Source organism: Parageobacillus caldoxylosilyticus NBRC 107762 (assembly GCF_000632715.1).
GTDB lineage: Bacteria > Bacillota > Bacilli > Bacillales > Anoxybacillaceae > Saccharococcus > Saccharococcus caldoxylosilyticus.
On the sequence record NZ_BAWO01000048.1, the window covers coordinates 1 to 49,201 of the forward strand.

The window sequence follows — 49,201 nt, forward strand, 5'->3', positions numbered from 1 at the left end:
TCATCTCTGAGACTATCGATCGCATCAGTGCTAATGCCGGGAATCTTCATCACCAACGATGGAAATTCCCACGAAAGCGAGGTCCGAGCACGGGAGCAGCCGTCTTCGGCATCGGGGACATGCTCGGCTACGGCTTCCAGCTCTTCTGGCTTGATTCGTATCGTCGTCATTGCAGCTCCTCTATCTTTCGCCGAAGGCGGGCGATTTCCCTGCTTATTTCATGCAAAAGATCATCTGCGGTCGCATAAATGCGTGCCTCAATTTGCCGCAAGTCCCCGTATACCAATTCATACGCTTCCCTCGACTCTCCCTGCCAATACGGAACATACTCCTCATTTGCGCGATAAAAGGCATGAGTGCCTTGATGAAACTCCTCTATCGCTTCTTTGACTTGCCCCTGATAGGACTCGAGGCAATCGATCATCGTCTCGCAGGCCCAACGTCTCAATTCTTTTTCAGCCGATTCCAATAAAGACGCCATCTTGATTCCTCCCCCTCATTTACACACTATTAAATGGTAACACAAGGATAAATCATGATATATTCCTATTTTTCTAGATGACCATCGGGATTTTTTCCTTATTCATCTATTCTTCCATACTAAATAAAACGTTCCTTCGGCAGATAACGGGTTTACGAAACAAACTTTTTCATGCGCGGAACGATTACCGTGAAGAGGACGATAAGAAAGCCGAAAATGAAAAAGCCGAACAGCCATGGCAGAAACGATGATGATGTTTGTTCCGCCTCATCCAATGGCCGATGAGACGGAACCGTTTGTTCTTCGACGGCAGAAAACAATCCTAGTTTCTCCGCTTTGACAGCAATCGTATTCGTTTCTTTTTCACCCGATAAAAATAACTGTGCTTTTGTTTGCTCAAAGAAAGAAGATGTCGGTCTTTGAAATGTCAGCGATGTTTGCACCTCCGGTAAATCTCTTTTTTCATCGAGCAGCGACTCTTCATGAATGTAATCCATACGTAATTCGATGTCCTGCCGTTGATATTGATTTGGTTCAATTTCCGGCCACTTGTCCGTTTCCGCGTAAACCGTCCCCCCCATCGCAGCCAATACAGAGCAGAGGAAGGGGAAAAAGAACATCACAAGGCGTCCTCTACCCTTCATATGTTTCCTCCTCCTTCTGCAAAACGGCCAGGCGCTGTTTTAAAAACGGAACAGCGGACATGAGCAGCGTGACAACTCCTAACGTAAGGACAGCTGGATAAAATGCTTGCTGGTCTCCATATTGAATCGACATGTACGTCTTTGAGATCGGATGGTCAAAGCTAAAGTTTGGCAATACTAAGTCGAGTAATGGAGTAATGAAAAACAGGATTAAGCCGACTCCGAGCACCCAGCCGGTAAACGGTCCGATGAAAAAGGCCAAACGAACAATGGCAGAACAGAAAAATAATAAGATGATGGTAAAGATGCTCCACTTGAGGGCCTGCACATCTTGCATCGGATAAATTCGCAATCCATATGTGCTGATGATGAAGCCAACAAGCAAGTTCATCATGACCAGCAATGCAGCCTGCATCATAAGCGGAACGGAAGAATGATAATGCAGGAAGAACCCGATGAGCATGCCGCAGAGCAAAATAATGATAAACATCACGACAGGCGGCGTGTACGTTGTTTTCTCTTCCGGGATATCTCCTTTTACTTGTACCGGATTGGTTAAGTAATCATACACATATCCGTTTGTTTGTTGGTCTACCATCGCATTGTCTAGCAGATGATATACATCATTTTTAATTTGTTTGGTTGTATTAACATTGGCTGCCCATTTGTTGTTTAACTCATCCGCCCGATCTTGGACCGATGCCACTTTGTCATGCAGATTATTTGTATAATCGATCATCCGGTCTTGCCCTTTAGCAATGGAGGTGACCAAATCAGAAATTTGTGCAACGTCTTGCAGCGTGTTTTGCTGCATGGTAATAACAAATTCGCCATCGTTGGCTCCTAGCGTCGATTGTATTGTTCCTTCTTCATCTACGGTTTGCTGAAGCTGTGCTGTTACTTCATTCGCAGCGTCGTTTAGCGCTTGCAGTTGTTCCATCAGCTCTGCCTGCACTTTTTCCACATTTTCATCATATTGCCGTATATATTCAAGCGTTGCTTCAACAAAAGAATGAACGTTATTTTCGGCCGTTTCTGCACCTTGCAAAGAAGCGGCTGAGTCGCCCTGCAACTGCTGAATTCCGCTATGAATCTTCGATAAAGTTTGGAAAATCTCCGCTTTTTCCTTCCAATTTAAAATCAGCTGATCCACAAGTGCTTCATCAACATTCCCCGTTCGCTTTAATGCATCCTCAAAAATCGATAACCAAGCAAAATAGGCGAGAAGATCATTCATGTTTCTGTTTTGAATAGCCGGCTGAAAGCAGGCTGATAATTGTTGCTTTCGCCCTTCAGATAACGACGGAGACTGAAGAATAGCTTGTTCTTTTGCAATAATTTGCTGAACCACTGTTTCTTCCGATTGCCCATTGGCGTCATTAGCCTGCACGGCCAATTGCTTTGCCAATTGCACATATTTTTCCTGCCATTGCTGCTCGAGGGATAACTGCTTTTTCCATGCTTCTTTTGCCTTTTGCATTTCTATTTCCAGCTGATTCATGACATTGTCAATATTCCCCCAGCTTTCCGATGTACCTTGCCCTTCCTGCGTCTCTTGCGGGAGTTGCGGTTTTACCGTTTGCAGCTCGGTCTTTAAAGACGCCAGCTGCTGCTCGAGCGCATTCAGCCACTGCCCGTTCCCTGCCGGCTGCGGCAACTCTCCCGGTACCGGCGGTTCATTCGGTGCTGATGGAGTGGCGGCGGATTGCAGCTGCTGCCGTAGCGAAATGAGTTTTTGCTGCACTTCGTCCAATGTCTTTGTATCTGTTTGTTGTTGATACTGACGGATGAGATCTTTTTGCGACTCCAACAGTCGTTCATCAACGTTGGCATTTTCCAGCTGGTCATAGAGATTCGTCAATGCCGTATGGCTGTTCGCAACCGTATTGCGCAGTGTGGACACAGATTCGAGCAAGGTTTGGCCATTTAATTCCAACTCCGGTTTGACATTCCATGGCCGTTCTACGACGGAACGTATTCCTTGACTCACCATCATTTCATACTGATGAATTCCTTCTTGGATGAGATCATGCTGCCGTTGCTGATATTCTTTATACTCCTGAATATCCTCGATAAACGAAGCAATCTCCGCTTCCGCCTGCTCCAAACCTTTTAACGTATCGTTGGAGGAGCTTTCGGCGTTTTTCGAAGACGAAAGCAGCTGTTCAAGCATCTTCCTTTGACTCTCGATCTCTTTTGTTAATTTTGTAGAACTAGGGGTGTAAAAATCATACATCGTCTTTTGAAAAGCGATTTCTTTTTCCAAAATAGCGCTGAATTTTTTGCGAATATCTTCTATCGCTTGGCCGACATAGCTCCAATACAGTGTAGACATCTTTTGATTGATCGTATTTTTGGCTGCCTCTAACTCTTTTTGTACCCGCTCCCGATTTTTCGCCTCAAGATTCGGCTGGATTTTATATTGAACGGTTGCCTTTAGCGGCTGTTTTTCATTAAACGTTAAAATGTTTCTGGAAAAATCGGATGGCAGATAAACGACAGCGTCATATTGACCGTCCGCCAGCCCCTTTTCCGCCTGACTGCGGTTGACGACAGACCATTGATAAGTAGAAGCATCATCAAGGGCTGGTATCATTTCTTTGCCGAATTCGTATGTTTTCTTATCGTAAGTGGCTCCTAAATCTTCGTTGACTACCGCGATTCGGTTCGTTGTCCTCTCCGTTACCTTCATTGGATTATGGCCAATGAACGTAAAGAATAGTACAGGAAGAGCAACAATAAACACAATCTTCGCAATCAACTGGACGATTTTCCCTTTTTCCGTCATATGATTCACCTGATTTCCTTTATTCTACTTTTGGGATTTGTATTTTTTGTTCTTTTCCATTTAAGACAAAGTAGCCAAACCCCGGATCCACTTCTGGTTCGTGTCGTGTAAATGGCAGTGCAAACAAGCTTTGTTCCGATTTTTTCATGACGAGGATTGCTTGCCGAATTTGTTTCAGTTCCGTTGTCAGCGCATCAAAGCCCTTTATAAATTCATTCGCGTTTCCTGCGACAATGACACTAAATCCAAGATGGCTGTATCGCTTCATCATCATCGCGATTCTCTCGTGAGTTTTACTATCCACAAACTGCTGAAACCGGGAAAGGCTATCCGCGACAAAAACAACCGGTGAAAAGGATTGCCCATGAACATTCACTTTCCCAATTGCCGCTAAATACTCTTCCTCTCTCTTTTGCAATATTCCGTTTACTTCATCAAGCCAATGGTGCATTTGCTCCTTTGTTTCTATATAGACGACGTTTTCTTTATTAGCGTATAAAGCAAGTCCACGGTCAACTCCATCAAACAGCCCGATGCCTGCTGTCGGCTGGGCGAGCAATGATTCCAATATCACTTTGATCACATTCGTCTTTCCTTTGCGCGACTGTCCTACTACAAGACAATGCGGATTGGTTTGTATACGAAGGGAGACCGGGCGAACCGTCTCTTCATCGAGTCCAATCGGAATCAAGCCAGGCTGCGGCTCGCCCACATACGTTTTGGCAAAGACCGCAAATGGCAATTGCGCTGGAAGCATCGGAATAGGCTCTGGCGTCTTCATTTCCTTATATCGCTCTTTTAATCTCGTTATCTCTTGCTTTACGTTTTCGTGCACGGCGATGTCATGATCTCCATCAGCCGGAAGATATATTTGCGTTAAGACCGCTTGTTCTTTTTTTACCAGCGCTCGCCCCGGAATGGGTTCGACCTCGTACGGAGTTCGTCCAATGATGGAAAACCGTTCCGAACTGTCAAGGAAATAATGAACGATTTTTGTTTTTAAATTGTTCATAAGCGAAGGGCGAATTCCGCTAATTCTTGTTGCCGTCATCATCAAAAATATTCCAAGCGACTGCCCGTCTCGAGCATATTGAATGAGCTGTGTTTCCAAATCGGGCATTTCCTCTTTGACAAGGTCAAAATTGTCAATTGCAATAAAAATAATCGGAAGCTTTTCTTCAGAAAGCGTGTTATATAATTTGATGGTGCTTACTTCTTTTTCCATAAACCGTTGTTTCCGCCGCTCCATTTCCTCTTTCATGAACTTGATGAATTTTTCTATTTTCTTTCCATCGTCAAAACGGAAATAATCGGCGGTATGCGGCAATTGCCGCAACGGCAGCAGCGCGCTGTTGCCAAAGTCGAAAATGTAATAATGAAGCTGTTCCGGACTATAGACGGACGCAAAGCTCATTAACAATGTCATCGCCGTTGTCGATTTCCCATATCCCGCAGAACCAAAAATGCCGATATTTCCGTCTTCAAGCCATTGATATAAGTAGTCCGATTGCCGCTGCAGTTCAGGTTCATCTTTTAGACCAATCGGAAAATGAACGGTGTCTCGTTCTAGCAAGGCAGGGCGATGCAAGCGCGTAGATAGCGGCGGCAGCCATGGGCTCGGCAGCTTTTCGATCCCGAGTTGCTGCTGCGCCTTGATAATTTCTTGAACAACCATTTCAATTTCTGTTTTTTGTGTTTTCTTGTTTTTCTTCATTTTCGCATCAATATTCGAAACGGGAACAAGTCCTAAGTCGGTGACAATATAAATATCATCTTCTGATTCAAAGCCTTCTTCCATATACGGCGCACCGCTCCATGCCGATTGAAACAGTTCGTATACTTCATTATTTCCGACTTGAAGATAAGCGCGGCCTGTTACGGTAATGGTAGCCGCATCTCCGTTTTTCAATATTTCCTTGCTGTCGCTGGCATCTTGCACTTTCAAGCAGATACGAAAGCGGGCATTGCTCCAAATTTGCTCGTCGATGACTCCTCTTGGCTTTTGTGTTGCTAAAATAAGATGAACTCCTAAGCTGCGGCCAATCCGCGCCGCGCTCACTAATTCGCGAATAAAGTCCGGTTCTTCGCTTTTTAATTCGGCAAATTCATCGGCGATTAAGAATAGATGAGGCAGAGGCTGTTTCGCTTTGCCTTGTTTATATAAATCCATGTAATCATTGATATGATTGACTTCGTAGCGGTCAAACAAACGCTGCCGCTTTTTCAGCTCACTATTAATGGAAGCCAACGCGCGTGCGCTGAAGTTTTTGCTGCCGTGAATATTCGTAATGGTGCCTAATAAATGCGGAATGTTTTTAAACGGCTGCGCCATGCCGCCTCCCTTATAGTCAATGAGCAAAAACGCAACTTCATGAGGGTGAAAATGCACCGCCAATGACAAAATATACGTTTGCAGCAGTTCACTCTTCCCGGACCCCGTCGTTCCCGCGACAAGCCCGTGCGGACCGTGCGCTTTTTCATGCAGGTTCAGCTCCACGACGTCTTTTTTGCCTTTTAGTCCAATTGGAACGGCCAGCGAGCGCGAAGACTGATGTGTCATCCAATTTTCCTTAATATTTATCTCTTCCGCATTCTTCACCTGAAGTAATTCGAAAAACGTTACTTTTTCTGGAATAGAGTTGTGCATTCCCCTTTGATGATCTAAAGAGCGCAATAGGCGGGCGAACCGCTCGTTTCCTTCCCGAGTATGTTCATCGAGCGTAAACGGAATATGCGCCGCTTTCCGGTGCTGAATTAAAATTTCTCCATCCCGTTCGTTGATATATTGCACAAGTGTATGAATGTTTTCTGTTAAACTTTCCTTTGTATCGGAAGCAAAAATAACGGAAATGCCGATATCTTCGTTTTTTTCCTCCAAATATTCTAAAATCACATGTTCGGCGATTAAAGAGCGGTTGGCAACGATAAACACAAAATGCGGGGAAAACCGTTTTTTCTCTTTTTCCTCATCGAGATCGCGTTCCCGCAATATCTCGTAAATGGACGACAACAATTGGTCACGTGTCTGTTCGTTATAAATAAATCCTTTCGCGAAAGAATTGGGCAGTTGAAAATGCGGGAGCCATTTCATCCATTCCCAATCCTTATAATCCTTTTCAGCAAAGATGGCAACAAACCGTACATCGTGGTAACTGTGGAAAAAGGCGATTTGCCCTACAAGCTGCTGAATTTCATGATTGACGATCGAAGCTTTCCCGATCATTCCCATTGCCCCGCTTGACAAATCAATCGTAAGCGGCACATTTTTTACGGTTTGATAAACTTGCGCCATCTGTTGAGCTTGCTCCAATAAATCATCGATTTCCCGATTGGCTAAATCACTCATACTCACCGACACTTCATAGGTAGACGGAACATCCGCTTTTCCGATCCGAAGATGGAGGAAATCGTCGCTTTCCATCGTTCGTTCCCAAATACGGTCGCTAATTTGCAATGCGAACGATTTCATCTTTTCAAATGACGGAAAGTGGTAATATAGCACGTTTCTTTGTTTCTCGTATAGTGCGTGAAGCTCTTCCCGTTTTTGTTCCAAGTAATTCGTATAAATGCGCCGTCGTTTCTCTTTCCGTGCTTTGCGATTCTTTCTTTCCCGAAAATATTGCACGGTCGATGTCACTAACGTGGTCGCAAACATCACGATCGAAATGAGGATAAAGATGCCCCGTGGTTGAATTAAAGCAATAACCCCCATAACAAGAAGCATCATCAACGGCGGTAAAATCATTAGCCATAAACCGCGCTGATCCCCATCTCCTTCTTGGCTTGGAAATGAAACCGTGACCTTTTCTCTTGGCGGTTCATAAATCATGCGCGGTGTCCGGTGATAAACAGGATATTTTTTTTTCATTTCTGAAACCGGCGGCAATGTTTCCGTCAGCAAAGATGTTATCTCTTGGCTGCTCGTGACCGCTAATAAATCATCCTCTAAAAAAACAAATTGTACATACGGACATAGGATCACGTCCCCGTTTTGTAAAGGTGCCATGTTAGATATTTTCGCTCCATTGAGAAACAGAGGTGATTCATGGTTTGGAGCAACCAACCATTCTCCTTGCTGCTTGACAAACGATACCCTCGCTGTTTTGGTTTGAATGTCTGCTTGTAGATCAGGCGCCACCATCAGTTCGGTTTTATTGCCGACGTAATAAATGTGCGTTTTTATTTCCTTGTCCATCCACACGACCGTAATCGTTTGTCCATCGTCATCCACCGTAAAGGGAGTATACGGCTTCAATTCCCCAATTGGTTTATCTCCTTGCAGCACCGTCATGGCGGAAGCATCTGTTTGTTTGATTTCTATATATCCGTTACGAAATAAAAAGGATGGGATGGTGATATGATGCTCCAGTTTATTTCCGATAGAAATGCAACCCTCTTGTCCTGTCAGTGGGAATAGCTGGCAAGTATCCTTATAAAAAATCCATAATTGACTCATATAATCCTCTCCTATGATGCTCGTTGCTGCGCTTTCTTCCATTTATTTTTTCGTTTCCGCATTGTTTGGCTTCGCGCTATTAGATGCAGGCGGCTTATGATTAGGCGCCGGTGTGTTGGACTGTTGTTTTGGCGCCGTCGAAGCCGGAGGGCTGGTTGCCGGCTGCTGTACCGGGGGTTGCTGCTGGCTTGTCTCCTCTTGCTGCTTTTCTTTCAATTGCTTTTCCTGCTCCTCTCTTTCTTTCTCATATTCTTCTATCTCTCTATCAATCTCTTCTAATTTTTGCTGCTTTTCCTCTCCGGACAACTCTTCGTCCGCCTTTATTTCTTCACGGTATTTTAACAAACCGTACATAATCAGCTCCCTATCTTCCATCGCTCTCGCCAATTCAAGCGCGTCCTCGCTTCTTCCCCGGCCGATATAAATCCAATACAGCAAATACTGCGGGTCTGTTTTCAACGTAATATTATTTAATACCACTTTCTGCTGCTCTTCCGTAAGCGACTCTGTCATGACATAGGAAGAAGCAAGTTCATATTGCACTACATACGGCATTTTTTCTGGAGGATAATTTTCTAATGTCGTAATCACGTCGCTATATTTATTTTGTAAAAACAGCTCGGTACTTTGGATATATGCTTCTTGTTTTGGCTGCAAAAAAAAGAAGGAATAAAACGTATAAATCATAGCAGGAATTAACAAACCAACTGTCGAAAAGAATATATATCGTTGCATAGTCCATTTTCGTTTTGGAATATGTACAGACGCTCGTTCTTTTGCTTCTTCCTCATCCATCCATCGTTCTAAAATGGACAAAAGCGCTTCTAGGTTTTCTGCTTGCAACATTTCCTTAGCGATATCGGAACATTTTAATGTTTCATGAAATTTAAAGTATTCTTCAAAACGGTGTTGCCCGTCTGTCAATGCTAGCACCGTCGCTTTTACTTCTTGAAGGAGACGTGCTTCATCCGGTTCATACGGCGGCAGGCTCTCCTTTATTCCGACATGAAGGAAAAAAGGTTCCAATCCATGATCAAACACAAGGTTTTCCGGGCATATAATAAGGATAAACCGACGAAGAGAGTGATTTTTCACTTTTGTGACGAGTTGATATGCCGCTCTTAGCCGGGAAAGCAGCGATTTTTTCCGTACAGCTGGAAACGAAAAAAACGATGCGGGTGGAGTGATGGTGATCTTCACTTCATCCTCAGACACGTCAATATCCCGTAACAAATAAGGATCGATTTCCTTTATGATCTGTAATTCTAGCGGATGCTGCATTTTTAATTTCGCACGCTGGAAGACAATCGTGTAATGTTTATCTTTGGTCATTACGGCATCGATTTGCGTTTCCAAATAGGTCTTTTTCTCTTCCATAATAAAATAGAACTCCTTTTCTCTTTCTCGATGGCTACAATATAACGATGCGGTCTCCATCCGTAATTCCGCTGTCCTTTAATGTAAAATAGCCCGGGCAGACCATTTGTTTATTGTCTACCCGCACCCAGTAGCCTTCTCTTGGCGGCGCCGATATGTTTTTTAACTGCCAAACAATATCGATGAGTTTTTTGATCGAATAAAAATTGGACAGACGAAGATCAAATACATCCTCTGTATAATGCCGGAGATCGATTGTGACTTGAATGTACATGAGATAAGCCCCCAATATAGAAAAAAGCGCCATAATCTTTCTTAGATTTGTAGCGCTTTTTTCGAACATGTCACTCTTTATCCACGGATTTGGCTGGCGATTTGCTGATCTGTTTCTTCCAAAATCGTAGCGGAATTGTGCAATTGTTGCGCAATTTCGTTTAATAGTACAGCCATTTTTTCAAACGATGGGCGCAACTCGTGATACTGCTGGATAAATGCTTGACTGGAAGCACCTTCCCAAATTCCTTGCAGCATATTGCTCATTTGATCCAATCGTGAAACCAATTCCGTGACATTAGAGCTTTCTGTATTATATTGTCTTGCGACTCCACGCAATTCTTCCGGTGTTAAACGAATAACGCCTGACATAGTTTCTCCCCCTATAGCCATATTTTCCCTTTTATTTTAATGAAGATGACAAGCAGCGGTCAACAATATATAACCATTTCTTTTAAAATAAGGAAAAAGTAGTATTTTTCCCTGATTGTCCAATGATTTTGTGCCATTTTTCTCATTACGATAGATACTTTCTTACTATTCATGGAATTAAAAGAAGACGGAGTATAGGAGGAGTGTACGGGGATAGGCGGGGCTGATGTTCATTAACCCCCTCATTTATCTTTTCTTTTCCCGAATAATGACATCATAATACAAGGTGATATTTTGTCCTCTCATCTCATTAATCATGTCTGTGTATAGCGAAGCGACGTATCTCATGTCGTCCCTGAACGTATAATTAATCGATAGGTTATTTTCTTGATACTGTTTTATCGCTTCATTGGTTTTGTCGATGATTTGCCCACTGCCATATTTCATTTCATGATGAATCAAATGAACCAATTCCTCATCCAATTCACTCATTCTATTTAATTGTTGAATAAAAGTGTTCGCTTTATACGTAAAATCCTGCTCTAGACCAAAATTATAGAGCATATTCAGTTGTCCCATACAAAATATCCCCTCCTTATCCATATCGCAAATCAAATATTTTGGACACATTTTGGTCCTGCTCAAAAAACTCCTCAAACGATTTTTTAATGGTTTCAATGAGTTCTTTTCCTCTAGAAATTTCATGTTCATAATACGAAAACATCGATTCTTCAAAGATATACGGAATCCTCCGATCCAACGGTGGAATAGACTCATGGACATCAATGCGGCGTAACACATACACTTGTTTTGCATCATCGGTAAAATGCCCCAATAAATGCTGATAAGCCCAGGGATTTTGTTCCATGTCCTCGATTTTCTTCATCAGTTCTCGTTTTTGTGTTTCAAAATCCTCTACATATTCATGTAAATAGCTCTGCTTCATCTCATTCAATACCGCTTCTTTTTCTTCCATAATTTGCAGTCCCTTTAGATATATTCTTACGGCGGAGGAAAGATTCATCCGGATTTCACGTTCTCCCACCTTCTTGATTAAAATCAAATTTCCATTCTCATCATACGTTCTGCCTTTGGAACGGGCGAGAGCATTGATGACTTCGTTCAAGGAATGGGCATTCACGCTTGTGGTGATAGCATTTTGAAGATTCTTCGTATTTTCTTGGATGATTTGAAGACGTTTTTCAATGTCCAATACCTTATCCCGAATTTGGAATAACGTCTCAATGCATTGAAGAATATCAACAGGATTTAAGAGAACGATCCCATTCCATAGTTCATGAAGCAGCTGTTGTATCAATGTGACATCTTTTTCAATTCCCTTGACTTCTCTCAACACTGTGTTCTTTTCCTCTACCGTCATGTAGCCTAATTGCACGAATACACTCAACATCGGGTCCAGATTTTTATACAGTATTCCGATGTGCTTGAGCAGCACTGGAATCTTCTCACTCATTTCATCGTACATATGATCGATTTTAGAAAGAATGTCTTTTGCATGCATCACATAGTCTATGGCATCATAGCCCTGAAGCGACTCAATAAAGGCGATATCGACCCCCGTCATCGCCTGAACGACCCCATCAAATCCTTTTTCATTATAAACATCTGAATATTGCGACAAATATACTTGAATGGCTTTTACATCTTTATCGGATATTTTCGCAATCAAATCTTTGATACTAGTAAAATCCTTGTTCGTATCAATGACCTGGCGGCTTCCGATATCGATGAACCCCCGCACCCCGCTCACCGCATACAATAGATCCTCCTGGGCGGTCAGATGATGAATCGAACGCTCGTCGATTTGCTTTTTATAATATTCTTCCGCAAAGGCCTTGAGCTCGGAAGGGGGGAGGGAGTAAATTTCTTCATAATGATCAAAATTTAAATTGAATTTTTTTACTAATTGGCCCCAGAAGTACTCATCAATCGTTGCTAATTGATAAAAACTGGGCGGTGCATCGTTAATAACATATACTTTTTCATATCTCTTTTCAGTGAGTTGTATTGTCTCGTTTAAGTTCCCACCCAATGAATGTCCCAGTCCGATTTTCTTTAGTTTGATTTTGTTATCACTGCGTCCAACTTTTTCATTAATTTTCTGTGTCACAATCTGGTCAAATCGCAATGCAGCATCGTATTGACTCCTATTTTGTCCAACGAAAATCCCGAAAACATTGTAAGTCCAATCAAGGGGCTTCCAAGTGTCTTTTTCCGGCGCTTCGCTTCCCCTTGTAATGGTATATAATTGATTGATTCCCTTTTCCTCGTCATAAAAATGAATTGCTGTTCCATCAAAACCAGAATCAATATGACTGAAATCTTTAAAATCATCAGAGCGATAAATCGTAATGTGAGCGGGCGGCTCTTTTCCTGTTTCTTCGATATAAATTCTTTTGATTTCTCTTTTGATTTCATCAATGGTCAGATTTTGATATTCTACATTCATAATCCGCGCACGCAATATATCCGTATTTAGCACTTCTTCATTTGACACAAAATCTTCACCTCCCTCTCTCCATCAATACTGAAATTTTATCGATTTCATAAACATTTTTGCCCGTTCTTCTTCTTTCTGTACATCCATGTTACACTTCTGGTTTGCGTCCTTACAAGTGACTGCATATATAAATCGGACTGCTTGATAGCTGTGATTCGACTTTACATAGCTGAAAAAATAATAAATAATATCATTATTGGAAATATGTTGTTCATTCTTACCAAAGTAAATCGTGTTGTTATTAGATTCAAATTTTGTATATTTGCCATTATAGTGGACATAGGTAGATAATAAATCAAGGTTTACATCAATGTTTTCCGTTATTTTTGCATTTTCATATGTCATTCTGATATAGTTAGATATATTTTCTTTTTCTCTTCCCCCTCCCAAATGTATAGATTCATAATATTTTTTATGCTTTTCATAAAACATGCGGTCTATTTTTGCATTTTTCGGATACAGCATCGTAAAGCCGCCGGTTTTCGACTTGAATAAGTAATATCCTTCTTTCACTTCTTTTGGCGAGACCATAAATTCCCGAGTAAACTTGTCTTGAAATGCCACCGTGTCCGGCAACTTCTCCGGTTGAGCCTTTGAATCCATCTCACACCCTCCGATCCATATCAACATCAATAGCAGCAAATTTCTCCATCGCTTAAGCAAAGGACAGTCTCCTTTCCCAATTATCTCCATTCTCTCTATACGTATCATATGATCACGGTGTGATCAATAAAAAATGTTATTATATCCAAATTCAAGAAAAAAGAACTATAGCTTTAAGAGGAAATGTAGGCGACTTATGACTTTAGACCTTATTGATGAATCAGAGAAATGAAAAGAAAATGGGGGGCTTGTCTTGCATGTCCTTTGAGGGGATTTTTGAAAGAGGTACCTGACATACACTTGGTCAAATCGATGTGCAGTGAGTTGGATCATTTCGACATGGTTCCCGCCCAGCGAATGACCCACAATCCGATTTTTTTCAGTTCGATTGTTTGACCGTTCCTCTTTAATTCTTCGGTAATGATTTGTGTCACTTTCCGGTCAAATTCCAATGCATCTCTATATTGACTTCTGCTTTGCCCGACGAAAATTCCAAAAGCATTGTAAGCCCAGTCGAGCGGCTTCCAAGTATCGTTTTCCTGCATTTCACTTCCCCGTGCAATGGTATACATTTGATTGATTCCTTTTTCCTCATCGTATAGATGAATCACCGTGCCATCAAAACCGGAATCGATGTCGTTCAAATTTTTAAAGTCGTCCGAATGGTACACGCGGATATGGGCGGGAGGCTCGCTGCCTGTCCCTTTTGATTTCCTCTGCGGGAAGATAAAAAATCAATAAGAGAACACAAAACTTACTTTATTTAATATCAAGACGAATTTATGAAATTTAAAGATATCAAGTATTATATATATAAATAATGATAAAGGTTTTTTATTGGAAGGAAAGGTGCTATATTATGAAAAAAGACCGGCATCATGCCGGCTCCTTGATTATTTATATACTTTAACTTTTACTGTTCTGACACCCCATTGGATAGCTTTTGCTTTTGTAGGCATGAGTACGTCAATTTTATAGCCTCTGATTCCGCTTCCTTTATCAGCTGCAACCGCATAGCCGTAACCTTCCACATAAACTTTTGAACCTAACGGAATTACCTTTGGATCAACGGCAATTACTTTCATCGAAGGGTTTTTCTTTAAATTTAAGCCTGTAGCCGTTATTCCGCGGCAGCCTTTACAGTTTACTGTATAAGCATATGCTTTAACGGTGATTGTTTTGTACGCTGCTGTTTTGGCTGCTGCTTTTTTTACTGTAGTTTTAGCAGCCGCTTTGGTTACTGGTCCTGAAATCTTTAAAACCTGCTTTGGTTTGATCAAATCGCTTTTAAGGTTATTCCATCTCTTTAGCTGGCTGACAGTCACTTTATACTTTTTAGCTATACCCCAAAGAGTGTCACCACTTTTTACCTGATATGTACCGGCTGCCGATGCAGCTCCTGAAAATCCGAATGCTAGAAAGATTGATGAAGTAATATATAATAGTAATTTTTTCAAGATAATAACCCCCCTTGCTTACATTCGTAACAATAGAATATCAATAAAATGTAACAATTATGTTTCATAGAATTAGTAATTATGTTACAAAATGAAGACATAATTGTATCATCTTGTTTTTTCTTGACTTTTAGTTCCTCCATCATCAGATAGACCGTAATGAACCCCTCCCACCTTCATTCCATGAAGAGGTGGGAGTTTCTTACCATCTCCATCGAAGAAGCTTCTGCTCGGAAGAAGGCGGTCTTCTTCCGCTCGATGAATGCATCGGAAGCCTTCTTGATGGATCCAGTAAGCAACATCGGCATCACACCGATGGGGCGGTCCAACCCTTCTACTACTTCTTGCTTACGCATAAAAAAGGTGCACTTCCTATCAAGTGCACCCCAACAATTGACATAGAACCAATGAAAAAACGGACTTGCCATTATCGGCAAATCCGTTGATTTATTTTTTAAGCATATGATTAAGTATATGGAGACGGTGGGAGTCGAACCCACGTCCAGAGATATCGCCACTTAAGCATCTACGAGCGTAGTCGGTATATTTGGTTTCGCTGCATCTTCCGCCTACCGACAGGCCTCCGAGCAGCTAGCCTGGTTCGTCTCTTCCCTCGTCCTCAGGCGGCGGACTCGGGCGTAGCCCACTCGCTATGAGCCCCTGAACCGCCACGTGGGCGATGGCGGGAGGAGCTAGCTGCGTTTAATTAGGCAGCTAAAGCGTAGTTTTCTTTGCCAGTTATCTTTAGGTGACGTTTTTTACGAGGACGATCCCCTCGGCTCGCAGCTTAAGCTCGATCTATCCCTGTCGAATCCGTATCGTCCCCGTGATGGAGAAACGATGACGAATAAGCTTAAGCTTTGGATAACTGGCCATCGGCATTATTTATTATAGCATAATGCATATAAAATTCAATTGTGAAGTTTTGGAATTAGAGTTTTTGCCGTTCGCGAAACGCGCGTTCGATTTCCCGTTGTGCTTCTCTTCGTTTCATATCTTCGCGTTTATCATATTTTTTCTTTCCTTTGCCGACACCTAACAACACTTTGGCAAAACCGTTCTTAATATATAGCTTTAACGGAACGAGCGTATAGCCTTGTTCCTTGGTGTAGCCAATCAGCTTATTAATTTCACGGCGATGAAGAAGCAGCTTTCTTGTCCGCAATGGGTCATGGTTATAACGGTTCCCTTGTTCATATGGGCTAATATGCATATTATGAAGAAATACTTCTCCTTTTTCGACTTTGGCAAATGAATCTTTTAAGTTCACTTTTCCAGCACGGATCGATTTAATTTCCGTTCCTTGCAGGACAATCCCTGCTTCATACGTTTCTTCGATAAAATAATCGTGATGCGCTTTTTTGTTTTGCGCAATCAGTTTCCCTTCACCTTTCGGCATACCGCGCTCTTCCTCCTCTTATAGCGACAACTATAATTTTAGCAAAAAACGATAAGAAGGAAAAGTCTCCTCCTATCGAGACTTTTCCTTATCTTTTCTTTTTCTTCTTTTTTGCTTTTAGCTGCGGAACGTCTTCATAAAACTTCTTCGTTTTTCCATTTTGTTTATTTGTTTTTTTCTGCTTTTTCCCTTCGATCACGACAGGAGCACTTTTTGCCTTTGGAGAGCGGCGGCCTTTCATACCGACAATTTCAAAATCAACGATCCGCTCGTCTTTATTCACGTTAATGACGCGGACGGTAATCTCGTCGCCGATACGGTATACTTTTCCCGTTCGTTCGCCGACCATGGCGTAATGCCGCTCATCATAACGGTAATAGTCATCCGTTAAGTAGCTGACATGAACGAGCCCTTCGATGGTGTTCGGCAGCTCGACAAATAGACCGAAATTCGTAACGGAGCTAATAATTCCGTCAAACTCCATGCCAATCTTATCTTCCATAAACTCCGTTTTCTTCAAATCGTCTGTTTCCCGCTCGGCTTCCACCGCACGCCGTTCCATATTGGAGGCATGTTCGGCGATATCCGGAAGTTTTTCCGCCCATTTTTGTTGCGTCTTTTCATCCATTTGCCCGTTGATCAAGTACGTGCGGATGAGACGATGCACGATCAAGTCCGGATAACGGCGGATTGGAGAGGTAAAGTGCGTATAAAAATCGGTTGATAATCCATAGTGGCCGAGACTTTCCGCATCATAGCGAGCCTGCTTCATCGAACGAAGCATGACCGTCGAGATGACCATTTCTTCCGGCTCGCCGCGCACCGCCTCTAAAATTTCTTGGAGCGCGCGCGGATGAATTTGGTTTCCTGTTCCTTTCACGACATAGCCGAAATTCGTAATAAACTCCAGAAAGCGCTGCAGCTTTTCCGGTTTTGGATCTTCGTGCACGCGATAAATAAACGGAACGTTCAGCCAGTGGAAATGTTCAGCGACCGTTTCGTTCGCCACAAGCATAAATTCTTCAATAAGCCGTTCCGCCACCGAACGTTCGCGCAGCACGACATCATACGGCTTCCCGTTTTCATCGACAAGCACTTTTGCTTCTTTAAAATCGAAATCAATCGCACCGCGTTTCATCCGTTTATTGCGCAAAATTTCCGCCAGTTCCGCCATCAATTCAAACATAGGCACAAGCGGTTCGTATTTTTTTCGTAATTCTTCGTCTTTATCGACGAGAATTTTGTTCACATCCGAATACGTCATCCGTTCCGTTGTGCGAATGACGCTTGGGAAAATTTCGTAGCTGACGACTTCTCCGCGTTCGTTAATTTCCATTTCACACGAAAGTGTCAAGCGGTCCACTTTCGGATTTAAGGAGCAAATGCCGTTCGATAAACGGTGCGGAATCATCGGAATGACGCGGTCGACCAAATAGACGCTTGTCCCGCGTTCATATGCCTCACGATCTATCGGCGATCCTTCTTCCACATAGTAGCTGACATCGGCGATGTGGACGCCAAGCTTGTAATTTCCATTCTCGAGCCTGGTGACCGTTACAGCGTCATCTAAATCTTTCGCGTCTTCGCCGTCAATCGTGACAATCATCTGGTCGCGCAAATCGCGGCGGCCTTGCAGGTCCTTTTCCGTAATCGTATCGGAAATACGGTTGGCGTGTTCGATAACTTCTTCTGGAAATTGCAAAGGAAGGCCGTATTTATGAATGATCGATAAAATATCGACACCAGGGTCATTTTTATGGCCAAGAATTTTAATGACTTCTCCTTCGGCGCTCATTCGCCCTTGCGGGTACGAGGTGAGCCGCACGACTACTTTGTGGCCTTCCACGGCGCCGTTTGCCGCATGTTTCGGGATGAAAATATCGTTGACAATTTTCTTATCATCGGGTATGACAAAACCGAAATACTTGCTTTCCGTATAAGTTCCGACCACTTCGGTGACGCCGCGCTCTAAAATGCGCACGATCGTTCCTTCTCTGCGCGCACCTGAGGAGTCGGCATGCACGCGCACTAATACGGTATCCCCATGCATCGCATTTTTCATTTCCGACGGCGGGATGAAGATGTCATCCAGCGTCGGATCTTCCGGCACGACGAAAGCGAACCCTTTCGCGTGTCCGGACACTTTTCCGCGCACTAAGTTCATTTTTTCCGGTACACCGTAACGATTGCTTCTCGTGCGTACGACTAGTCCTTGTTCTTCCATCGCCACCAGCGTTTTGACAAACTCTTTAAATTGTGCGGCATCGGTAATGGCAAAAGCATTTTCCAGCTCCTGGACGGTTAACGGTTTGTATGCCTCGTCCCTCATAAACGTTAAAATTCGTTCCGCTAATGATGAATCCATCATTCTCCCTCCTTTCAACGGTTACCAATCTAACGATTCCAAAAACTCATAAATATCCTCATGCAGCTGTTCTTTTTCTTTATCTAGCGTAATGACATGGCCCGACTCTTCATACCATTTGATTTTTTTCACTGGTGATTCAATGCCGTTATAAATAATATTTGCACTATCGGGATTAATCATGTCATCATGCCGCGCCTGCACGACAAATGTCGGCGCATAAATTAAATCAATATGATCGCGGACGTCGGCAATCAGCTCCTGTAGTGCTTTCAATGTACGCATCGGCGTCTTTTTAAACTCTTCCATTTCTTTTTCAATTTGCTCCGCTGTTTTTCCTTCCCGCTTTTTATATTCGCGCGCATACTCCAACACGCCTTGATACATCCTTTCCTCGCTTTTAATATACATCGGCGCGCACATTGAAATAATTCCTACTACAGGTACAGTGTAACCTAATTTCAGGGAAAATACGCCGCCAAGCGATAATCCTGCGACCGCAATTTTTTCGTACCCTTTATTTTTTAAAAATTCATAGGCATTCATCACATCTTGCCACCAATCGTCCGGCCCAGTATGTACAAGCTCTTCCGGCGGCACGCCGTGTCCTTTATAAATCGGTGCATGGCATGTATATCCTTTCGATTCAAGAAAACGGCCTAACATTCTGACATCCGCTGAATTTCCGGTAAAACCGTGCAGCAATAACACGGCACGCTCCCCTGCTTCAAAGAAAAATGGCTTTGGTGGAACAATCTTCATGATGCATAACTCCTTTCATTTTATAACAAATAGAAAAGGCAGCCCGAATCAATTGATGGACCGCCCCATTGTTTTTCCATTAAAGTTGCACATACGTTACAGCAATCGTCAAGGCAAAAAACAATACTGCCAATACTACGGTAATGCGCTGAAACACCGCATCCAGCCCGCGCGCTTTTTGCTTCCCGAACAGTTGTTCAGCGCCGCCAGTAATCGCGCCGGAAAGCCCCGCGCTTCTTCCTGATTGCAACAAAACGATCACGATAAGCGCAATCGAAACAATGACTAACAAAGTGACAAGCAACGTATGCATGCCTACTCCTCCTTTAAAACACGCCCTACAATGCTTCCAGTTTATCACAAACGCGGGACTTGCACAATAGGGATAAGGAGCACGCATTATTTATTATAGCAAAATTGTTCTTAAACCAAAAAAATATAGCCTTCCTTTATCTCTCATATAGGATAGGACGGTTTTTTGGTCATGAAAATCAATTTTGCTTTCCTTTCTCCCAAACATCTCTTTCTTTGCCGAACGGATCGGCTTCGACGCGGCTTGACGTGCCAAAAATCATTGCTGCTCTCTTGTTAAAGTCATAAACCGGCCATTCTTCCGGTAGCTGATCATGATTAGGATTTCCATTGCGCGCAAACGAAATCCATGCATCATGCATCTGTTTACTGATCTGTTCTCGTTCCGGCAAATCTCCTGTAAAATGCGTGATTCCTGGCTGATGAAGGTTGCCGAACACAAATGGCAATTCAAGCGCATGGCATGCTTTCAATTTGCCGCCCATGATTGGCGTTTCATAATCAAAGCGATACATCCAGACGTTTGCCCCTTGTTCCACTTGATAATCAGCAGTGCGTAACATGCCATTGGTAAATACGCGGTAAGTCATGATGCGCAGCAGTTTTTGCCATATTGGCTCCGCTTCATCTCCTTGATGCAGATAATAATCGACAACCTCGCGTGGAACGGGACCGACTTCTTTGTTGATGCGCTTGAGAAGCTCTTGTTCGCTAAGCGCAGTCCATGAAGGGTCTGTCAGTGTAAACAAGTTATATTCGTCTTTCGTGACGCCAATGATCATCGAAATATCGCGTGCCGCTCCTTCTTTCAGCGCTTCAATCGGATGATTTGGCAATGTTTTTCCGTCTATCACCGGTCCGTAAGACACTTGCGGGCCAAGCGACAGCGCGGCTTGAAGCAGCTCTTCTGCCGGAATCGTTAGCAATCGGTCACGATCCCCGGGGCGAATGCCGGCTTGATGAAGCACTTTCTCTGCCTTTTCACTCGCCTTGGCAGCAGAATTCAACAAAAGCGCTCCTGAACCGCTTTGTAAAATCGCTTGTTGAAATAAGCCTTTTGCCTCAGGCATGGCTAACAACGTTCCAACGCTTGCAGCTCCTGCCGATTCGCCAAAAATCGTAACTTGTTTTGGATCGCCTCCAAACGCCTCAATATTTTCTTGCACCCATCGCAATGCCGCTATTTGGTCAAGAATGCCGCAATTTCCGGAAGCAGTGTAGTCTTCCCCAAATAAATCCGCCAAATGCAGAAAGCCAAATACGTTCAACCGGTAATTGATCGTTACGACAACAACATCACCGTTAGCGGCAAAAGCCGTTCCGTCATACCAAGGAGTCGACCCTGAACCAAACAAAAACGCTCCTCCATGAATCCACACCATTACGGGACGTTTCTTGCCGTCCGCCCCCGGAGACCAAATGTTAAGGAACAAACAATCTTCGCTTTTAGGTTCCGTGGTGCGTCCCAATACCCCCCCAAACAGCAAACCATCTGGCTGCATCGCAACTGCACCAAACGTTGTGGCGTCGCGCACTCCCGTCCAAGGCTCAGGCGGCTGCGGCGGCTGGAAGCGAAGTTCTCCTACCGGCGCTTTTGCGTACGGAACTCCTTTCCAATAGTAAACGCTTTCATTTTTGCCCCCTTGCAATTTTCCATAGCGCGTTTCGACTATGGTGTTCATCAACGATCCACCTCTTTTCCCAATTATTAGAATGTTCTTAAAAAATATAAACGAAGCAAGACATGGCCGTCAAATTTTCTGCTTTCTTCATATAAAAAAGCACCTAGCGATCACTCGGTTAGGTGCTTGGTTTGCCATCTTGGCAAACAGATGTCTGTTTGATTTGATTATTTTCCGCGGTGTTTCGCTTTTGCTTTAAGGCGCTTAAGCTCTCTTTTTCGCTCCATAAGAGCTTGGCGTTGTTCCTTTCGCAATACCTTTCTCTCTTTTTTACGATGTTCCAATTCTAGCTTAAGGGCGGTTTGTGCGTAGGTGGAAAACGACCGCTCTTTTATTTCTTTTGCCGCTTCTCGCTGTATCCGTTTCGGGTTTTTACGCCGTTGCAGTTGTGCAGGGATAACAGCGGCTGTATGGCATTGGTTCAATAACGCGAGCATCGGTCCATTGACAAACGCCAACACTTCTTCCGATTTCGGTTCAGAACCAAACACGTAGCGGACCGCTTTTAAGGTCTCATTTTCCTTCTGTTCCACCACCCCAACCCAAAATTGGCCATCGTAAAAAACCGTCAGCTTCATGAAAGGTCCCTCCTTTAGAAATTGCCAACAGCGATGGACATCCCAAGGAGGGGAAGATTACTGACACTCGTTTCCGAGTGCGCCCGGACTACCAACCGGGACTGTGTTTTTACGCTGTCTACGTTTATTATACGTACTGCATCCACTCATATGGAAGCCGTTCTTTGCTATTTTCTATCGAAAAAAGACCTAACCGCTCACCGGTTAGGTCTTACTTCATTATTTTTTTAAGTTATAGAACGATTTGATCCCGTTGTAGATCGCTGTATCGCCAAGCTGATCTTCGATGCGGAGCAATTGATTGTATTTCGCGACGCGGTCGGTGCGGGAAGGCGCCCCTGTTTTAATTTGGCCGGCGTTTGTCGCTACGGCGATGTCAGCGATCGTGCTGTCTTCCGTTTCACCGGAGCGGTGGGAAACAACCGCTGTATATCCAGCGCGTTTCGCCATTTCAATCGCATCGAATGTTTCGGTTAATGTACCGATTTGGTTGACTTTAATGAGAATCGAGTTGCCGACGCCTTTTTCAATTCCTTCCGCCAGTTTTTTCGTATTTGTTACAAACAAGTCGTCACCGACAAGCTGCACTTTTTTGCCAAGACGTTCGGTTAATAGTTTATGGCCTTCCCAGTCGTTTTCATCTAAGCCGTCTTCGATGGAAATGATTGGGTATTTCGAAACAAGTTCTTCATACCAGGCAACCATTTCTTCGGACGTTCTTACAACGCCTTCGCCTTCCAGATGGTATTTGCCATCTTCTTTATTGTAAAGCTCAGAAGAAGCAACGTCCATCGCCAGCATAACTTCTTCGCCTGGTTTGTAACCGGCTTTTTCAATCGCTTCGATAATCGTTTGCAGCGCTTCTTCGTTCGATTTTAAGTTTGGCGCGAAACCGCCTTCGTCACCAACCGCAGTATTGTAGCCTTTTGCTTTTAATACGGCTTTTAAGCTATGGAAAATTTCTGCGCCCATGCGAAGCGCTTCACGGAAGCTTTTCGCGCCGACAGGCATAATCATAAATTCTTGAATGTCCACGTTGTTATCGGCATGCGCGCCGCCGTTTAAAATGTTCATCATTGGCACTGGCAATGTTTTGGCGTTAAATCCGCCAAGGTATTGATATAATGGCATGTCTAATTCATCTGCTGCTGCGCGCGCGACTGCCAGTGATACCCCTAAAATCGCGTTGGCGCCTAATTTGCTTTTGTTTTCCGTGCCGTCTAATTCAATGAGCGTTTTGTCAACGCCGACTTGGTCTGTCACTTCAAAGCCGATAATCGCTGGAGCGATAATTTCATTGACGTTTTCCACCGCTTTTAATACGCCTTTGCCAAGATAACGGCTTTTATTGCCGTCTCGCAATTCCACTGCTTCGTATTCTCCTGTTGATGCACCGCTTGGCACTAATGCACGGCCAAAGCCGCCGTCTTCCGTATATACTTCGACTTCTACCGTTGGGTTGCCGCGTGAGTCCAATACTTCACGTGCATATACATCTACAATTGCAGACATGTTCACACTCTCCTTTATTATTTCATAATTAATGTTTTTCCTGTCATTTCTTTTGGCTGTGGCAAGCCAAGCAAATCAAGCATGGTTGGGGCTAAATCTCCTAAAATGCCGTCTTTGCGAAGTTCGATTCCTTTTTTCGTGACGATGACCGGAACCGGATTTGTCGTATGCGCAGTTTGCGGTTTGCCGTCCGGCGTCAATACTTCATCCGCGTTTCCGTGGTCTGCCGTAATAATGGCGATGCCGCCTTTTGCAATAATCGCATCCACGACTTTGCCAAGACACTCATCAACCGCTTCGATCGCTTTAATCGTCGGTTCTAATTTTCCTGAGTGGCCGACCATGTCCGGGTTCGCATAGTTTAAAATGATCGCGTCATATTTATCCGCTTCAATTTCTTTTAGGAGCGCATCCGTTACTTCGTAAGCGCTCATTTCCGGTTTTAAGTCATATGTGGCAACTTTTGGCGAGTTGATTAAAATGCGGTCTTCGCCTGGAAACTTCTCTTCTCGTCCGCCGTTCATAAAAAACGTCACATGCGGATATTTTTCCGTTTCCGCGATGCGAAGCTGGCGCAATCCGTGTTGCGATAGGACTTCACCAAGCGTATTATCTAAATTCGTCGGTTTAAACGCGACATAGCCTTTTACCGTTTCGCTAAAGTGGGTTAAGCATACAAAGAACAAGTTTTTCGGATGTTTCGGACCGCGGTCGAACTCGCGGAAGTCTTCGTTTGTAAACGTGTTGGAAATTTGGATCGCCCGGTCTGGACGGAAGTTGTAGAAAATGATCGCATCTTCGTCCTTAATCGTTGCCACCGGCGAGCCGTCTTCGCGCACGATGACCGATGGAAGCACGAATTCATCGTAAATGCCATGTTTATAAGAGTCTTCGATACATTCAAGCGGATCGCGATAGGTTGGTCCTTCACCATAAACCATCGCGCGATATGCTTTTTCGACGCGCTCCCACCGTTTGTCGCGGTCCATCGAGTAATAACGGCCGGATAATGTCGCGATTTCCCCGACGCCATACTCTTTTATTTTTGCTTGCAATTCTTTGATATATTTCGGTGCCGTTTGCGGTCCGACATCGCGGCCATCTAAAAAGCCGTGGATGTAGACGTTTTTTACGCCTTCTTTAGCGGCTAATTTTAATAGCGCATATAGATGGTTAATATGGCTATGAACACCGCCGTCAGAGAGAAGACCAAAAATGTGCAAATTCGTTCCTTTTTCTTTGACATGATTCATCGCCGCTAAAAACGTTTCGTTGCGGTCAAACTCTCCCTCGCGAATCGCGATGTTGACGCGCGTTAAGCTTTGGTAGACAATGCGGCCGGCACCGATATTTAAGTGGCCGACTTCCGAGTTTCCCATTTGTCCTTCTGGAAGACCGACCGCCTCGCCGCATGCAGTTAATGTAGCGTGCGGATATTCATTCCAATAACGGTCAAAGTTCGGTTTTTTTGCTTGTGCGATCGCATTGCCATACGTTTCTTCGCGAAGTGCAAATCCGTCTAAAATAATTAACGCTACTGGTTTTTTACTCATGTTGTCCAGCCTCCACTAGTTGTAAAAATGATTTCGGATCGAGGCTTGCGCCGCCGACAAGGGCGCCATCAATATGTTCCTGCGCTAAAAATTCGCGAATGTTTTCCGGTTTGACGCTGCCGCCGTACTGAATGCGTACTGCTTCGGCCACTTCCGGCGAAAAGATTTTGGCAATGACCGAACGGATATGACCGCACACTTCATTGGCATCTTCCGCCGTCGATGATTTGCCAGTGCCAATCGCCCAAATTGGTTCATAGGCGATCACCACTTGTTTTGCTTGTTCCGCGGTTAAACCAGCAAGCGCTTTTTCTACTTGCGCGCCAACAATGTCATTCGTTTTGCCGCTTTCCCGTTGTTCTAACGTTTCACCGCAGCAAACGATCGGAATTAATCCATGCTTAAAGGCAGCATGTACTTTTTTATTGACTGTTTCATCCGTCTCCGCAAACATTTCACGGCGCTCGGAATGACCGATAATCACGTAAGTCACACCGATATCTTTCAGCGCAACTGGACTAATTTCGCCAGTAAACGCTCCTTTGTCTTCAAAATGCATATTTTGCGCGCCGATTTTTAAATCAGATCCTTGTACGTTTTGAACAAGCCGGTCCAAAAACAAAAATGGCGCACAAATGACAGAGTCTATTTGTTCTGCCGGTGGAACAAGCTGTTTTACTTCTTCCACGAAGCTTACTGCCTCCGGCAATGTTTTATGCATTTTCCAGTTTCCAGCGATAATGCGTTTTCTCATCATCTGTCCCTTCCTTTCTAAGAAAGGAGTGAGCGTGTTATTTATCGTTTAACGCCACCACTCCAGGAAGTTGTTTTCCTTCCATAAATTCAAGCGATGCGCCGCCGCCGGTAGAAATGTGGTCCATTTTTTCCGCTAAGCCGAATTTTTCTACCGCCGCTGCCGAATCGCCGCCGCCGATGACCGAATATGTATCGACAGCATCCGCTAACGCTTGGGCCACTGCTTTCGTTCCTTCGGCAAAGGCATCCATTTCAAACACGCCCATTGGGCCGTTCCATACAACCAGCTTCGATTTCATAATGACATCGCGATATAGTTCGCGTGTTTTTGGACCGATATCCAGCGCTTCCCAATCGCTTGGAATCGCATCAATCGCAACGACTTTCGTATTGGCGTCGTTTGCAAACCGATCGGCTACAACGACATCAACCGGCATATAGAAGTTAACTCCTTTTTCTTTGGCTTTTTCCATAAATGATTTGGCCAATTCAATTTTATCTTCTTCCAGCAGCGATTTGCCAACTTCATGGCCTAGCGCTTTCACGAACGTATACGCTAACCCGCCGCCGATAATCAAATTGTCCACTTTGTTAAGCAAGTTTTCGATGACACCGATTTTATCTTTTACTTTCGCACCGCCAATAATCGCCGTAAATGGACGGTCTGGATTGGACAGCGCCTTTCCTAACACTTCAATTTCTTTTTCCATTAAAAACCCCGCAACGGCTGGCAAATAATGGGCAATTCCTTCGGTAGACGCATGGGCGCGGTGGGCAGCACCAAACGCATCGTTCACATAAATGTCCGCTAATTCAGCAAAAGCTTTCGCCAGCTCTGGATCGTTTTTCTCTTCTCCTGGATAAAAGCGGACGTTTTCCAGAAGCAATACATCGCCTTCCTTCATGCTGGCGATCGCTGCTTTTACCGCATCCCCGTATGCTTCATCTGTTTTTACTACCTGTTTGCCGAGCAACTCGCTTAGCCGTTTAGCCACCGCATTTAAGCGCAGCTCTTCGACAACTTTTCCTTTTGGACGGCCAAGGTGGCTCACCAAAATCACTTTTGCACCTTGTTCAATTAAATAACGAATCGTCGGAAGTGCGGCGCGAATACGTGTATCATCCGTAATCACACCATTTTCCATCGGCACGTTAAAGTCAACGCGGCAAAACACTCGTTTTCCTTTTACATCGACGTCCCGAACCGTCTTTTTGTTCATGGCCCTATGCCCCCTTTTTGATGATATCATTCCCACAAACGAAGAGGAGTGGGGATCATTCCCCCGCTCCCCCTCCACCATCCTATTATAGACTTGACCGAGCGTGAAAAACAACGATTATCCTTATAGACCTTTTGACGCAATATATTCAGCAAGATCCACAACGCGATGAGAGTAGCCTGTTTCGTTATCGTACCAAGATACTACTTTCACCATTTTTCCTTCAATAACCATTGTGGAAAGCGCATCGATCGTCGAAGATGCGGTAGAACCGTTATAATCGCGCGATACGAGCGGCTCTTCACTGTAAGCCAGGATGCCTTTCAATTCGCCTTCCGCAGCTTCTTTCAATGCCGCGTTGACTTCTTCCACCGTTACTTCTTTTTCAAGCTCCGCAACAAGGTCGACAACTGACACGTTTGGTGTCGGTACACGCATTGCCATACCGTTTAGTTTACCTTTTAGTTCAGGCAGTACAAGCGCAACTGCTTTTGCCGCACCAGTAGTTGTCGGAATAATCGATTCCGCAGCAGCACGGGCGCGACGCAAATCTTTATGAGGCAAATCCAAAATTTGTTGGTCGTTCGTATACGAGTGAACCGTCGTCATCATGCCGCGGACAATGCCAAATTTTTCATGAAGCACTTTAGCAAACGGCGCCAAGCAGTTTGTTGTACAAGAAGCGTTAGAAATAATGTGATGGTTTGCCGGATCGTATTTGTCTTGGTTTACGCCCATAACAATCGTAATGTCTTCATTTTTTGCCGGTGCAGAGATAATGACTTTTTTCGCTCCAGCTTCTAAATGTTTTGCCGCATCCTCACGTTTTGTGAAACGGCCTGTCGATTCGACAACAATATCAACCCCTAATTCGTTCCATGCTAGTTGAGCTGGATCGCGTTCCGCTTTGACAACAATCTCTTTTCCGTTTACAACGATGTTATTGCCATTCACCGATACTTCTGCGTCTAGCTTTCCATGAACCGAGTCATATTTCAACAGATGAGCCAATGTGTTTGCATCCGTTAGGTCATTGACGGCGACAACTTCAATGTTTGGATTTTTTAATGCAGCGCGAAATACGTTGCGGCCGATACGGCCAAAACCGTTAATACCAATTTTTACTGCCATGAATAGCTCCTCCTTAAAAAATAGTTTATATGATAAAGGGATATTACTCCCCTAACAACGCTTTTGCCGCACCTTCATCAGTGATTAAAATCGAATGCGGGGCCCTTTTCATATACGCTTGAATCGCTTTCGCCTTCGACGCCCCTCCAGCGACTGCAATGACGTGTTCGACATGCGGGAGGTCTTCAAGCTGGATGCCGACCGTTTTCACTTTATGAACAACTTCCCCTTTTTCGTTAAAGTAATAGCCAAACGCTTCTGCAACCGCATGACGTGCTTTTATTTTCTCCATATCCTCTTTTCTCGTTTTCCGGCGCTCCGCCATAGTAATAGCATCTCCTATTCCATGCACAACCATGCGGCACGACTTAATGAGTTCTAGCATTTCTTTCACAGCCGGCTCTTCAATTAACGATTCATACGCTTCGCGGCTGAGATGGTCCGGAACGTGAAGAAGGCGGTAATTCCCTAGCGCTTTTTCCGCCATTTTCGCGCAAATGGTATTGGCCTGGTTTTCCACATTTTCCCCTAAGCCGCCTCGTGCGGGAACAAATAAAAGATCGTTTAACTTCGCATCCGGTGTCATCATCTCGGCCACCGCAGCCATTGTGGTGCCTCCTGTTACCGCCACAATGTCGCCATTTTTCAGCCGCTTTTTCATGCAGGTGACGCAAGCTCTTCCCATTTCTTTTTTTACCCAAGGAGAAAGGTCGCTATCCCCAGCCACAACGATGGCTTTTTCAATATGCAGCTTTTGTTTTATCGCTGCTTCTAAATCTTTTAGCCCCAGCACTTCCCTCATGACATCCTCGAGCGTATGCAGCAATTCCTTGCCTTCAGGCGTTAAGCTCGTGCCGATTGAACCTACTGCCAACAAGTTTTGCTCTTTTAAAAACTGCACCTCGGAACGAAGCACACGCTCGCTCATTCCCAAACTGTTCGCCAGTACCCGGCGCCCAACCGGCTGCATGAGGGAAATATAGTGCAATATTTGATAACGTTTTTGCATCACTTCCAGAAGATCGGGTAATAATTTCTTTTGCGCTTCGATTAACGATTGCATCGAACCCTTCTCCTTAGCTATGGATATTATATGGACATTAATTGTCCCAGTGTGACTTATTATGTCCCACCATGGCAAAAAAAATTCCTCCCGCGTCAATTCTATTGTAACAGGAGGAATACGATTATTCAACTTCTTTTCGCCTCCAGTAAGCGCTTTCTTATGACATCTTTTTGAACCATCCCAAAATCTATTTCTTCCCCATCGATCTCGACTACAGGAATCATTAATTGATATTTTTCGAGCAGCTTGTCGTCATGATAAATGTCGATTTCATTGATTTGAAAGGAGAATTCGTTTTGCAGCTCTTGCAAGACTTGTTTCGCTTTATCGCATAACGGACAGTTCGTTTTGGAATATAAATTGATCTTCATTGTTTGTCCCTTCCTTATCCATACTGCTTTCGCTTTGCCGATGATGGAATATGTAGCTGCTCACGGTATTTGGCGACCGTTCTCCGCGAAACGGCGATGCCATATTGCTCCTGTAACAAATCAGCAAGCTTTTGGTCAGAGAGAGGCTGTTTTTTGTCTTCCGCCTCTATGAATTGCTTAATCATCATTTTTACTTTTACCGAAGAAGCAGCATCCTCCTCTGTGTAAGCGGAAGAAACAGAACTGGAGAAAAAGCGGCGCAGTTCCACGGTGCCAAACGGTGTCTGCACATATTTATTTTTCACCGCACGGCTGACAGTAGATTCATGAATGCCTAGTTCCTCAGCCACTTCACGCATCGTAAGGGGCTTTAACGCAGCAAATCCCGCTTCCAAACATGGCAGCTGTTTATCGACAATAACGGCCATAATATTTAACAACGTTCGTTTGCGCTGCTCTAAGCTTTTGGCAAGCCATAAAAACTGCCGATATTTATCTTTGACGAAGCCGTGGACTTGACTGTCGCGATAATGGGTCATTTGCTGTTCATACGTCCGATTCCAGACCAGTTCCGGATGCACATCGTCGTTAAAGAAAATGCACCATTGGCCTTCCGGGCCGCGTTCGACAATCAGATCGGGGATGATAAAATGCGGCATCTCCTTTGTATAATGAATGCCAGGACGCGGTTCGAGCGTGCGGATTAAATCCCAAACACGCTGCAACGAAGCGATATCGACCCCAAGCTGCTTCGCCAGCGTTTTCCATGATTTTTCAGCAAATAAAGAAAAATGATGCTTGATGATTTGTTCGGCGAATTCATCCCGCTCTGGCAAACGCTGCAGCTGCAAATATAAACATTCTTCCAAGCTGCGTGCGCCCACGCCAGCCGGCTCTAATGACTGCACGATTTCAAGCGCCTTTTCCGCTTTCTCCCTTGAAATAGCTAATTGATCAGCAATTTCCTCCAGCTCGATCCGCAAATAGCCGTCTTCATCAAGGGAAGCGATGAGGTAACGCACGACGCGTTCTTCCTGTTTTGCAAGCGAAAGCGCCGGCAGCTGCGCCATTAAATGCGCCGAAAGCGTTTCTGAACGTGTGCTCATATTTTCCAACCATTGCTGTTTGTCTTTCTCCGATAAGCGGCGCCCGCTTTGCTTCCAGCGATGATCGCGAATTTCCAAAAAAGGATTGTCGAGCGACTGTTCGTATAAAAAAGACTGCAGCTCTGCAGCAGAGTACTGCAATAATTCAATTGCCTGCGTCAGTTCTTTTGTCAGCGCCAGCTTCAGCCGCTGCTCTTGCAATAATTCCGCCCTCATCATCCATCCCCCTTTTCTTCTATTGTACACTACTGCCCCCACGGAATGGTATAGAAATAATTTAACAACGCAGTGATGGACATTTCCAATGCCTGCTTTAGCCGAACACAGTCTATAGCAATATATATATTCAATAAATGTAAAAAACCTGCCGCAAATTACGACAGGTGACTTTTTCGGCAAGCTGTAAAGATCTTTTCTTTTTTAGAAATTATTTAATGTGAAATGATTATGAATAGCTCAATATTCCGTTTATAGAATTAATAAAGGAATCTCCATAAATAAAAAGTTGCATAGGCTTCCCAGTTTGTCCATCTTGAAAATAGCTTTAAAATTTCTTCTTTAGAAGGTTTATTCTCCGAGCCCATCAAATGTTTAATGGTGTTGTGCAGTCCGACATCATCAATGGGAAAAGCAGAAGGAATTCTCAGGCAGCGCATCAAAACATAGTTTGCCGTCCAAGGCCCAATTCCCCGGATATTTACTAACATCTTTTCCGCTTTTTTATAGTTCCCCGCGCCCATCAAAAGCTCTTTCGTCAATTTTCCTTCCGATATAAGTTTCGCCACCCCAATTAGATATTCGCTTTTCTTGGCTGTCATTTGTAATGCCGTTAAATCACTGACCTTCAATGCCGCGATTTCATGGGGGGATGGAAATATCCAATATTGTTCTCTATCCCACTCTACGTGTCGACCGAAGGTTTCCACAAAACGCCTTTTTAATGTATACGCAAAGGTAAGATTAATTTGCTGTCCAATGATCCCCCAGCACAGAGCCTCAAATAAATCGGGAATTCCGATAAGACGAAGTCCATAAAATTCACTGACTGCTTTTTGCAGCAAAATATCGCTTTTACAGTTTGATTTTGAAATCTTGCTTTTATATTGTAAAACCGTACATATGATCTGGTTTCAAGGTATACTATAGGTAATCTACCATCGATGGAGGTAAACGAAATGAAAATGAAAACACAACGAAAACAAGGGGATATTCAACGTGTACCTCATCACGCGAATGAAACAGGTGCCATTGTGGAAAATTTGACAGATGAAATATGGCAAGCCATTGTTTCAAACGATTCATCCTATGACGATAAATTTTTCTATGCTGTAAAGAGTACGGGTATCTTTTGCCGGCCTTCTTGCAAATCCCGTGCTCCAAAAAAAGAAAACATTCGCATTTTTCGCAGTGCCCAGCAAGCCCTATCGGAAAACTTTCGCCCATGCAAACGATGCAAACCAACTGGAGAGCGTTTGCCAGATGAAGATTGGGTGGACCAAATCACACAATGCATTGAAACGAATTACAGCGAACCTTTAAATTTAAAAATATTGGCGGATATGTGCCATGGAAGCCCTTACCATTTGCACCGTACATTTAAACGGATCAAGGGGATTACCCCAGCCGAATATATCCGGAAGGTAAGAATTTCCAAATCAATTCAATATCTTGCCACTTCGGATAAAACCATTGCAGAAATTTCTTTGACAGTTGTCATTCCTAATACAGCATACTTTATCACTTTGTTTAAAAAAGAAACGAGTTATACGCCGGCAGATATCGCCAATTAATTAGCGATGGAGGCGTTAAATAATGGTGTCAAAAAATAATCTAACGGTTTATTGGACTTTGTTTGTGTATGAATAATGGAAAATGTATATAGCTGCGACATCAAATGGGCTTTGTTACGTGGGTTCTCCGAATAAGCCATTTGAGGAGCTGTCCAATTGGGTAAAGAAACACTTACCGAATAGCGTTTTAGTACAAGATGATGAAAAATTGCAGCCTTATACAGCCGAATTAACAGAGTATTTCTGGGGGCAGCGCAAGACCTTTGTACAGCCTCTTGATTTATACGGTACACCATTTCAATTATCCGTGTGGAACGCATTGCGCAAAATTCCGTACGGGCACACGCGGTCTTACTCGGAAATTGCGAATCATATTCAGAAACCGTTTTCGGTACGTGCAGTTGGAGCCGCTATTGGCGCCAATCCAGTTTTAATTATCGTACCTTGCCATCGTGTGATCGGTAAAAATGGAACACTGACAGGATATCGGGGCGGTTTGGAAATGAAGAAACAACTGTTACAGTTAGAAAATGAAAGTTCGCTTATAGGAGAGAGATACCTGCATGCCTAATAATATCACGAAGCACATTGCCTCATTGGATTAATGTTACTGTAGAGCCTTTGGAGGATTTCACATGAAAGTCGAATTTTTTTACAAATACCCGAAGACACTGCTAAATAAAGGAACAGGGGTTCTTTCTGGATATAGCTATTCTTTAAATCCGTATGCTGGTTGTGCATTTGGTTGTTCATACTGCTATGTGCGTCAAATGCCTGTTCCGATGTTCCGTAAGGAGGAATGGGGGAGCTGGGTAGACATAAAAAAGAAATCGGCAGATTTACTGCGCAAAGAACTTTAGGTATTTTTTCTATGTACGAAAAATTGGGTTTGGAAGAATGGTATGATCCTTCAGCATATCGTATCGTGTATGACAGACTAAAAAAGTATTCCCCGATGAACAAGTCTATTTGAGCCAAAAAGGGTTTTTACCTTAATTGAGTGTTTTACACAAAGAGAAAATAGTATTCCTTGTAAAAAAATATAAGCTTCCCAAGACTAACCCTTTTTCTGTTTACTTTTCCGTAAAGTGATGGGAATAGAAAATAGAGGGAAGTACCATGAAACTAGAAAAAGTTGGAGTAATAATAAGCAATCCAAAAGTTTGTTGAACTATCTCGAAAATTAGTATTTCATCATTTGCTGGTGCCGTAAGCACGATATGGAGGTCTATCCTGAAAAAACAACTCTATAAGCTTGAAGGTTGTTTCAAACCGTTGAAAAGCGATTTGGTCAACAGACTAAAACCTGCCGCAATTGCGGCAGGTTTTGCATTGATACGCCCTCGGCAGGATTCGAACCCACGCTAAGAGAACCGGAATCTCTCGTGCTATCCACTACACTACGAGGGCATCATGTTCAGTTGCATGTTCAATTATAGTAGAAACTTCTCCAAATTGCAAGAGGGAAAATGTGTTTAAAAAATGGAAAAGAGGTTATGATGAAAAGAGGGATGTTTGACATCGTTCACGAATAATTATAAATGTAAGGTCGAAGGTGTTTCGTTTGACCTTCATTGACCATTAAGGTATGATAAAAATACATATGATTAGTCAATGGCAAAGGAGGAAACTTCATGTATTTAATCCCTACCGTTATCGAACAAACCAACCGCGGAGAACGTGCGTATGACATTTATTCCCGCTTATTAAAGGACCGCATCATTTTTCTCGGCACTCCGATTGATGATCAAGTAGCGAACTCGATCGTCTCTCAGCTGTTATTTTTAGCCGCGGAAGATCCGGAAAAAGACATTTCGCTTTATATTAACAGCCCAGGCGGTTCGATTACGGCCGGCTTAGCGATTTACGATACGATGCAATTTATTAAGCCGGACGTTTCGACGATCTGCATCGGCATGGCGGCATCTATGGGAGCATTTTTGCTCGCTGGCGGCGCCAAAGGAAAACGATTCGCTTTGCCAAACAGCGAAATCATGATCCATCAACCGCTTGGCGGCGCTCAAGGTCAAGCAACGGAAATCGAAATTGCCGCTAAACGCATCCTTTTCTTGCGTGATAAGTTAAATCGCATTCTCTCTGAAAATACGGGTCAGCCGATTGAAGTGATTGAACGCGATACCGACCGTGACAACTTTATGACGGCGCAAAAAGCGCAAGAATACGGAATCATTGACCGCGTATTAACGCGCTCGGATGAAAAGTAAAATAAAAAGGCTGCTTCGCTATCGTGTGAAGCAGCCGCTTTTTTATTTCTCTTTTTGCACATAGCTGGCCAGCTTTTCAATCGCAGCCTTTTCGTCGGGTCCGTCCGCGATCAACGTAATGACAGAACCGCTGCTAATCGCTAGACTCATTAGTCCCATAATGCTTTTGGCGTTTACTCGCTTTCCGTCCTTTTCCACAAAAATATCAGAAGAAAAGCGATTCGCTTCTTGCACAAACAACGCAGCAGGGCGCGCCTGCAACCCCGTTTTTAATTTGACTTCTACTTGTTTCTCGATCATTCTCCATCTCCCCTTTTATTTATAATGATTTATGAAAATCAACAGGCTTTCCAGCCCGCAGCCGTTCGGCAATTTCATCGATTTTGCGCAAGCGGTGGTTAATCCCCGATTTGCTGATCCTACCCCCGGATACTAATTCGCCTAATTCTTTTAGCGTCACATCTTGATGCTTCATTCGCAATTCAGCAATTTCCCTCAGTTTATCCGGGAGGGAGCTTAATCCGATCGTTTCGTCAATGTAGCGAATGTTTTCGACTTGACGGAGCGCAGCGCCAATCGTTTTATTGAGATTGGCCGTTTCGCAGTTGACAAGCCGGTTGACCGAATTTCTCATATCACGCACAATGCGAATATCTTCAAAGCGCAGCAGCGCTTGATGGGCGCCGATAATATTTAAAAACTCGGCAATTTTTTCTGCCTCTTTTAAATAAGTAATAAACCCTTTTTTTCGTTCCAACGTTTTCGCATTCAGAAAAAAATGACTGTTCATTAATTCACATAATGAATTGTTATGTTCTTCATAAAGGGAAAAAATCTCTAAATGGTACGAGGACGTTTCTGGGTTGTTGACCGATCCGCCGGCAAGAAACGCGCCTCGCAAATAAGAACGCTTACAGCACTTTTTTTTCACTAATTCCGGCGAAATCGCGTGAATTAGTGAAAAATCCTCCTTCAATATTTTCAAATCTTTTAAAAGCTCATGCGCGCCATCAATAACGCGGACAATGTACACATTATTTTTTTTCAAACGCATTTTTTTGCGGACGAATAGTTCTACCGTGACGCTATACCCTTTCTTTAGCAAAGTGTAAATTCTCCGCGCAATGGCAGCGTTTTCCGTTTGTACATCGACAATCATTTTCCGGTTGGAAAACGACAAGGAGCCGTTCATGCGGAGAAGGGCGGACAATTCTGCCTTTAAGCAGCACGGCTTGACTTCTAAATTGGTCAGCTCTTTTTTTGTCTCTGACGCAAACGACATGTATCGTCACCTCCATTAGTTCAACGCGCGCCATTAGGAAGAAGGAGGTGCTGTAATCAGCGAAAGAAGCAATGACGCCACTTTTTTCGTATCATGACGGATGACTTGATCCTCATAGCTGACGATATGATCGCGGATCACGCGAATCCCTAATTCCGTAAGCCGGTCGCTGTCATCTTGCACCGGTTCCGCCAGCTCTTGTGCATAGCGTTGTTGAATGTCTTCCGGAATTTGGCCGTTATTGACAACGACCACATCAAGAAAGAAACATCCCATATGGTCATGCAGGGCTTTGACATGATCGCTGACCGTATAATGCAGCGTTTCTCCCGCCTGGGTCATAATGTTGCATATATACACTTTTTTTGCCTTCGCCTGGCAAACTTCCTGGCCAATTTTCGGCACGAGCAAGTTCGGCAAAATGCTCGTATATAAACTCCCCGGGCCAACAACGATTAAATCGGCCTGACGAATCGCTTCAATCGTTTCCGGAAGCGGTTCAATATCTTCCGGGGTCAAAAACACTCTTTTAATTTTTTTTCCGGAATAAGGGATTTTTGACTCCCCAGAAACAATGGCGCCGTCTTCCATTTCCGCATGAAGGACAACGCTTTTATTCGCTGCCGGCAACACTTGCCCGTGTACGTTCAACACCTTGCTCATCTCACGGATCGCCTTGACGAAATCTCCCGTAATCGACGTCAGCGCTGCCAAGATTAAATTTCCCAATGAATGACCTGACAATCCATTGCCGTTTTGAAAACGATGCTGGAACAATTCAACGATAAGCGGTTCGACATCTGACAGCGCCGCCAACACGTTGCGCACATCCCCTGGCGGCGGAATTCGCAATTCATCGCGCAATCTCCCTGAACTGCCCCCATCATCGGCGACAGTGACAATCGCCGTAATATCAATATCATGATGCTTTAACCCGCGCAATAATACAGGGAGCCCTGTGCCGCCGCCAATGATGACCATTTTTGGCTGCATTTTCTCTTTCATTTATGCTTTTCCTTTCTCCTCTCCATGTCACGGTGGGACACAATCGTTTTATAATCAGCGGAAAAATGACGAGCGATATATTCGGCGATCGCCACCGAACGGTGCTGTCCTCCCGTGCAGCCGATGGCGATGACAAGCTGGCTTTTACCCTCCCGTTTGTAATGCGGAAGCATAAAGGTCAATAAATCGATCAATTTTTCAAGAAATTTTTGCGTTTCTCCCCACTTTAGCACATACGAAGCCACTTCTTCATCCAATCCCGTTTTCGGCCGCATATGATCAATATAGTGCGGATTCGGTAAAAAGCGCACGTCAAACACTAGATCGGCGTCAATCGGAATGCCGTATTTAAAACCAAACGACATGACATTGACCGTAAATGTTTGTTGCGCGTGGGAAGAAAATTGCTGTAAAATTTTTTCGCGCAGCTCCCGCGGCTTTAAATCAGATGTATCATAAATAATTTGCGCACGCCCCTTCAGTTCCTCGAGCAATTCCCGCTCCAAGCGAATCCCTTCCAGCGGCAGGCCGTTTGGCGCGAGCGGATGCGTCCGTCTCGTTTCTTTATAGCGCGCCACCAGCGTCGAGTCTTTGGCGTCTAAAAATAAAATTTGCGGCGTCACCCATGATTGCTCGGCCAGCTCGTCTAGCGCCGTAAACAGGCTGTCGAAAAAGTCGCGGCTCCGCAAATCCATCACTAATGCTACTTTATTCATTTTATTCCCTGACTCTTTCATTAGCTCCAAAAATTTTGGAAGCAGCGTCGGCGGCAAATTATCGACACAAAAAAAACCTAAATCTTCAAAGCTTTGAATCGCAACCGTTTTCCCCGCTCCGGACATTCCGGTAATAATCACCATTTGAATTTGGTTATTTGCCGAACCTTGTTTCATCCTTTCCCCCCTCCTTTCTGTCAACTGGGATCTAACCGGTAGGAAAGCAGCTCGAAGTCTTCCGTATATATAAACGTCCCGTACATCACGCCCGATCCCTTTAAAGCATATTCTAAAATATGATAATCCCCCGGTGCCATCGGCAGTTCATGGATGGCTTCCACCGGGTGCCACTCTAGCTTGCCTTCTTCGCAATACGGAACGTTTTCCCCATCGAATTGTTCAGCAAAAAACGTAAACATCATCCATTCGGAGACGATTTGTTCCCCAGCTTTCATCACAATCGTAAAAACCCCTTTAAGCTTTGGGTTTTTTAAGTAAATCCCCGTTTCTTCACGATATTCGCGAATACACGCTTCACGGACTGATTCTCCTTGTTCCATCTTTCCGCCCGGGGCTACCCACCATCCCCGCTTTGGCTTTTGCAATAACAGTACTTTTCCGTCTTTTAGCAAAACGCAGTTCGTTACGCGCTGCAACACGCTCACCTCAACATTGCTTCATGCAAAAGTTGTTGCAATTCCATCTATATTTATTATACTATTTCTCCCAATTCGCTACAATGAAGAAAAGCAGCGGGAGGGCACGCAGCCGAACGGTCCTTTTTGGGCTGCAGAAACTGCCTCTTTCCCATCCAAAGTTCTTTTGCCCCAAAAATTCATATATTTCCCAAACAAAGAGTCGATCGTCCCATCTTCACGTATTTACAAAAAAAAAGAGCACGGGAAAGGGTACCCGTGCTAATGAAAAAAGATCTATATAAAAGGGGGTCAATTACTTACTTTTAGCATACAAAAAAAATGTTTCATATGTGTTACAGGCGGATTAAACATCCGTTACATTTGATTACTTTATGTTTAATCTTTCTTTTAGCTCTTCCACATAATGTTGTGCGCTTTGTGCGGCAATGCTTCCGTCGCCGGTTGCCGTTACGATTTGCCGCAGCGATTTTTCACGGACATCGCCGGCGGCAAAAATGCCTGGTACTTTTGTTTCCATCCGTTCGTTGGTCTCAATATACCCGTTTTCGTTCGTAATACCAAGGTTTGCAAACGGCTTCGATAACGGAAGCATGCCGATGTAAATAAATACGCCGTCGCACGGAAACTCGCGCTCTTCTCCCGTCTGCGTATGAACGAGCGTCACACTGCCGACTTTCCCGTCTTTCTCATTAATACGCTTCACCGTATGATTCCAGATAAAGTCGATTTTTTCGTTCGCAAACGCGCGGTCTTGCAATATTTTTTGCGCACGCAGCTGATCGCGGCGGTGAACGATCGTCACTTTATTGGCAAAGCGGGTTAAATATACTCCTTCTTCAACCGCAGAATCGCCGCCGCCGACGACAACAAGGTCTTTTCCTTTAAAGAACGCCCCATCACAGACAGCACAATAAGAAACACCGCGGCCGCCAAGTTCCGCTTCACCAGGTACGCCAAGCTTCTTATATTCCGCTCCGGTCGCAATGATGACCGCACGCGCTTTATATTGCTTATCGCCAACGACGACCGTTTTATATTCTTCGCCATCGATAATTTCTTTCACATCGCCATACGCATATTCGGCGCCAAATTTTTTGGCGTGTTCAAACATTTTTGTCGCCAGTTCCGGACCTAAAATATTTTCAAAGCCTGGATAGTTCTCGACATCTTCTGTATTGACCATTTGCCCGCCCGGAACACCGCGTTCAATCATCAGCGTTGACAAATTAGCGCGAGATGTATAGACAGCGGCAGTCATTCCTGCTGGTCCGGCCCCCACGATAATGACGTCGTAAATTTTTTCTTCTGACACGTTGTTTCCACTCCTTCATCGATTAATCTTTCCACCATTATCGTATAGAAGTTCTAAATTAGCGTCTATTGATTTGCTCAAGACAATAAGCTTCTCACTCTTTTTACATATTTTTGCACAGTTGACAGCGAAACATGATATTTTGCAGCTACCGATTTTTGCGTGACGCTCATTCCTTGCTGCTTGCGCCATACATATTCCATGGCTGCCGCCCAAGCCGGATGGTTCGTAAACGGCTCACTGTCTCTAATGGCGTTAATGGCTACAGAAAACCATGAAATATATAATGTTTCCTCCATTTCCTCATTGTTCGCCATGAGCGTCTTTGCAATCCGGTCGATATTGGCGACATAAGAAGGCAACATTTCTTCCATACGAAATAGAAAATAATCAATAAATGGGCGAAGGAGCGGATGGGCAGGCAAATAGCGGCGAAGCACTAACGAAACCGCAATATCGCTTTTATACGGCGATTGACTAAACAAATACAGCCCATATAATATTTCAGCCGTGTTTTTGCGATAAAACCAGCGGATAATGCGTTGAAGTTCTTCATCAAGCGGCGGAGCGGAGAAAACCCACGGTTCCTCCCCTTGTTTATCCGGATTTAAAGTGACGACTTTTTCCCAAATGTGTTTTGCGAACGGCTCATGCCCAGTATAATAAGCGGCATGCGCAAGCCAATAATAAAAAGCTTCATCGCCGTCGTAACCGATTTTATATAAATGGTATAGCCAGCGAAACGCAAGATCAAAACGACCGACAAGGGCAAATGTCGCCCCAAGCTTATAGCGGTGTTCGATAAAAAATGGATATACGCGCGACAACGTTTCACAAAGCTCATTGACCTGGCGTCCATCACGCAAATAATAGTGGAAAGCCAGCTGATTGCAAAGTGCATGCAGATTGCCTGGATTGCGCTCCAGTACTTGTGTGACGATCTCCTGGGCTTTTTGTACATCTCCATTGTAAAAATAGGCGAGCGCTAAGTTGTTATAAGCGGACCAAAATTCAGGGTAGCTGTCGACCATCGTTTCTAATAAAACGATCGCTTCGTCAAATTTTTCTTTTTCCAATAAATAGCGAGCCCGTTCCTGCATGGCAATTAAATTTTCGTGTTCATCCGCCTCTTCTTCGTGGTCCATTTTTAACAATTCCAATAAATCGGCTAGATCTTCAGCAAAATCGCCGTTTGGTTCATGCTTTAAATATAGCTCTGCATATTTTATGGCTTCGCGGAATAAACCGAGATAGGCAAAGTTATTCGCTAAAAAATAAAAACATTCATACATCGTTTCGTCCAATTCATGGATAATTTTAAACAGCCATTGATTGGAGAACTGATACTCCCCAAGCTCCGCCAGCACCAAGGCAAGCTGCAGGGCAAAGGAAGCATCTTTTTCATCGTATTGGACGGCGCGTTCGAAATATTTTTTCGCTTTATATAAATCGCCGAGCTGATACGCCTTCATTCCTTTTTTAAAAAAGTATTCTCCGCTTTGGATAAATGGCACAATCGTTGCTTTTTGCCGCGTTGGCTTTAGTTGTTTTTTCATTGAACCCTCCATCTTTTGTTGAATTCACGAAAACATCTGCCGGAAGCCCACGGCTTTAGCCGTTAGGTAGTTGACCGAAAAAAGTATACCATATTCTTCGGGAAAACGGACAAAAAATAAGCGGGCGGCGCAAAAAAGCCAGCCCGTAATCATGATTTCGCGTCATGCCGCTCCGTCAGCACTTCCAGCACCGCATCAAGCGGCAGCTTTTGCTCGCGAAGCAGCACCAGCAAATGATACAATAAATCGGCCACTTCCCATTTCAACTCATCATGGCTGCGGTTTTTTGCGGCGATAATAACCTCCGCCGCTTCTTCTCCGACTTTCTTTAAAATTTTATCGATGCCTTTTTCAAATAAGTATGTCGTATATGCGCCTTCTGGGCGTTGTGCATCCCGCTTCGCGATGATTTCCTCCAGTTTGTTAATAATCGCAAAGCGGTGCGGCGATACTTCACGGACTTCTCCATCAATGGAATGGGAAAAACAGGAGTAGCTTCCCGTATGGCAAGCCGGGCCGGCCGGCTCGACAAGCACCAAAAGCGCATCGCTGTCACAGTCATAGCGCATATCGACGATGCGCTGCGTATGGCCGGAAGTAGCGCCTTTATGCCAAAGCTCCTGGCGCGAGCGGCTGTAAAACCAGGTTTCCCCCGTTTCTAGCGATTTTTGTAGCGACTCTCTATTCATATAGGCCAGCATCAATACTTCTTTGCTTTGCGCATCTTGGACAATCGCGGGAACGAGCCCTTTTTCATCAAAGCGGATATTTGCGAGGTTCATCGTACATTTACCCCTCTTTCTTTTAAATACGCTTTTACTTCTTTCACCGATGTTTCTTTATAGTGGAAAATCGAAGCGGCAAGTGCGGCGTCTGCTTTCCCTTTTTCAAACACTTCAAGGAAATGCTCCGCCTTCCCGGCTCCACCGGAAGCAATGACCGGAACCGACACCGCTTCGCTTACTTTCCTCGTCAATTCGATATCAAATCCATTTTTTTCGCCATCGCAATCCATGCTGGTCAACAAAATTTCTCCCGCGCCGCGGCGGACCGCTTCTTTTGCCCATTCGACAACTTCAAAATCAGTTGCGTTGCGCCCGCCATGCGTATAAACGCGCCACGAACCGATCGCTTCGTCGTATTTCGCATCAATCGCCACGACGATGCATTGCGAACCAAAAAAGTCCGCTCCTTCCGTAATCAGCTGCGGATTGCGGACAGCGGCCGTATTCAGCGACACTTTATCGGCACCAGCGCGCAAGATCGTTTTCATATCCTCCAACGAATGAATGCCGCCGCCGACCGTAAACGGAATCGCCAATTGTGCAGCAACTTTCTCGACAACTTCGACCATCGTTTTCCGTCCCTCGTGCGAAGCGGAAATATCTAAAAAGACAAGCTCATCCGCTCCTTGTTCATCATAAAACTTCGCCAGCTCGACCGGATCGCCGGCGTCGCGAAGCTGAACGAACTGCACGCCTTTCACAACGCGCCCGTCTTTGACATCCAAGCAGGGAATAATCCGTTTCGTAATCATTCGTCTTTCACCGCCTCAAGCGCCTCAGCGACGGTAAATTGCTTCGTATAGAGCGCTTTGCCGACAATCGCACCGGCCACGCCTTCCTTGGCGTATTTTCGCAGCGCTAAAAGATCGGCGAGCGAGCTGACGCCACCGGAAGCAATGACTTGTTTTCCGGTTGCCCGCGCCATTTCAACGACTGCCGCGACATTTGGGCCTGACAGCGTTCCGTCGGTGGCGATATCGGTAAAAATAAACGTTTGCGCCCCGGCTGCAGCGAGCTCTTTTCCAAGGTCTTCCGCTTTGACATTGGAAGTGTGAAGCCATCCTTCCGTCGCGACAAACCCGTCTCTCGCATCAATGCCGATGGCAATGCGCTCGCCGTATTTTTTCAACATTTCTTTGACAAACGGCGGATCAGCAATGGCAGCGCTCCCTAAAATGACGCGCGCCACACCGTTTTCTAAATAATACACAATATCCTCTTCCGTCCGGATGCCGCCGCCAATTTGCACTTTCACCGGCAGCTGTTTTGCCACTTCGACGACGAAACGATCATTGACACGCTTTCCTTCTTTTGCGCCGTCAAGATCGACCATATGAATCCATTCGGCGCCTTGCGCGGCGAACAACGCCGCCATTTCAACCGGCGAATCACCGTATACCGTCTCTTTCCCATAATCGCCTTGCAGCAGGCGGACGCATTTGCCGCCGCGCATATCAACCGCTGGATAAACCGTAAACCCCGCCATCATCCGTTCCCCTTTCCTTCTACGATCGCCAAATAGTTTTGCAATATTTTCATGCCCACCTCGCCGCTTTTTTCCGGATGAAACTGGGTGCCGAATACGTTTTCTTTGCCGACCACGGCCGGTACTTCGACATTATACGAACTGCTTGCCAGCACCGTCTTTGCATCGTCTGTCACGACATAGTAGGAATGAACAAAATAAACATGCCCTTCTTCTATATTGTCAAGCAGCGGCGAAGGATGATGAAACTTTAGCCGGTTCCAACCCATATGCGGCACTTTATAGCGTTCGCCGCTTGCCGCCTCCTCAGGGATGCGGACGACGCGGCCAGACAACAGTCCCAATCCTTTTGTTAATCCGTTTTCTTCGCTCTCTTCAAACAGCAGCTGCATGCCAAGGCAAATGCCAAGCAGCGGGGTGCCGTTCTCCGCAGCAGTGCGGATGAAGCCGGCCAAACCGGTTTCCTGCAAAATATGCATCGCGTCTTTAAACGAACCGACACCTGGCAAAATGAGCCCCCGCGCCCGTTTTAATTCATTCGGATGGCCAGAAATCATATACGGATAATCAAGACGCTCCAGCGCTTTGCTGACGCTGTATAAGTTTCCCATTCCATAGTCAATAATGCCAATCATCGTCACAACATCCCTTTCGTTGATGGAACGCCTTTGACGCGCGGGTCGATCATCGTTGCTTCATCGAGCGCGCGCCCTAACGCTTTAAATACCGCTTCAATCATATGATGCGTGTTGCGCCCGTAATGGACGATAACATGCAAATTCATGCGCGCTTCAAGCGCCAATTTCCATAAAAATTCATGCACGAGTTCGACATCAAACGTTCCGACTTTTTGGCTTGGAAACTGTCCGCGGAACTCAAAATGCGGACGGTTGCTTAAATCGACAACGACTTGGGCAAGCGCCTCGTCCATCGGGACAAACGCGTTTCCGTAACGTTTAATCCCTTTTTTATCGCCAAGGGCCTCGCGCAGCGCTTGCCCGAGGCAAATCCCAATATCTTCGGTCGTATGATGGTCATCCACTTCCGTGTCGCCTTTCGCCTTGACCGTTAAATTAAAATGTCCGTGCTTCGTAAATAAATCAAGCATATGGGTCAAAAACGGCACGCCCGTATCCAATTCCGCCTTTCCTTCCCCGTCAATGACAAACTCCAGCTGAATATCCGTCTCCTTTGTCGTTCGCAAAATCGATGCATGTCTTGCCATGACCAGATCCTCCTTATTTTTTGAAACGCGCCTCTACCGCGCGCGCATGCGCTTCGAGCCCTTCGAGGCGGGCAAACGCAGCAATTTTTTCAGCATTTTGTTTCAACGCCGTTTCGCTGTAAACAATGATGCTCGATTTTTTCACAAACTCGTCGACGCTTAGCCCGCTCGAAAACCGCGCCGTGCCATTGGTCGGCAGCACGTGGTTTGGGCCGGCGAAATAATCGCCGACCGGCTCCGAGCTAAATCGACCTAAAAAAATCGCTCCTGCATGACGGATTTGGCCAAGGAGTTGCAGCGGCTCAGCCGTCATCACTTCCAAATGTTCCGGCGCCAATTCATTGACGACTCTCACTGCTTCGTCCAGCGTTTCCGTCACGTAAATCGCTCCATAGTTTTCCAGTGACGAAGCGGCAATCGCTTTGCGCGGCAGCGTTTCAAGCTGTTTTTCGACTTCGCTGGCAACGGCAAGCGCCAATTTCATCGATGGCGTGACGAGAATCGCGGAAGCGCGCTCATCGTGCTCGGCTTGTGACAACAAATCAGCGGCAATTTCATCCGCATTGGCTGTTTCATCGGCCAGCACAACGATTTCGCTCGGCCCGGCAATCATGTCAATCGCCACTTGTCCAAACACCTCGCGTTTAGCAAGCGCTACATAAATATTGCCTGGCCCGAAAATTTTATCGACGGGCTGAATCGTCTCCGTTCCGTACGCCAGCGCGGCAATCGCCTGTGCGCCGCCGACTTTATAGATTTCGCTTACCCCTAATTCGTTCGCCGCCACTAACACGCCTGCCGGAAGCGTCCCGTCTTGATTTGGTGGAGATACGATCACAATTCGCTTCACCCCTGCGACTTGAGCAGGAATGACGTTCATCAATACAGAGGATGGGTAGGCGGCTGTCCCTCCAGGAACATAAAGCCCGACCGCATCGAGCGGCGTTATTTTTTGACCGAGGATCGTACCATCCTCTTTGGCGGTAATCCACGATTCCCGCTTTTGCCGCTCATGATAATCGCGAATGTTTGCCGCCGCTTCGCGGATAATCGCCAGCATCTCTGCGCTGACTTGTTGATACGCCTGTTCCATTTCCTTTTCTGTTATACGCAGCGACGCAAGGCGCACCTGATCAAATTTTTCCGTATACTCTTTCAGCGCTTCGTCACCGCGTGTGCGCACATCGGCGATGATTTCTAGCACCGCCCGGCGCTGCTCTTCCGTTCCCGATTCAATCGTGCGGCGCAGCGACAAGTGTTTTGTCACTCGTTCGATTTTCACATCGGCTCTCCCCTTTATTGTGGAATGACTGCGGATAATCGCTCGACAAGGCGATCAATCGCTTCATCTTTCATGCGGTAGCTGACCGGGTTGACGATTAAACGCGACGTTACATCCGCAATTTTCTCGAATTCCACCAATCCATTTTCTTTCAGCGTCCGTCCGGTCGAAACAATATCGACAATACGGTCCGCAAGCCCGATTAACGGCGCCAGCTCGATGGAGCCGTTAAGCCGGATGATCTCGACTTGCTCGCCTTGTTCGCGAAAATAGCTCGAGGCAATATTCGGGTATTTCGTCGCCACGCGCGGGGCGATTTGGTTCATGCGCACACCCGGCAGCCCTGCCACCGCTAAATGGCATTTGCTGATCTTTAAATCGAGCAGCTCGTACACATCGCGCTCTTCTTCCATCATCACGTCTTTGCCCGCAATGCCTAAATCCGCCACCCCGTGCTCGACGTAGGTGACGACATCCATCGGCTTGGCGAGAATAAAGCGCATGTTTTCTTCCGGCACCTCAATCACGAGCTTCCGTGACTCGGCAAATTCTGGCGGGAGCGTGTAGTCCGCTTTACGCAGCAGCTCGACCGCTTCTTCAAAAATACGCCCTTTCGGCATCGCAACAGTGAGCATCGTTTGTCACTCCTCATGAGTGTTGATTATCCATTATGAAGGTATAATAGTGTAGCAATAAGCCTAACAAAGAATGAACTCAGCTTTTCTGCCGTAATTCCCCAACGGAAACGCTGGCGGACAAATCAAATTTGTCCGCAAGGCGTTCACCGTTGGGGATGGGCATGCTTCGCATGCCCAGTCGGCAAGCCAATGCTTGCCGACTCCGGCAGAAAAGCTAGTATCGACCAATGGCAACTGTTTTTGTTGGCAATCAGCGCGCCGGATTACTCTTTTTCTTTGCTGCCAAGCAAATACGTCATCGACGGATACCGTTTGCTGTAGGCATCAATATCCCGAATCCCGGAAATGTGCTGTAAAACGACGCGTTTCCCTTCGCGGCGTTTCGCCGCGGCCAATTCAATCGCCTCGGCAAACCGCTCTTGGCTAAATACAATGCACTCGATGTTCGGCTCCGCTTCTGACTCCCCAAGCGCTTCGATTAGCCGATCGACGCGAATGCCGAATCCAGTCGCCGGAGCTTTGTGGGCAAACTTCTCCAACAGGTCATCATAGCGGCCGCCATTCCCGATCGGAAAACCGACGTGTTCGGCGTACACTTCAAATAAAATGCCCGTGTAATAGCTCATATGGCTGACAAGCGTCAAATCGAATTTCACCGCATCGGCGACTCCGTACATGCCCAGCGCGCGAAGCAGCGCAGCGAGCTCTTCGGCGGCGCGCTTTCCTTCTTCGCAATGGATCACTTCTTTCGCTTCTTCCAACATCATGCCGCAGCCACGCAGCGAAAGAAGCTGAAGCAGGCGTTTTTGGTCAATGGAGGAAAGCGGCAGTGATTGGACGTGTTCGCGATAGCCAACATAATTTTTTTCATATAAGAAGCGTCGCAACACGCTAGCCCGCTCTTCATTTCCTAAAATCTCTAAAAATAAAGCGTTGACATAGCCAATATGGCCGATCGTAACAGTAAAATGCTGCAGTCCGGCGCGTTTAAGCATGGCAATCATTAAGCTAATCACTTCCGCATCGGCCGCGATCGTCCCATCCCCGATGCATTCAACACCGATTTGTTCAAACTCCGCCGGACGCCCTCCCTCGTGCTGCTGGGCGCGGAACACGTTTGCGTTATAGGCAAGGCGGAGCGGATTGCCATCTTTGTAAAGCCGGGAAGCGGCCAGCCTTGCGATCGGCGCCGTCATATCCGGGCGAAGCACCAGCGTATGCCCTTGCTGATCGAGCAGTTTAAACAGCCGATGGTCCGCGATCGCCGAAACCGAACCGACTGTTTCGTAATACTCCAGCGTCGGCGTTTCAATAAACTCATATCCCCACTTTTCGATTTCATCCGCCATCGCCTGGCGGACACGTTTTTTCATTTCATATAAGAACGGCAACGTATCGCGCATGCCTAACGGTTTTTCAAACATAAACAACTTTTTTGACATGTTCACACGTCCTTTATGATAAATGCTTTAGTTTGCTAATATGGTAGAGGAGTGAAGTTACTAGTAGTTTACTCCTCATTTGTCCGTGAGTCAACCATAAACTTTATGCCGACTGATTCAAAATGTTGGAGGAAAATTTTTGAAGGAAATGTTATTTACAGATTTAGTCAAGCGTTTTCCCTCACCAGTACCACGCTAAACCACGCCAAATGATCCCCATCTCCATTCATTTTGCGAAGCATTTCCGCAATAACCGGAACAATTCCCCTTCTTAATTCTTTTAGGCTTGGCGACAGGCGGAGAACGGTATTATCTTTTTGCATAGGCATCTGTTACCCCCTGTTTGTTTTTTGCCATCTTACAAGAAGGGAGTCCTTTTTATGTGATTCGCTTTTCCCCCATCTCCTCCGATGAAGAAGGGAACGGATTTTCCCTAACAAACCTTTTACTCATACGAACAAAATAAAGCCCTACAGTATACACGAATCCCCCATCCGGACTATCATCGGGCTGTTTGTTCACATACGCATAGCCATTCTGCGTAAGAATGTCATTCGCATCCCCCGGATCTGGATCCAAGGAAAGGAACACTCCATGCGTTGGATGGTAGTACTGGGTAATTAGGTAATAGAGACCCGTTTCTTGGTCATATTGGTATCCTGCGTATCGATATGAGTTTTCGTCAGCCAAGTCGCCAGATTAGGAAAGAATGTCCCCCATGCATCATATTGATAACGGGCAACGATGTTTCCTTGTTCATCCGTCAGGGCGATGACATCGCCATGGGCGTTATAGTGATAAAAATACATGGAAGTACTTTTTTATGATGAGAAACTATATAAGTTGCAATTTTGTTTTACATGGCACTGTTCGCTCTTCTTGTCACCGTGCCAGCTTGTCAGGTGATAAAGACGGGACATGGAGATCGGAAATTCTTTATTACAACCTATATACCTAATTTTTTCTTTGTTTTCTATTCATTTTTTCATATAAAAATAAAAAGAGACTGACTC

Annotated in this window: 47 protein-coding genes, 1 tRNA gene, 1 other RNA gene and 4 pseudogenes; 4 read left to right on the top strand and 49 right to left on the bottom strand. The window is 45.0% G+C overall.

Translation table 11 applies throughout. The annotated features are described in order from the left end of the window. The 31 genes and pseudogenes from GCA01S_RS21485 to GCA01S_RS12930 form a co-directional block, all read right to left on the bottom strand. A pseudogene (locus GCA01S_RS21485) lies at positions 1–170 on the bottom strand (pre-toxin TG domain-containing protein); the annotation flags it as partial. Beyond that, positions 167–481 carry a hypothetical protein gene (locus tag GCA01S_RS12795; protein WP_042410527.1) on the bottom strand — a complete coding sequence of 105 codons (315 nt, stop codon included), beginning with the start codon at positions 479–481 and terminating at the stop codon, positions 167–169. The gene GCA01S_RS12795 and the pseudogene GCA01S_RS21485, both read right to left, overlap by 4 nt. Before the next feature lie 152 nt (positions 482–633). After that, positions 634–1,125 carry a type VII secretion protein EssA gene (gene essA, locus GCA01S_RS12800; protein WP_042410528.1) on the bottom strand — a complete coding sequence of 164 codons (492 nt, stop codon included), beginning with the start codon at positions 1,123–1,125 and terminating at the stop codon, positions 634–636. After that, a complete protein-coding gene (gene esaA, locus GCA01S_RS12805) occupies positions 1,115–3,913 on the bottom strand; it encodes a type VII secretion protein EsaA (protein ID WP_042410530.1) in 2,799 nt (932 codons plus the stop codon). The genes essA and esaA overlap by 11 nt, the downstream gene beginning before the upstream one ends. A gap of 19 nt (positions 3,914–3,932) precedes the next feature. Then, positions 3,933–8,369 (bottom strand): type VII secretion protein EssC, encoded by a 4,437-nt coding sequence (essC, locus tag GCA01S_RS12810; RefSeq protein ID WP_042410532.1) that lies wholly within the window; start codon positions 8,367–8,369, stop codon positions 3,933–3,935. 42 nt (positions 8,370–8,411) lie between these two features. Continuing rightward, positions 8,412–9,746, bottom strand: coding sequence for a type VII secretion protein EssB (gene essB / locus GCA01S_RS12815; protein ID WP_042410534.1), 1,335 nt, complete (start codon positions 9,744–9,746; stop codon positions 8,412–8,414). A 34-nt stretch (positions 9,747–9,780) separates the two neighbouring features. Further along, a complete protein-coding gene (locus tag GCA01S_RS12820; protein ID WP_017435737.1) occupies positions 9,781–10,020 on the bottom strand; it encodes an EsaB/YukD family protein in 240 nt (79 codons plus the stop codon). 77 nt (positions 10,021–10,097) lie between these two features. Further along, a complete protein-coding gene (locus GCA01S_RS12825; protein ID WP_017435736.1) occupies positions 10,098–10,391 on the bottom strand; it encodes a WXG100 family type VII secretion target in 294 nt (97 codons plus the stop codon). Between the two features lie 246 nt (positions 10,392–10,637). Then, positions 10,638–10,970 carry a hypothetical protein gene (locus tag GCA01S_RS12830; protein ID WP_042410536.1) on the bottom strand — a complete coding sequence of 111 codons (333 nt, stop codon included), beginning with the start codon at positions 10,968–10,970 and terminating at the stop codon, positions 10,638–10,640. 16 nt (positions 10,971–10,986) lie between these two features. Continuing rightward, positions 10,987–12,909 (bottom strand): DUF6792 domain-containing protein, encoded by a 1,923-nt coding sequence (locus GCA01S_RS12835; RefSeq protein WP_042410539.1) that lies wholly within the window; start codon positions 12,907–12,909, stop codon positions 10,987–10,989. A gap of 24 nt (positions 12,910–12,933) precedes the next feature. Then, a complete protein-coding gene (locus GCA01S_RS12840) occupies positions 12,934–13,515 on the bottom strand; it encodes a hypothetical protein (RefSeq protein WP_174407501.1) in 582 nt (193 codons plus the stop codon). A gap of 165 nt (positions 13,516–13,680) precedes the next feature. Next, on the bottom strand, positions 13,681–13,848 hold the full coding sequence (locus GCA01S_RS21340; RefSeq protein ID WP_369492347.1) for a hypothetical protein: 168 nt from the start codon (positions 13,846–13,848) through the stop codon (positions 13,681–13,683). Further along, positions 13,845–14,159 carry a DUF6792 domain-containing protein gene (locus GCA01S_RS21035; protein ID WP_255212290.1) on the bottom strand — a complete coding sequence of 105 codons (315 nt, stop codon included), beginning with the start codon at positions 14,157–14,159 and terminating at the stop codon, positions 13,845–13,847. The genes GCA01S_RS21340 and GCA01S_RS21035 overlap by 4 nt, the downstream gene beginning before the upstream one ends. Before the next feature lie 249 nt (positions 14,160–14,408). Further along, on the bottom strand, positions 14,409–14,972 hold the full coding sequence (locus GCA01S_RS12850) for a 3D domain-containing protein (protein WP_017435731.1): 564 nt from the start codon (positions 14,970–14,972) through the stop codon (positions 14,409–14,411). Between the two features lie 176 nt (positions 14,973–15,148). Continuing rightward, positions 15,149–15,328, bottom strand: a complete 180-nt coding sequence (locus GCA01S_RS20170) for a hypothetical protein (RefSeq protein ID WP_042410542.1) — start codon at positions 15,326–15,328, stop codon at positions 15,149–15,151. Between the two features lie 116 nt (positions 15,329–15,444). After that, positions 15,445–15,798, bottom strand: a transfer-messenger RNA (tmRNA) gene (ssrA, locus tag GCA01S_RS19470). 105 nt (positions 15,799–15,903) lie between these two features. Beyond that, positions 15,904–16,371 (bottom strand): SsrA-binding protein SmpB, encoded by a 468-nt coding sequence (gene smpB, locus GCA01S_RS12860; protein ID WP_015865015.1) that lies wholly within the window; start codon positions 16,369–16,371, stop codon positions 15,904–15,906. An 88-nt stretch (positions 16,372–16,459) separates the two neighbouring features. Further along, positions 16,460–18,736, bottom strand: coding sequence for a ribonuclease R (rnr, locus tag GCA01S_RS12865; RefSeq protein WP_017435726.1), 2,277 nt, complete (start codon positions 18,734–18,736; stop codon positions 16,460–16,462). A 21-nt stretch (positions 18,737–18,757) separates the two neighbouring features. Continuing rightward, positions 18,758–19,498, bottom strand: coding sequence for an alpha/beta hydrolase (locus tag GCA01S_RS12870; protein ID WP_042410546.1), 741 nt, complete (start codon positions 19,496–19,498; stop codon positions 18,758–18,760). A gap of 79 nt (positions 19,499–19,577) precedes the next feature. Then, positions 19,578–19,811, bottom strand: coding sequence for a preprotein translocase subunit SecG (gene secG, locus GCA01S_RS12875; protein ID WP_017435724.1), 234 nt, complete (start codon positions 19,809–19,811; stop codon positions 19,578–19,580). 178 nt (positions 19,812–19,989) lie between these two features. Beyond that, entirely contained in the window at positions 19,990–21,492 is a 1,503-nt protein-coding gene (locus tag GCA01S_RS12880; RefSeq protein WP_042410548.1) for a carboxylesterase/lipase family protein, read from the bottom strand. A 167-nt stretch (positions 21,493–21,659) separates the two neighbouring features. Next, positions 21,660–22,070: a YjdF family protein gene (locus GCA01S_RS12885; protein ID WP_042410549.1), complete on the bottom strand. Its 411-nt coding sequence runs from the start codon at positions 22,068–22,070 to the stop codon at positions 21,660–21,662. 219 nt (positions 22,071–22,289) lie between these two features. Further along, the gene (gene eno, locus GCA01S_RS12890; protein WP_042410551.1) at positions 22,290–23,582 is read right to left on the bottom strand and encodes a phosphopyruvate hydratase; all 1,293 of its coding nucleotides are present in this window, start codon (positions 23,580–23,582) and stop codon (positions 22,290–22,292) included. Positions 23,583–23,599: 17 nt separating this feature from the next. Beyond that, the gene (gene gpmI, locus GCA01S_RS12895; RefSeq protein WP_042410553.1) at positions 23,600–25,135 is read right to left on the bottom strand and encodes a 2,3-bisphosphoglycerate-independent phosphoglycerate mutase; all 1,536 of its coding nucleotides are present in this window, start codon (positions 25,133–25,135) and stop codon (positions 23,600–23,602) included. After that, entirely contained in the window at positions 25,128–25,889 is a 762-nt protein-coding gene (gene tpiA, locus GCA01S_RS12900) for a triose-phosphate isomerase (protein WP_042410586.1), read from the bottom strand. The genes gpmI and tpiA overlap by 8 nt, the downstream gene beginning before the upstream one ends. A 37-nt stretch (positions 25,890–25,926) precedes the next feature. Next, positions 25,927–27,111, bottom strand: coding sequence for a phosphoglycerate kinase (locus GCA01S_RS12905; RefSeq protein WP_042410555.1), 1,185 nt, complete (start codon positions 27,109–27,111; stop codon positions 25,927–25,929). 123 nt (positions 27,112–27,234) lie between these two features. Continuing rightward, positions 27,235–28,242, bottom strand: coding sequence for a type I glyceraldehyde-3-phosphate dehydrogenase (gene gap / locus GCA01S_RS12910; protein WP_017435717.1), 1,008 nt, complete (start codon positions 28,240–28,242; stop codon positions 27,235–27,237). A 43-nt stretch (positions 28,243–28,285) separates the two neighbouring features. Then, positions 28,286–29,305, bottom strand: coding sequence for a sugar-binding transcriptional regulator (locus tag GCA01S_RS12915; RefSeq protein WP_017435716.1), 1,020 nt, complete (start codon positions 29,303–29,305; stop codon positions 28,286–28,288). A 128-nt stretch (positions 29,306–29,433) separates the two neighbouring features. Then, the gene (locus GCA01S_RS12920) at positions 29,434–29,679 is read right to left on the bottom strand and encodes a glutaredoxin family protein (protein ID WP_017435715.1); all 246 of its coding nucleotides are present in this window, start codon (positions 29,677–29,679) and stop codon (positions 29,434–29,436) included. Positions 29,680–29,693: 14 nt separating this feature from the next. After that, the gene (rpoN, locus tag GCA01S_RS12925; RefSeq protein WP_017435714.1) at positions 29,694–31,001 is read right to left on the bottom strand and encodes an RNA polymerase factor sigma-54; all 1,308 of its coding nucleotides are present in this window, start codon (positions 30,999–31,001) and stop codon (positions 29,694–29,696) included. Positions 31,002–31,261: 260 nt separating this feature from the next. Next, positions 31,262–31,858, bottom strand: a pseudogene (locus tag GCA01S_RS12930) (DNA-3-methyladenine glycosylase family protein); the annotation flags it as partial. Positions 31,859–31,960: 102 nt separating this feature from the next. On the opposite strand from GCA01S_RS12930, the gene GCA01S_RS12935 reads away from it, so the two are divergent. The 3 genes and pseudogenes from GCA01S_RS12935 to GCA01S_RS21040 form a co-directional block, all read left to right on the top strand. Beyond that, positions 31,961–32,575 (top strand): bifunctional transcriptional activator/DNA repair enzyme AdaA, encoded by a 615-nt coding sequence (locus GCA01S_RS12935; RefSeq protein ID WP_042410558.1) that lies wholly within the window; start codon positions 31,961–31,963, stop codon positions 32,573–32,575. Positions 32,576–32,657: 82 nt separating this feature from the next. Continuing rightward, on the top strand, positions 32,658–33,146 hold the full coding sequence (locus GCA01S_RS12940) for a methylated-DNA--[protein]-cysteine S-methyltransferase (protein ID WP_255212291.1): 489 nt from the start codon (positions 32,658–32,660) through the stop codon (positions 33,144–33,146). 64 nt (positions 33,147–33,210) lie between these two features. Beyond that, positions 33,211–33,432: pseudogene (locus tag GCA01S_RS21040) on the top strand (radical SAM protein); the annotation flags it as partial. A 481-nt stretch (positions 33,433–33,913) separates the two neighbouring features. On the opposite strand, the gene GCA01S_RS12950 reads toward GCA01S_RS21040, so the two are convergent. Next, positions 33,914–33,985 (bottom strand) — tRNA-Arg (locus GCA01S_RS12950). A 224-nt stretch (positions 33,986–34,209) separates the two neighbouring features. Between GCA01S_RS12950 and clpP the strand changes: the two genes are divergently transcribed. Beyond that, positions 34,210–34,800 (top strand): ATP-dependent Clp endopeptidase proteolytic subunit ClpP, encoded by a 591-nt coding sequence (clpP, locus tag GCA01S_RS12955; protein WP_017435708.1) that lies wholly within the window; start codon positions 34,210–34,212, stop codon positions 34,798–34,800. A 42-nt stretch (positions 34,801–34,842) separates the two neighbouring features. On the opposite strand, the gene GCA01S_RS12960 is transcribed toward clpP, so the two are convergent. The 17 genes and pseudogenes from GCA01S_RS12960 to GCA01S_RS20640 all read right to left on the bottom strand — a co-directional run. Continuing rightward, positions 34,843–35,100 carry an HPr family phosphocarrier protein gene (locus GCA01S_RS12960; RefSeq protein ID WP_017435707.1) on the bottom strand — a complete coding sequence of 86 codons (258 nt, stop codon included), beginning with the start codon at positions 35,098–35,100 and terminating at the stop codon, positions 34,843–34,845. Between the two features lie 19 nt (positions 35,101–35,119). Next, positions 35,120–36,082, bottom strand: coding sequence for a DNA-binding protein WhiA (whiA, locus tag GCA01S_RS12965; RefSeq protein WP_042410563.1), 963 nt, complete (start codon positions 36,080–36,082; stop codon positions 35,120–35,122). A gap of 33 nt (positions 36,083–36,115) precedes the next feature. Continuing rightward, positions 36,116–37,087: a gluconeogenesis factor YvcK family protein gene (locus tag GCA01S_RS12970; RefSeq protein ID WP_042410566.1), complete on the bottom strand. Its 972-nt coding sequence runs from the start codon at positions 37,085–37,087 to the stop codon at positions 36,116–36,118. Then, on the bottom strand, positions 37,084–37,980 hold the full coding sequence (gene rapZ / locus GCA01S_RS12975; RefSeq protein WP_042410568.1) for an RNase adapter RapZ: 897 nt from the start codon (positions 37,978–37,980) through the stop codon (positions 37,084–37,086). Before rapZ ends, GCA01S_RS12970 begins: the two co-directional genes overlap by 4 nt. 20 nt (positions 37,981–38,000) lie before the next feature. Next, entirely contained in the window at positions 38,001–38,459 is a 459-nt protein-coding gene (locus tag GCA01S_RS12980; RefSeq protein WP_017435703.1) for an NUDIX hydrolase, read from the bottom strand. A gap of 367 nt (positions 38,460–38,826) precedes the next feature. Next, on the bottom strand, positions 38,827–39,774 hold the full coding sequence (trxB, locus tag GCA01S_RS12985) for a thioredoxin-disulfide reductase (protein ID WP_017435702.1): 948 nt from the start codon (positions 39,772–39,774) through the stop codon (positions 38,827–38,829). A 77-nt stretch (positions 39,775–39,851) separates the two neighbouring features. Then, positions 39,852–41,330: a tetratricopeptide repeat protein gene (locus GCA01S_RS12990; protein WP_042410570.1), complete on the bottom strand. Its 1,479-nt coding sequence runs from the start codon at positions 41,328–41,330 to the stop codon at positions 39,852–39,854. A gap of 149 nt (positions 41,331–41,479) precedes the next feature. Next, positions 41,480–42,112, bottom strand: a complete 633-nt coding sequence (hisIE, locus tag GCA01S_RS12995; protein WP_017435699.1) for a bifunctional phosphoribosyl-AMP cyclohydrolase/phosphoribosyl-ATP diphosphatase HisIE — start codon at positions 42,110–42,112, stop codon at positions 41,480–41,482. After that, complete coding sequence (gene hisF / locus GCA01S_RS13000; protein ID WP_017435698.1) at positions 42,109–42,867, bottom strand: imidazole glycerol phosphate synthase subunit HisF; 759 nt, start codon at positions 42,865–42,867, stop codon at positions 42,109–42,111. The genes hisIE and hisF overlap by 4 nt, the downstream gene beginning before the upstream one ends. After that, positions 42,864–43,601: a 1-(5-phosphoribosyl)-5-[(5-phosphoribosylamino)methylideneamino]imidazole-4-carboxamide isomerase gene (gene hisA, locus GCA01S_RS13005; RefSeq protein WP_042410572.1), complete on the bottom strand. Its 738-nt coding sequence runs from the start codon at positions 43,599–43,601 to the stop codon at positions 42,864–42,866. Before hisA ends, hisF begins: the two co-directional genes overlap by 4 nt. Next, entirely contained in the window at positions 43,601–44,242 is a 642-nt protein-coding gene (gene hisH / locus GCA01S_RS13010) for an imidazole glycerol phosphate synthase subunit HisH (RefSeq protein ID WP_174407502.1), read from the bottom strand. Before hisH ends, hisA begins: the two co-directional genes overlap by 1 nt. Further along, on the bottom strand, positions 44,239–44,826 hold the full coding sequence (gene hisB / locus GCA01S_RS13015; RefSeq protein ID WP_042410576.1) for an imidazoleglycerol-phosphate dehydratase HisB: 588 nt from the start codon (positions 44,824–44,826) through the stop codon (positions 44,239–44,241). Before hisB ends, hisH begins: the two co-directional genes overlap by 4 nt. Positions 44,827–44,839: 13 nt before the next feature. Then, positions 44,840–46,108, bottom strand: coding sequence for a histidinol dehydrogenase (gene hisD, locus GCA01S_RS13020; protein WP_042410578.1), 1,269 nt, complete (start codon positions 46,106–46,108; stop codon positions 44,840–44,842). A 14-nt stretch (positions 46,109–46,122) separates the two neighbouring features. Then, positions 46,123–46,743 carry an ATP phosphoribosyltransferase gene (gene hisG / locus GCA01S_RS13025; RefSeq protein ID WP_042410580.1) on the bottom strand — a complete coding sequence of 207 codons (621 nt, stop codon included), beginning with the start codon at positions 46,741–46,743 and terminating at the stop codon, positions 46,123–46,125. 266 nt (positions 46,744–47,009) lie between these two features. After that, entirely contained in the window at positions 47,010–48,188 is a 1,179-nt protein-coding gene (locus GCA01S_RS13030) for an ATP phosphoribosyltransferase regulatory subunit (RefSeq protein ID WP_042410581.1), read from the bottom strand. A 167-nt stretch (positions 48,189–48,355) separates the two neighbouring features. Further along, positions 48,356–48,517: a hypothetical protein gene (locus GCA01S_RS20175; RefSeq protein ID WP_155835576.1), complete on the bottom strand. Its 162-nt coding sequence runs from the start codon at positions 48,515–48,517 to the stop codon at positions 48,356–48,358. Positions 48,518–48,665: 148 nt separating this feature from the next. Further along, a pseudogene (locus GCA01S_RS20640) lies at positions 48,666–49,009 on the bottom strand (RHS repeat-associated core domain-containing protein); the annotation flags it as partial. Between the last annotated feature and the right edge of the window lie 192 nt (positions 49,010–49,201).

Bases quoted from the DNA above. Each gene is read 5' to 3' on its own strand.
- gap (WP_017435717.1), bottom strand. From the start codon at position 28,242: ATGGCAGTAAAAATTGGTATTAACGGTTTTGGCCGTATCGGCCGCAAC.
- secG (WP_017435724.1), bottom strand. From the start codon at position 19,811: ATGCATACGTTGCTTGTCACTTTGTTAGTCATTGTTTCGATTGCGCTT.
- tpiA (WP_042410586.1), bottom strand. From the start codon at position 25,889: ATGAGAAAACGCATTATCGCTGGAAACTGGAAAATGCATAAAACATTG.
- hisF (WP_017435698.1), bottom strand. From the start codon at position 42,867: ATGATTACGAAACGGATTATTCCCTGCTTGGATGTCAAAGACGGGCGC.
- hisIE (WP_017435699.1), bottom strand. From the start codon at position 42,112: ATGAACCTCGCAAATATCCGCTTTGATGAAAAAGGGCTCGTTCCCGCG.
- GCA01S_RS12795 (WP_042410527.1), bottom strand. From the start codon at position 481: ATGGCGTCTTTATTGGAATCGGCTGAAAAAGAATTGAGACGTTGGGCC.
- essC (WP_042410532.1), bottom strand. From the start codon at position 8,369: ATGAGTCAATTATGGATTTTTTATAAGGATACTTGCCAGCTATTCCCA.
- hisG (WP_042410580.1), bottom strand. From the start codon at position 46,743: ATGCTCACTGTTGCGATGCCGAAAGGGCGTATTTTTGAAGAAGCGGTC.
- hisB (WP_042410576.1), bottom strand. From the start codon at position 44,826: ATGGCAAGACATGCATCGATTTTGCGAACGACAAAGGAGACGGATATT.
- GCA01S_RS13030 (WP_042410581.1), bottom strand. From the start codon at position 48,188: ATGTCAAAAAAGTTGTTTATGTTTGAAAAACCGTTAGGCATGCGCGAT.
- GCA01S_RS12920 (WP_017435715.1), bottom strand. From the start codon at position 29,679: ATGAAGATCAATTTATATTCCAAAACGAACTGTCCGTTATGCGATAAA.
- essA (WP_042410528.1), bottom strand. From the start codon at position 1,125: ATGAAGGGTAGAGGACGCCTTGTGATGTTCTTTTTCCCCTTCCTCTGC.
- GCA01S_RS12830 (WP_042410536.1), bottom strand. From the start codon at position 10,970: ATGGGACAACTGAATATGCTCTATAATTTTGGTCTAGAGCAGGATTTT.
- rapZ (WP_042410568.1), bottom strand. From the start codon at position 37,980: ATGAAACAAGGTTCGGCAAATAACCAAATTCAAATGGTGATTATTACC.
- GCA01S_RS12820 (WP_017435737.1), bottom strand. From the start codon at position 10,020: ATGTACATTCAAGTCACAATCGATCTCCGGCATTATACAGAGGATGTA.
- GCA01S_RS12885 (WP_042410549.1), bottom strand. From the start codon at position 22,070: ATGAAGCTGACGGTTTTTTACGATGGCCAATTTTGGGTTGGGGTGGTG.
- GCA01S_RS20170 (WP_042410542.1), bottom strand. From the start codon at position 15,328: ATGCGTAAGCAAGAAGTAGTAGAAGGGTTGGACCGCCCCATCGGTGTG.
- GCA01S_RS12970 (WP_042410566.1), bottom strand. From the start codon at position 37,087: ATGAAAGAGAAAATGCAGCCAAAAATGGTCATCATTGGCGGCGGCACA.
- GCA01S_RS12825 (WP_017435736.1), bottom strand. From the start codon at position 10,391: ATGTCAGGCGTTATTCGTTTAACACCGGAAGAATTGCGTGGAGTCGCA.
- gpmI (WP_042410553.1), bottom strand. From the start codon at position 25,135: ATGAGTAAAAAACCAGTAGCGTTAATTATTTTAGACGGATTTGCACTT.
- GCA01S_RS12935 (WP_042410558.1), top strand. From the start codon at position 31,961: ATGAAAATGAAAACACAACGAAAACAAGGGGATATTCAACGTGTACCT.
- whiA (WP_042410563.1), bottom strand. From the start codon at position 36,082: ATGTCGTTTGCGTCAGAGACAAAAAAAGAGCTGACCAATTTAGAAGTC.
- eno (WP_042410551.1), bottom strand. From the start codon at position 23,582: ATGTCTGCAATTGTAGATGTATATGCACGTGAAGTATTGGACTCACGC.
- GCA01S_RS12870 (WP_042410546.1), bottom strand. From the start codon at position 19,498: ATGAAGATTGTTCCACCAAAGCCATTTTTCTTTGAAGCAGGGGAGCGT.
- esaA (WP_042410530.1), bottom strand. From the start codon at position 3,913: ATGACGGAAAAAGGGAAAATCGTCCAGTTGATTGCGAAGATTGTGTTT.
- GCA01S_RS12940 (WP_255212291.1), top strand. From the start codon at position 32,658: ATGTATATAGCTGCGACATCAAATGGGCTTTGTTACGTGGGTTCTCCG.
- GCA01S_RS12915 (WP_017435716.1), bottom strand. From the start codon at position 29,305: ATGCAATCGTTAATCGAAGCGCAAAAGAAATTATTACCCGATCTTCTG.
- rnr (WP_017435726.1), bottom strand. From the start codon at position 18,736: ATGGATTCATCATTAGCGGAACGAATTTTAACGTTTATGAGGGACGAG.
- rpoN (WP_017435714.1), bottom strand. From the start codon at position 31,001: ATGAGGGCGGAATTATTGCAAGAGCAGCGGCTGAAGCTGGCGCTGACA.
- GCA01S_RS12905 (WP_042410555.1), bottom strand. From the start codon at position 27,111: ATGAACAAAAAGACGGTTCGGGACGTCGATGTAAAAGGAAAACGAGTG.
- GCA01S_RS12880 (WP_042410548.1), bottom strand. From the start codon at position 21,492: ATGAACACCATAGTCGAAACGCGCTATGGAAAATTGCAAGGGGGCAAA.
- clpP (WP_017435708.1), top strand. From the start codon at position 34,210: ATGTATTTAATCCCTACCGTTATCGAACAAACCAACCGCGGAGAACGT.
- hisA (WP_042410572.1), bottom strand. From the start codon at position 43,601: ATGGCGGGGTTTACGGTTTATCCAGCGGTTGATATGCGCGGCGGCAAA.
- GCA01S_RS21340 (WP_369492347.1), bottom strand. From the start codon at position 13,848: ATGATCCAACTCACTGCACATCGATTTGACCAAGTGTATGTCAGGTAC.
- essB (WP_042410534.1), bottom strand. From the start codon at position 9,746: ATGGAAGAGAAAAAGACCTATTTGGAAACGCAAATCGATGCCGTAATG.
- smpB (WP_015865015.1), bottom strand. From the start codon at position 16,371: ATGCCGAAAGGTGAAGGGAAACTGATTGCGCAAAACAAAAAAGCGCAT.
- GCA01S_RS20175 (WP_155835576.1), bottom strand. From the start codon at position 48,517: ATGCCTATGCAAAAAGATAATACCGTTCTCCGCCTGTCGCCAAGCCTA.
- GCA01S_RS12840 (WP_174407501.1), bottom strand. From the start codon at position 13,515: ATGGATTCAAAGGCTCAACCGGAGAAGTTGCCGGACACGGTGGCATTT.
- GCA01S_RS12990 (WP_042410570.1), bottom strand. From the start codon at position 41,330: ATGAAAAAACAACTAAAGCCAACGCGGCAAAAAGCAACGATTGTGCCA.
- GCA01S_RS12960 (WP_017435707.1), bottom strand. From the start codon at position 35,100: ATGATCGAGAAACAAGTAGAAGTCAAATTAAAAACGGGGTTGCAGGCG.